This is a genomic window from Bartonella sp. B1098 (assembly GCF_944896145.1).
Lineage (GTDB): Bacteria > Pseudomonadota > Alphaproteobacteria > Rhizobiales > Rhizobiaceae > Bartonella.
On the sequence record NZ_CALYLP010000003.1, the window covers coordinates 1 to 57,671 of the forward strand.

The 57,671-nt window shown below is 35.9% G+C and carries 54 protein-coding genes, 1 tRNA gene and 4 pseudogenes (1 of these 59 running past the window's edge); 25 read left to right on the forward strand and 34 right to left on the reverse strand.

What is annotated here, in order from left to right; translation table 11 throughout:
- Nucleotides 1–193: 193 nt before the first annotated feature.
- Together rnr and topA are read right to left on the reverse strand one after the other, a co-directional pair.
- Nucleotides 194–2,464: a ribonuclease R gene (gene rnr / locus NNJ85_RS04375; protein ID WP_254473939.1), complete on the reverse strand. Its 2,271-nt coding sequence runs from the start codon at nucleotides 2,462–2,464 to the stop codon at nucleotides 194–196.
- Nucleotides 2,465–2,467: 3 nt separating this feature from the next.
- Nucleotides 2,468–5,041 carry a type I DNA topoisomerase gene (topA, locus tag NNJ85_RS04380; RefSeq protein ID WP_254473941.1) on the reverse strand — a complete coding sequence of 858 codons (2,574 nt, stop codon included), beginning with the start codon at nucleotides 5,039–5,041 and terminating at the stop codon, nucleotides 2,468–2,470.
- A 266-nt stretch (nucleotides 5,042–5,307) separates the two neighbouring features.
- Between topA and NNJ85_RS04385 the strand changes: the two genes are divergently transcribed.
- Nucleotides 5,308–5,514, forward strand: a complete 207-nt coding sequence (locus NNJ85_RS04385; protein ID WP_005773510.1) for a hypothetical protein — start codon at nucleotides 5,308–5,310, stop codon at nucleotides 5,512–5,514.
- Here the strand turns inward: NNJ85_RS04385 and dprA are convergent.
- From dprA to NNJ85_RS04405, 4 genes are read right to left on the reverse strand one after another with little or no spacing between them, the layout of a single operon-like run.
- Nucleotides 5,444–6,676, reverse strand: coding sequence for a DNA-processing protein DprA (gene dprA, locus NNJ85_RS04390; RefSeq protein ID WP_371923326.1), 1,233 nt, complete (start codon nucleotides 6,674–6,676; stop codon nucleotides 5,444–5,446). The genes NNJ85_RS04385 and dprA overlap by 71 nt on opposite strands.
- Entirely contained in the window at nucleotides 6,633–7,265 is a 633-nt protein-coding gene (gene plsY, locus NNJ85_RS04395) for a glycerol-3-phosphate 1-O-acyltransferase PlsY (protein ID WP_254473945.1), read from the reverse strand. The genes dprA and plsY overlap by 44 nt, the downstream gene beginning before the upstream one ends.
- A gap of 11 nt (nucleotides 7,266–7,276) precedes the next feature.
- Entirely contained in the window at nucleotides 7,277–8,578 is a 1,302-nt protein-coding gene (locus NNJ85_RS04400; protein ID WP_254473947.1) for a dihydroorotase, read from the reverse strand.
- Entirely contained in the window at nucleotides 8,575–9,540 is a 966-nt protein-coding gene (locus NNJ85_RS04405) for an aspartate carbamoyltransferase catalytic subunit (protein ID WP_254473949.1), read from the reverse strand. The genes NNJ85_RS04400 and NNJ85_RS04405 overlap by 4 nt, the downstream gene beginning before the upstream one ends.
- A gap of 126 nt (nucleotides 9,541–9,666) precedes the next feature.
- On the opposite strand from NNJ85_RS04405, the gene NNJ85_RS04410 reads away from it, so the two are divergent.
- On the forward strand, nucleotides 9,667–11,286 hold the full coding sequence (locus NNJ85_RS04410) for an acyl-CoA dehydrogenase family protein (RefSeq protein ID WP_254473951.1): 1,620 nt from the start codon (nucleotides 9,667–9,669) through the stop codon (nucleotides 11,284–11,286).
- On the opposite strand, the gene ruvX is transcribed toward NNJ85_RS04410, so the two are convergent.
- On the reverse strand, nucleotides 11,271–11,750 hold the full coding sequence (gene ruvX / locus NNJ85_RS04415) for a Holliday junction resolvase RuvX (protein ID WP_254473953.1): 480 nt from the start codon (nucleotides 11,748–11,750) through the stop codon (nucleotides 11,271–11,273). The genes NNJ85_RS04410 and ruvX overlap by 16 nt on opposite strands.
- 149 nt (nucleotides 11,751–11,899) lie before the next feature.
- Here ruvX and gatC point away from each other — a divergent pair, with 149 nt between their 5' ends.
- Entirely contained in the window at nucleotides 11,900–12,187 is a 288-nt protein-coding gene (gatC, locus tag NNJ85_RS04420) for an Asp-tRNA(Asn)/Glu-tRNA(Gln) amidotransferase subunit GatC (protein WP_254473955.1), read from the forward strand.
- A 31-nt stretch (nucleotides 12,188–12,218) separates the two neighbouring features.
- Nucleotides 12,219–13,703, forward strand: coding sequence for an Asp-tRNA(Asn)/Glu-tRNA(Gln) amidotransferase subunit GatA (gatA, locus tag NNJ85_RS04425; RefSeq protein WP_254473957.1), 1,485 nt, complete (start codon nucleotides 12,219–12,221; stop codon nucleotides 13,701–13,703).
- A gap of 91 nt (nucleotides 13,704–13,794) precedes the next feature.
- Here gatA and NNJ85_RS04430 read toward each other — a convergent pair whose 3' ends face one another.
- The 5 genes from NNJ85_RS04430 to NNJ85_RS04450 all read right to left on the reverse strand — a co-directional run bounded on the left by NNJ85_RS04430 (nucleotide 13,795) and on the right by NNJ85_RS04450 (nucleotide 18,659).
- Entirely contained in the window at nucleotides 13,795–14,505 is a 711-nt protein-coding gene (locus NNJ85_RS04430) for an ABC transporter ATP-binding protein (RefSeq protein ID WP_012231719.1), read from the reverse strand.
- Nucleotides 14,492–15,274 carry an ABC transporter ATP-binding protein gene (locus tag NNJ85_RS04435; RefSeq protein WP_254473958.1) on the reverse strand — a complete coding sequence of 261 codons (783 nt, stop codon included), beginning with the start codon at nucleotides 15,272–15,274 and terminating at the stop codon, nucleotides 14,492–14,494. The genes NNJ85_RS04430 and NNJ85_RS04435 overlap by 14 nt, the downstream gene beginning before the upstream one ends.
- Complete coding sequence (locus NNJ85_RS04440; RefSeq protein ID WP_254473959.1) at nucleotides 15,271–16,329, reverse strand: branched-chain amino acid ABC transporter permease; 1,059 nt, start codon at nucleotides 16,327–16,329, stop codon at nucleotides 15,271–15,273. Before NNJ85_RS04440 ends, NNJ85_RS04435 begins: the two co-directional genes overlap by 4 nt.
- The gene (locus NNJ85_RS04445) at nucleotides 16,329–17,405 is read right to left on the reverse strand and encodes a branched-chain amino acid ABC transporter permease (protein ID WP_254473960.1); all 1,077 of its coding nucleotides are present in this window, start codon (nucleotides 17,403–17,405) and stop codon (nucleotides 16,329–16,331) included. Before NNJ85_RS04445 ends, NNJ85_RS04440 begins: the two co-directional genes overlap by 1 nt.
- Before the next feature lie 120 nt (nucleotides 17,406–17,525).
- Nucleotides 17,526–18,659: an ABC transporter substrate-binding protein gene (locus tag NNJ85_RS04450; RefSeq protein WP_254473961.1), complete on the reverse strand. Its 1,134-nt coding sequence runs from the start codon at nucleotides 18,657–18,659 to the stop codon at nucleotides 17,526–17,528.
- 328 nt (nucleotides 18,660–18,987) lie between these two features.
- On the opposite strand from NNJ85_RS04450, the gene NNJ85_RS04455 reads away from it, so the two are divergent.
- From NNJ85_RS04455 to NNJ85_RS04470, 4 genes are all read left to right on the forward strand, one after another.
- A complete protein-coding gene (locus NNJ85_RS04455; protein WP_254473962.1) occupies nucleotides 18,988–19,563 on the forward strand; it encodes a cold-shock protein in 576 nt (191 codons plus the stop codon).
- Nucleotides 19,564–19,818: 255 nt separating this feature from the next.
- Nucleotides 19,819–20,331 (forward strand): DUF192 domain-containing protein, encoded by a 513-nt coding sequence (locus NNJ85_RS04460; protein WP_254473963.1) that lies wholly within the window; start codon nucleotides 19,819–19,821, stop codon nucleotides 20,329–20,331.
- Nucleotides 20,328–21,101: an alpha/beta fold hydrolase gene (locus NNJ85_RS04465; protein WP_254473964.1), complete on the forward strand. Its 774-nt coding sequence runs from the start codon at nucleotides 20,328–20,330 to the stop codon at nucleotides 21,099–21,101. The genes NNJ85_RS04460 and NNJ85_RS04465 overlap by 4 nt, the downstream gene beginning before the upstream one ends.
- Nucleotides 21,102–21,710: 609 nt before the next feature.
- On the forward strand, nucleotides 21,711–21,923 hold the full coding sequence (locus tag NNJ85_RS04470) for a DUF3126 family protein (RefSeq protein WP_254473966.1): 213 nt from the start codon (nucleotides 21,711–21,713) through the stop codon (nucleotides 21,921–21,923).
- A 41-nt stretch (nucleotides 21,924–21,964) separates the two neighbouring features.
- Here the strand turns inward: NNJ85_RS04470 and radC are convergent, their stop codons facing one another.
- The 3 genes from radC to sfsA are packed head-to-tail and all read right to left on the reverse strand — an operon-like array spanning nucleotide 21,965 to nucleotide 24,316.
- Nucleotides 21,965–22,759, reverse strand: a complete 795-nt coding sequence (radC, locus tag NNJ85_RS04475; protein WP_254473968.1) for a DNA repair protein RadC — start codon at nucleotides 22,757–22,759, stop codon at nucleotides 21,965–21,967.
- Nucleotides 22,760–22,776: 17 nt separating this feature from the next.
- Nucleotides 22,777–23,607: a type I methionyl aminopeptidase gene (gene map, locus NNJ85_RS04480; protein ID WP_254473970.1), complete on the reverse strand. Its 831-nt coding sequence runs from the start codon at nucleotides 23,605–23,607 to the stop codon at nucleotides 22,777–22,779.
- Nucleotides 23,600–24,316, reverse strand: coding sequence for a DNA/RNA nuclease SfsA (gene sfsA, locus NNJ85_RS04485; RefSeq protein WP_254473971.1), 717 nt, complete (start codon nucleotides 24,314–24,316; stop codon nucleotides 23,600–23,602). The genes map and sfsA overlap by 8 nt, the downstream gene beginning before the upstream one ends.
- 300 nt (nucleotides 24,317–24,616) lie before the next feature.
- Here sfsA and NNJ85_RS04490 point away from each other — a divergent pair.
- From NNJ85_RS04490 to ttcA, 4 genes and pseudogenes are all read left to right on the forward strand, one after another.
- A pseudogene (locus NNJ85_RS04490) lies at nucleotides 24,617–25,454 on the forward strand (RNA methyltransferase).
- Nucleotides 25,447–26,274, forward strand: a complete 828-nt coding sequence (gene murI, locus NNJ85_RS04495; RefSeq protein ID WP_254473973.1) for a glutamate racemase — start codon at nucleotides 25,447–25,449, stop codon at nucleotides 26,272–26,274. The pseudogene NNJ85_RS04490 and the gene murI overlap by 8 nt, the downstream one beginning before the upstream one ends.
- Nucleotides 26,275–26,443: 169 nt before the next feature.
- Complete coding sequence (gene rpsD / locus NNJ85_RS04500; RefSeq protein WP_254473976.1) at nucleotides 26,444–27,061, forward strand: 30S ribosomal protein S4; 618 nt, start codon at nucleotides 26,444–26,446, stop codon at nucleotides 27,059–27,061.
- A gap of 261 nt (nucleotides 27,062–27,322) precedes the next feature.
- Nucleotides 27,323–28,200, forward strand: a pseudogene (gene ttcA, locus NNJ85_RS04505) (tRNA 2-thiocytidine(32) synthetase TtcA).
- A gap of 490 nt (nucleotides 28,201–28,690) precedes the next feature.
- On the opposite strand, the gene rimO reads toward ttcA, so the two are convergent.
- Complete coding sequence (gene rimO / locus NNJ85_RS04510) at nucleotides 28,691–30,004, reverse strand: 30S ribosomal protein S12 methylthiotransferase RimO (RefSeq protein WP_254473977.1); 1,314 nt, start codon at nucleotides 30,002–30,004, stop codon at nucleotides 28,691–28,693.
- 469 nt (nucleotides 30,005–30,473) lie between these two features.
- Complete coding sequence (gene lexA / locus NNJ85_RS04515; protein WP_254473978.1) at nucleotides 30,474–31,187, reverse strand: transcriptional repressor LexA; 714 nt, start codon at nucleotides 31,185–31,187, stop codon at nucleotides 30,474–30,476.
- A 1,376-nt stretch (nucleotides 31,188–32,563) separates the two neighbouring features.
- Between lexA and NNJ85_RS04520 the strand changes: the two genes are divergently transcribed.
- The 9 genes and pseudogenes from NNJ85_RS04520 to NNJ85_RS04560 all read left to right on the forward strand — a co-directional run bounded on the left by NNJ85_RS04520 (nucleotide 32,564) and on the right by NNJ85_RS04560 (nucleotide 41,455).
- Nucleotides 32,564–32,639 (forward strand) — tRNA-Lys (locus tag NNJ85_RS04520).
- 580 nt (nucleotides 32,640–33,219) lie between these two features.
- Entirely contained in the window at nucleotides 33,220–34,137 is a 918-nt protein-coding gene (locus NNJ85_RS04525; protein WP_254473979.1) for a septal ring lytic transglycosylase RlpA family protein, read from the forward strand.
- 741 nt (nucleotides 34,138–34,878) lie between these two features.
- Nucleotides 34,879–36,042, forward strand: coding sequence for a D-alanyl-D-alanine carboxypeptidase family protein (locus NNJ85_RS04530; protein WP_254473980.1), 1,164 nt, complete (start codon nucleotides 34,879–34,881; stop codon nucleotides 36,040–36,042).
- A gap of 29 nt (nucleotides 36,043–36,071) precedes the next feature.
- Nucleotides 36,072–36,716 carry a dTMP kinase gene (tmk, locus tag NNJ85_RS04535; RefSeq protein WP_254473981.1) on the forward strand — a complete coding sequence of 215 codons (645 nt, stop codon included), beginning with the start codon at nucleotides 36,072–36,074 and terminating at the stop codon, nucleotides 36,714–36,716.
- A complete protein-coding gene (locus NNJ85_RS04540; protein WP_254473983.1) occupies nucleotides 36,713–37,759 on the forward strand; it encodes a DNA polymerase III subunit delta' in 1,047 nt (348 codons plus the stop codon). Before tmk ends, NNJ85_RS04540 begins: the two co-directional genes overlap by 4 nt.
- A gap of 76 nt (nucleotides 37,760–37,835) precedes the next feature.
- A complete protein-coding gene (metG, locus tag NNJ85_RS04545; RefSeq protein ID WP_254473985.1) occupies nucleotides 37,836–39,395 on the forward strand; it encodes a methionine--tRNA ligase in 1,560 nt (519 codons plus the stop codon).
- Complete coding sequence (locus NNJ85_RS04550) at nucleotides 39,385–40,158, forward strand: TatD family hydrolase (RefSeq protein ID WP_254473987.1); 774 nt, start codon at nucleotides 39,385–39,387, stop codon at nucleotides 40,156–40,158. Before metG ends, NNJ85_RS04550 begins: the two co-directional genes overlap by 11 nt.
- Nucleotides 40,159–40,168: 10 nt before the next feature.
- Entirely contained in the window at nucleotides 40,169–40,978 is an 810-nt protein-coding gene (locus NNJ85_RS04555; RefSeq protein ID WP_254473988.1) for an MBL fold metallo-hydrolase, read from the forward strand.
- Nucleotides 40,979–41,092: 114 nt separating this feature from the next.
- A pseudogene (locus tag NNJ85_RS04560) lies at nucleotides 41,093–41,455 on the forward strand (hypothetical protein).
- Between the two features lie 419 nt (nucleotides 41,456–41,874).
- On the opposite strand, the gene NNJ85_RS04565 reads toward NNJ85_RS04560, so the two are convergent.
- From NNJ85_RS04565 to pcsA, 3 genes are read right to left on the reverse strand one after another with little or no spacing between them, the layout of a single operon-like run.
- Nucleotides 41,875–42,285, reverse strand: coding sequence for a DUF6163 family protein (locus NNJ85_RS04565; RefSeq protein ID WP_254473992.1), 411 nt, complete (start codon nucleotides 42,283–42,285; stop codon nucleotides 41,875–41,877).
- Nucleotides 42,282–43,328 (reverse strand): enoyl-CoA hydratase/isomerase family protein, encoded by a 1,047-nt coding sequence (locus tag NNJ85_RS04570; RefSeq protein WP_254473994.1) that lies wholly within the window; start codon nucleotides 43,326–43,328, stop codon nucleotides 42,282–42,284. Before NNJ85_RS04570 ends, NNJ85_RS04565 begins: the two co-directional genes overlap by 4 nt.
- 21 nt (nucleotides 43,329–43,349) lie before the next feature.
- Entirely contained in the window at nucleotides 43,350–44,168 is an 819-nt protein-coding gene (gene pcsA, locus NNJ85_RS04575) for a phosphatidylcholine synthase (protein WP_254473996.1), read from the reverse strand.
- Between the two features lie 182 nt (nucleotides 44,169–44,350).
- Between pcsA and NNJ85_RS04580 the strand changes: the two genes are divergently transcribed.
- The 4 genes from NNJ85_RS04580 (at nucleotide 44,351) to sodC (ending at nucleotide 47,974) form a co-directional block, all read left to right on the forward strand.
- On the forward strand, nucleotides 44,351–45,580 hold the full coding sequence (locus tag NNJ85_RS04580; protein WP_254473998.1) for a UbiH/UbiF family hydroxylase: 1,230 nt from the start codon (nucleotides 44,351–44,353) through the stop codon (nucleotides 45,578–45,580).
- A gap of 784 nt (nucleotides 45,581–46,364) precedes the next feature.
- Nucleotides 46,365–46,709 carry a hypothetical protein gene (locus tag NNJ85_RS04585; protein ID WP_254473999.1) on the forward strand — a complete coding sequence of 115 codons (345 nt, stop codon included), beginning with the start codon at nucleotides 46,365–46,367 and terminating at the stop codon, nucleotides 46,707–46,709.
- Nucleotides 46,687–47,031: a hypothetical protein gene (locus NNJ85_RS04590; RefSeq protein WP_254474000.1), complete on the forward strand. Its 345-nt coding sequence runs from the start codon at nucleotides 46,687–46,689 to the stop codon at nucleotides 47,029–47,031. Before NNJ85_RS04585 ends, NNJ85_RS04590 begins: the two co-directional genes overlap by 23 nt.
- A gap of 463 nt (nucleotides 47,032–47,494) precedes the next feature.
- Complete coding sequence (sodC, locus tag NNJ85_RS04595; RefSeq protein ID WP_305883489.1) at nucleotides 47,495–47,974, forward strand: superoxide dismutase [Cu-Zn] SodC; 480 nt, start codon at nucleotides 47,495–47,497, stop codon at nucleotides 47,972–47,974.
- A 480-nt stretch (nucleotides 47,975–48,454) separates the two neighbouring features.
- Here sodC and NNJ85_RS04600 read toward each other — a convergent pair whose 3' ends face one another.
- From NNJ85_RS04600 to NNJ85_RS04665, 14 genes and pseudogenes are all read right to left on the reverse strand, one after another.
- Nucleotides 48,455–48,670 carry a hypothetical protein gene (locus NNJ85_RS04600; protein WP_254474003.1) on the reverse strand — a complete coding sequence of 72 codons (216 nt, stop codon included), beginning with the start codon at nucleotides 48,668–48,670 and terminating at the stop codon, nucleotides 48,455–48,457.
- 404 nt (nucleotides 48,671–49,074) lie between these two features.
- Nucleotides 49,075–49,419 (reverse strand): annotated as a pseudogene (locus tag NNJ85_RS04605) (DEAD/DEAH box helicase family protein); the annotation flags it as partial.
- A gap of 22 nt (nucleotides 49,420–49,441) precedes the next feature.
- On the reverse strand, nucleotides 49,442–49,795 hold the full coding sequence (locus NNJ85_RS04610) for a hypothetical protein (RefSeq protein ID WP_254474007.1): 354 nt from the start codon (nucleotides 49,793–49,795) through the stop codon (nucleotides 49,442–49,444).
- Nucleotides 49,796–49,799: 4 nt separating this feature from the next.
- Entirely contained in the window at nucleotides 49,800–50,021 is a 222-nt protein-coding gene (locus tag NNJ85_RS04615) for a hypothetical protein (protein WP_254474009.1), read from the reverse strand.
- On the reverse strand, nucleotides 50,018–50,230 hold the full coding sequence (locus tag NNJ85_RS04620) for a DNA methyltransferase (protein ID WP_254474011.1): 213 nt from the start codon (nucleotides 50,228–50,230) through the stop codon (nucleotides 50,018–50,020). Before NNJ85_RS04620 ends, NNJ85_RS04615 begins: the two co-directional genes overlap by 4 nt.
- A gap of 7 nt (nucleotides 50,231–50,237) precedes the next feature.
- Nucleotides 50,238–50,438 carry a hypothetical protein gene (locus NNJ85_RS04625; protein ID WP_254474013.1) on the reverse strand — a complete coding sequence of 67 codons (201 nt, stop codon included), beginning with the start codon at nucleotides 50,436–50,438 and terminating at the stop codon, nucleotides 50,238–50,240.
- A 161-nt stretch (nucleotides 50,439–50,599) separates the two neighbouring features.
- On the reverse strand, nucleotides 50,600–50,782 hold the full coding sequence (locus NNJ85_RS04630) for a DNA methyltransferase (protein WP_254474015.1): 183 nt from the start codon (nucleotides 50,780–50,782) through the stop codon (nucleotides 50,600–50,602).
- Nucleotides 50,779–51,084: a site-specific DNA-methyltransferase gene (locus NNJ85_RS04635; protein WP_254474017.1), complete on the reverse strand. Its 306-nt coding sequence runs from the start codon at nucleotides 51,082–51,084 to the stop codon at nucleotides 50,779–50,781. Before NNJ85_RS04635 ends, NNJ85_RS04630 begins: the two co-directional genes overlap by 4 nt.
- Before the next feature lie 57 nt (nucleotides 51,085–51,141).
- A complete protein-coding gene (locus NNJ85_RS04640; RefSeq protein ID WP_254474019.1) occupies nucleotides 51,142–51,543 on the reverse strand; it encodes an SUF system Fe-S cluster assembly protein in 402 nt (133 codons plus the stop codon).
- Entirely contained in the window at nucleotides 51,536–52,780 is a 1,245-nt protein-coding gene (locus NNJ85_RS04645) for a cysteine desulfurase (protein ID WP_254474021.1), read from the reverse strand. Before NNJ85_RS04645 ends, NNJ85_RS04640 begins: the two co-directional genes overlap by 8 nt.
- A 10-nt stretch (nucleotides 52,781–52,790) precedes the next feature.
- Complete coding sequence (gene sufD, locus NNJ85_RS04650; RefSeq protein ID WP_254474023.1) at nucleotides 52,791–54,053, reverse strand: Fe-S cluster assembly protein SufD; 1,263 nt, start codon at nucleotides 54,051–54,053, stop codon at nucleotides 52,791–52,793.
- Between the two features lie 7 nt (nucleotides 54,054–54,060).
- On the reverse strand, nucleotides 54,061–54,816 hold the full coding sequence (sufC, locus tag NNJ85_RS04655; protein ID WP_254474025.1) for a Fe-S cluster assembly ATPase SufC: 756 nt from the start codon (nucleotides 54,814–54,816) through the stop codon (nucleotides 54,061–54,063).
- 160 nt (nucleotides 54,817–54,976) lie between these two features.
- Nucleotides 54,977–56,488, reverse strand: coding sequence for a Fe-S cluster assembly protein SufB (gene sufB, locus NNJ85_RS04660; protein ID WP_254474027.1), 1,512 nt, complete (start codon nucleotides 56,486–56,488; stop codon nucleotides 54,977–54,979).
- A 160-nt stretch (nucleotides 56,489–56,648) separates the two neighbouring features.
- A protein-coding gene (locus NNJ85_RS04665; RefSeq protein WP_254474029.1) for a cysteine desulfurase family protein crosses the window boundary here: on the reverse strand, nucleotides 56,649–57,671 show its 3' portion. 135 nt of this gene lie beyond the right edge of the window; only the last 1,023 of its 1,158 coding nucleotides appear in the window; its start codon lies off the right edge, out of view; it ends in the stop codon at nucleotides 56,649–56,651.

The window sequence follows — 57,671 nt, forward strand, 5'->3', positions numbered from 1 at the left end:
CCCCACCCCCCACACAACACACTCCAGATCCCCAATCTCATCCACAGCCCCTTAGCTTAGATCATTATAATCCTATTTATTATTAAATATTGAAAAGAGAGTAAAAAGCTTAATTATTTTTTAATAAAACTTTTTAGCATTTAAAATACAAAAGGTGATAGTGAAAATTTAAGCAATATTTTTTTATTTTTAACTAATATTTTCTTCTTCCATAAAAACGATGCTTTTGTTTTTTTAATTTGTTTTTATGGTAGGATGCCGATGAAAATTTGATGGGACGAGGCTCTGTTAAAAGCTCAAAGCTTAAAGCACCAGAAAAGGGTTGTACTGTTATAAGTTTTACTTCTACAATATCACTGAGCTGATAGCCTTTATGGCTATGTTGTCCTATAAGAACATGTTGCACTTCATCAAAATGATAATAATCATTTTTAAGTGTAGAAATATGGACAAAACCATCTGTATTGAGTTTATCAAGTGAAATAAAAAGACCTGCTTTTGTAACTCCAGAAATGCGGCCTGTAAAAACACGGCCAATTTTATTCGTTAAATAGTGCGCAACAAGCCGATCAATCGTTTCTCTTTCAGCGATCATTGCACGACGCTCATATAAAGAAATTTGCGTAGCAATTTCTGCAAGATTTTGTTCTTGTGTATTCGTTAATTGATCATTTCCTAGTTTGAGAGCTTTAATGAGTGCTCGATGAATAATGAGATCAGCATAACGGCGAATTGGTGATGTAAAATGTGTATAGTTCTGCAAATTCAAACCAAAATGGCCACTATTTTTAGGATTGTATTCTGCTTGTGATTGTGAACGCAAAATAACTTGATTGACCAGCTCTTGTTGTTCGGTATGAGCGACCTTTTCTAAAATTCTATTAAGGCGTATTGATGTTAATTCTGCACTTTTGGAGAGTGATATCCCTAAACTTTGAAGAAAATTTCGCAATATTTCTTGTTTGGCAAGAGAGGGTTTGTCATGAATACGATAGATAAGGGGCTGATGATGTTTTTTTAATGTTTCAGAAGCTGCAATATTGGCTTGTATCATAAACTCTTCAATCAAACGATGCGCTTCTAAATGTTCTTCACTCACAACATCTTGGATGCATCCACTTTGATCAAGAATAATCTTTTTTTCTGCTATTTCTAATTTTAGGGGCTGTCGACGATCCCTCGCGATTTTAAGGCACGCATAAGCTTCCCATAAAGGTTGCAAGATATTCTCAAGCAGGGGAGCATTTTTTTTATGGATATGTTCTTTTCTTGCCAATTGTACTTCTTGATAGGAGAGTTTGGCTCTTACACGTATCATAATGCGATGAAAACTATGTTTTTGTTTATTACCGTTTGCATCAAAAATCATACGAACGGCTAAAGCTGGTCTTTCTTTTCCTTCACGCAGAGAACATAAATCATGAGAAAGGCGTTCAGGCAGCATTGGTACAACAGTATCAGGAAAATAAATAGAATTTCCGCGTTTTAATGCTTCTTTATCTAAAGCACTTCCTGTTTTGATATAGTAAGAAACATCTGCAATGGCCACAATAATAATCCAACCACCATTATTTGTTGGGTCCTTATCCTTGCTTGCATAGATTGCATCATCATGGTCTTTTGCATCTGGTGGATCAATCGTAATAAATGGTAATTGTCGCCAATCTTCGCGATTATCCATATTGGCTGTTTTGATGTGTTTAACTTCCTCAAGAACGCTTTCAGGAAAAATATAAGGAATTCCCTTTGAGAGAAGAGCAATCATTGAAAGTGTTTTCTCACTCTTAATATGCCCTAAAACATTTTTTATTTGCGCACTTTTCAGTCCATAACCCGTATTTTTTTTTATTTCAACTTCAACGAGATCACCCGTTTCGACCTTTATTTCTGGAGACATTTCAACGATGAGCTCATTGGTTTTGCGGTCTATAGGATCAAGGCGCCATTGATTATTTTCCAATTTTCGGATAACACCCAATGTGCTCTTTAGGGATATATCAATTTTACGAATAATTCGCCCCGTATAAGAGGGGCTTTGAGAATTTTTATTTCGAAAAATTTTTACAAGAACATGATCTCCAACGCCAATGTTCCCTCCTTTTATATGACGGAAAGAGTGTATTTCAATATTGGGTTTTGACGTATCTTCCCATTCAAAAGGTTGTGCAATAAAACCACCATCTTTATCACGACCGCTAATTTTTACCAAAGCAACAGGGGGTAATTTTCCTTTGTTTATTGCTCTTTTGCGCTGTTTAGATATAAGATTTTGATCCTTTAATGCACGTAATATATCTCTAAGCCAGATACGAGAATCACCTTTTAAATTAAAAGCTTTGGCTATTTCTCGTTTACTTGATCGATCAGGGTTTTCATTAATAAAGGAAAGAATTTCTTCCTTATTGGGTAATTTTCCTCCCCTGACTGAGGAGAGGAATTTTACGTTTTTTTCACCTTTAGCCAAATTTTATATCTCTTTTGTTTTTGCTTTTGTTTTGGAAGAAGCTTTTTTTGACGTTGTCTTTTTACTCGATGCTTTAGCTGATATAAGTTCTAGTGCCTCTGAAAGGGTTACACTAATGGGATCTTTATCTTTTGGCAATGTTGCATTAACTTTACCCCAATTGACATAAGGACCATAACGTCCATTGCGCACAGTAACAGTTCCTCCTTCGGGATGCTCTCCTAATGTTGCCAATGCTGCAGATGTTGTTCTGCTTTGCTTGGTTTTATTTTCTTGTTGTTCTGCCAATACTGTAACAGCACGATTGATACCAATATCAAAAACTTCATCCGCATGAAGAAGGCGCGCAGATTTTCCATTATGACTAAGGTAGGGACCATAGCGTCCAATTGTCGCCGTGATCATTTTGCCAGTTTCAGGATGAATGCCAATTTCACGGGGAAGAGAGAGTAAAGCCAAGGCTTTTTCAAGAGTTATATTTTCTGCCTGCCATTCTTTTGGTAGCCCTGCACGTTTGGCTTCTTTGCTTTCACCTCGTTGAATATAGGGACCAAAACGGCCATTGCGAAGAGAAATATCTTTTCCTGTTTCAGGATCAATACCAAGCATAAGAGGTTCGTCATTGTGCACAGCTTTATTTTCTTCTTCTGTCTCTGTCCCAAGTTGGCGTGTGTATTTACATTCAGGATAATTGGAACAGCCAACAAAAGCACCATACCGACCGAGTTTTAAGGATAATTGACCATCTTTACAGAGAGGACAGGAACGTACATCACTTCCGTCTTCGCGTTCAGGAAAGGCGAGAGGTGCTAATGTTACATTTAAAACATCAAGGACATTGGCGATACGCAGTTCTTGGATATTGCTAATAGATGCATTAAATCCGTCCCAAAAATCACGCAACACGTCTTTCCAAGAAAGTTTGCCATCAGAGATAAGATCCAGCTTTTCTTCAAGATCTGCTGTGAAACCATATTCTACATAGCGATTAAAGAAATTTTCAAGAAAGGCTGTAACAATACGCCCCTTAGCATCAGGAAAAAGTTTCCGCTTATCAATGACAATATATCCACGATCACACAATGTTGCCAATGTAGAGGCATACGTTGAAGGACGACCAATTCCTAATTCTTCAAGTTTTTTAATTAATGAGGCTTCAGAATAACGGGAAGGGGGCTCTGTGGTGTGTTGTACAGATTCAACTTTTTCTTTTGTAAGTGCTTCACCCGTGTTTATTTGTGGTAAACGTGTTGTTTCATTTTCTTCATTATTTTCTTCGTCTCGTTGATCCGTATAGACGGAAATAAATCCGTCAAAACGAACAACAGATCCTGTTGCACGAAGATTTGCATGGTTGTCTCCCTGCTGGGCTTCAATTTCAACGGTTGTACGTTCAATTTCAGCAGAACGCATTTGGCTGGCAATAGCGCGTTTCCATATCAGTTCATAGAGCTTTGCCTGATCACTGTCGAGAAAGTGATGGACTTGGTTGGGGGATCGTTGAAAATCTGTTGGACGGATAGCCTCGTGTGCTTCCTGTGCATTTTTCGCCTTTGTTGAATAAAAACGCGGTTTTTCAGGAACATAGTCCTTTCCAAAAGATTCATGAATTACCTTTCTTGCTGTATCAATGGCTTCTGGCGCCATTTGCACACCATCGGTACGCATATAAGTAATAAGTCCCGCCATTTCACCTTTAATTTCAATCCCTTCATAAAGCTTTTGGGCAATTTGCATCGTGCGAGAAGCTGAAAAGCCTAATTTTGAAGAAGCCGCTTGTTGGAGTGTAGAGGTTGTAAAGGGAGGAAAAGGATTTCTTTTTGTAGGTTTTGCTTCAACACTGAGTGTGTGATATTGGGACTTCTCCAACATAAGGCGAATTTGATCTGCTTGTTCTTGAGATTGAATATCAAGTTTGCCAATCTTCCTTTGATTAAACATCGTCAATCTTGCTTGGAAATGATCATTTCTAATGGTTTTTAACTGTGTTGTAATGGTCCAATAATCTTCTTTGATAAAATGCTCTATTTCTGATTCACGGTCACAAATAATCCGTAAAGCAACCGACTGAACGCGCCCAGCAGAGCGTGCACCAGGGAGTTTACGCCATAAAACAGGTGAAAGCGTAAAACCAACAAGATAGTCGAGAGCGCGACGTGCAAGATAAGCATCGACCAGTGATGTATCGATATCACGTGGATTGTTCATAGCATCAAGCACAGACTTTTTTGTGATGGCATTGAAGACAACTCTTTTAATAGGTTTATCTTTTAAAACTTTTTTTTGATGAAGAACATCCAGAATATGCCATGAAATAGCTTCCCCTTCACGATCAGGGTCTGTTGCTAAGATAAGGCTATCAGCTTCTTTAACGGCTTTTGCTATTTCATTTAAACGTTTAGCAGCCGCAGAATCTATGTCCCATTTCATTGAAAAATCTTGATCCGGTAAAACGGAGCCATCTTTTGCAGGCAAATCACGAACATGTCCAAATGATGCGACAACTTTGTATTGAGACCCAAGATATTTATTAATTGTTTTTGCTTTTGCTGGAGATTCAACGATAACGATATTCATAATTTTACCCGAATATTGAAATAAAAAACTTTTTTATAAACGCCTTTCACGCGAATAGCTAATGGCAATTGTTTAAGAACACATAAAAAAAATATTAGCCATATAAAAAACATGAATATTGTACAACTTGTGATTGTTATTATTAAAGTGCACCCTATATAGAATTACACGATTTATTTTCCACTGTTATTACAAAAACATACGGCGAAATACTAAGATAACGTCTATTGAGAGGTAGGAGGGGAAATGCTCAAGGATAGAGGATTATGTTTATAAATCATTTGAAAGTTATCCAATATATTACAGACATGTCAAAGCAAATGAATCAGATGGCGCGTCAGGCGCATAGTCCGCTTTTAGCATTGCTTTTGGATATGGTTGCCAAAGAAGGGCAAAGCATTATTAATAGTGCTGAGGCTCTTGGGGAAGATCAAGATTCGACAATGACACACAACCACCAGAGTGTCGAATAAGCTTTCCAGCAAGCTCGAGTTCTACCAATAAGAGGTAGAGAGTTGGGAGCGGGACACCTGCATGGGTGCTGAGTGTATCTATGTCGATTGGCGTTGTTGAAAGAGCACAGAGAACTGCTGCGCGTGCTGCATCATCATCTGTTAAAGAGGAATGGGAGTTTTTTTCGTCTGCTAAATTAAAATTCTCCGTTTCAAGTTGTAAAGAGGGTGGTGCCTCAAAAAAATTGAGTTGGGAATTTGGAAGCGGTGAAATTAATGGCGTAAGTGTTTCGATGATGTCAGAAGGATGTGTGGTGAGGAGAGCTCCATCCTTGATGAGGTTGTTTGTACCAACAGATCTTGGATCAAGTGGAGAACCGGGAATAGCAAAAATCAACCGTCCCATTTCAGCGGCTTGACGTGCGGTAATTAAGGACCCTGAATGCAGGGCTGCCTCCACAACCAACAAACCAAGTGATAGAGCTGCAATAATACGGTTTCTTCTTGGAAAATCGATAGCGCGCGGCTTCCAAGAGATGGGCATTTCGCTGATGATGGCTCCACCATTGGTGATGATATCTTCATGCAACTTTTTATTTTCAGGAGGATAGATATGATCAATTCCCCCAGCCATGACTGCAACGGTTCCTGTTTTTAAGCTTGCTTGATGCGCAGTGCTATCAATTCCACGAGCAAGCCCAGAAATTGTTACAAAGTCTGCTTCTCCGAGAAAATGGGCAAATTGAGCTGTAAGCTTTTTCCCAGCAGCTGAAGCATTTCGAGAGCCTATAATGCCAATAGACGTTTTTTGAAAAATTGAAACATTACCTTTGATAGCAATAAGTGGCGGAGGGGCTTCTGTAACTTTCAGAAAAGCTGGATAATCTGGTTCTCCCATACCGATAAACCGAACACCTAATCTTTCAGCTTCTTGTATTTCTTTTTCTGCATCTTCTAAGCTTGCTATTTTAGTAGATGCAGAACCACCCCCTTTTCTAATAAGCTCTGGCAGCGCTGCTAAAGCATTTTCTGCTGTTTTATAATGATCAATGAGATTGCGAAAACTAACAGCTCCAATATTTTCACTGCGCAATAACCGTAACCAGCTTAGACGTTGACGATCAGTAAGCAGGATTCCTTTATTTATCTCTGTTTTGCGTACCAACCTTACTTTCTTCCCCACTTAATAATCTACTGATATTTGCAGAATGTTTTATAAACACAAATAGGCTCATCGCGATCAGCATACAACAGAAATAAAAATCGGAAAAATAAAAAACAAATATCGGTGTGATTGTAACTGCAATAAGCGCAGATAATGAAGAATAACGCATGAGGAGAAAAATTGCACTCCATACAATAATAAAAATAATTGCTGCAGGCCAATACACTCCTAAGCAAACCCCTAAATAGGTCGCAACACCTTTACCTCCTTTAAATTTAAGCCATATGGGAAAAAGATGTCCTAAGAAAGCAAAAAAACCCGCTAGAGAAATAAGGATACTATTGTCGAGCGGATCGTTAAAAAACTTTATAACGAAAACAACGATAGCTCCTTTCAGCATATCACAAAGAAGTGTTAGAGCAGCAATTTTTCTATTTCCTGTTCGTAAAACATTTGTTGCTCCAATATTGCCGGAACCGATTGCTCTTATATCGCCAAGTTTGGCCAATCTCGTCAACAGAAGACCAAATGGAATTGAGCCAATGAGATACGATACGAGGAAAATAAACCATGGAGTGGACTGAAAAAGTATTTCTGCTTCATTCATAAAGAATCTCATTAAGTTTGTTGATCAAGTTTAAAAACGGATTTCCCTTTCACAAAGGTCTGGAGGACACGTCCTTGAAAACGTGCCTTTTCAAAAGGGGTATTTTTTGAACGTGAATAGAACTTTTCTGTCGAAACAACCCATGGTTCTTCAAGATCAACCACAATAAGATCTGCATAAGCACCTTTCTTTAATGTTCCTGCATTGAGTCCAAAGAGCTTTGCAGGCATCGTTGATAAAATTTCAGTTATCCGGAGAAGAGATAGGCTCTCATCATGATAAAGACGCAAAGTTGCACTCAATAAGGTCTCCATACCAATAGAACCAGCCGCTGCATCATTAAATGGTAAATGTTTTGTATCCATACTCTGAGGGTCATGGGAAGAGACAATGACATCTATCGTCCCATCTCTTATTGCTTCAATCAGTGCTATCCGGTCTTCTTCTGTACGCAATGGGGGCATGAGGCGAAAAGAAGTTTGATATTGACCAATGTCATTTTCGTTGAAAGATAAATGATTAATCGATACACCGGCTGAAATTTTCTCACTGCGTTGCTTGCTTAAGCGAAGGGCATCAGCAGAGAGCGCTGTCGATATCTGAGCGGCATGATAGCGTGTTTGCGTTAATGCTGCTAAGCGCAGGTCCCTTTCAAGTGGGATCACTTCTGCTTCGCGGGGGATGCCAGAAAGACCAAGCCAGCTGGCGAGCAGTCCTTCATTCATCACGCCTTGTCCTGTAAGATCTTTATCTTGCGTTTCGTGGATCAATGGGACATCAAAATCGCGTGCATAAGTCATTGCACGTCGCATAACAGATGAATTTTGGAGTGTTTTTTTTCCTTCACTAAAAGCAACGGCTCCTGCATCCTTGAGCAAACCAAATTCAGTTATTTCTTGTCCGTTGAAATTTTGTGTGATTGCCGCAACGGGATAAATATTGACCGATGACATTTCCTGGGCTGTGCGCTTAATGAATTGAACGAGGGCAACATTATCAATAACTGGGTGCGTGTCTGGCATCATAAGAAAGGAAGTAATACCACCTGCTGCGGCAGCTTGACTTGCAGATGCAATTGTTTCACGATTTTCATTTCCTGGTTCTCCAACAAAAACACGCGCATCAACAAGTCCAGGAAGAATTGCTTTGTTTTGTGCATTAATAACTTTTGCTTCTGCAGGGATTCCCTGATTCAAAGCTTCTTTTCCAGCGGCTATAATTTGCCCATTTTCAACAATAACTGTACCAATTTCATCGATTGCGCGTGAAGGATCAATAATACGAGCCTGTTGAAAAACAATTGGTTTTATCATTTTTTTTCTCCATTGATCTTCAAGCGTGAATCTAATAAAGCTTCCATGACCGCCATACGCACTGCAATTCCCATTTCTACTTGTGTATGAATCATACTTTGTGGTCCGTCGGCGATATCCGATGCAATCTCCACACCACGGTTTATGGGACCAGGATGCAAAATAATACAATCGTTTTTCGCATAAGCTAAATTTTCTTTATGTAAACCAAAATAATGAAAATATTCACGCGTGGAGGGAATAAAAGAGCCCGTCATCCGTTCATGCTGTAAGCGTAACATCATGATAATATCAGCATCTTTAAGGCCTTCTTTCATGCTATTAAAAACCTCAACACTCATATGATTAATTTCGGTGGGTAAGAGTGTTGAAGGAGCAACAGCACGAACACGAGCACCCAAAGCATTAAGGCTAAGAATATTAGAACGTGCAACACGTGAGTGCAAGATATCTCCGCAAATGGCAATCGTTAATCCTTCAATACGACCTTTTGCTCTTTTAATGGTCAGAGCATCTAATAAAGCTTGAGTTGGATGTTCATGAGCACCATCACCTGCATTAATGACACAACAATCAACTTTTTGCGCTAATAAAGCTGCTGCTCCCGCACTGCTATGGCGAAAAACCAATATATCTGGCTTCATCGCATTAAGCGTTGCAGCTGTATCAAGTAACGTTTCCCCTTTTTTTACAGATGAGTTGCCGATCGCAACACTCATCACGTCTGCTCCCAACCTTTTGCCGGCTAATTCAAAAGAAGATTGTGTTCGCGTAGAGGCTTCAAAAAAGAGATTAATTTGAGTCCGTCCACGCAAAATAGATTTTTTTTTATCAATTTTGTTAGAAAGGATAACGTTTGCTTCTGCACGATCAAGCAATGTATTAAGGTCTTGTACACTCAGATCTTTAATAGCCAAAAGATGTTCATGAGGGAAAAGTGGAAAAAATTTATCTTGAATCATAGCATTCTTCTTTATCTCTCTTTAAAACAGATTAAACAAGCATTTGTTTGAATATGATAAATGTTTCTTAACTCTAAAAAGACAAATAGTCTATGATATGAATGATTTGAATACAGGAATAGACCTATGAGTGCTGTCTCTGCGCAAAATGCTCGTCGAAAAAATACATTTCTTAGCGATACGCTTATGTTTCGTATGGCTTCTACTTTGCCTAAGTTCTTATTAGCAAGCTTTGAAGAAATAGGGGATTTTGCTGCGAGTCGAGAAGCATGGAAGCTTTCCTGCTCAGCGAATCATTATAAGCCTTTATTGTGTTATAACGATGAATGGGGACAGTCGGTAGAAAAATTAGAAATACATTCTTCCTATCAAGACCTTCAACGATATTCTAGACAAGCGGGGTTGGTGACCTCGCTTTGGGAAAATACTTCTTCAGAAAATGGAGTACGTTATCAAGCACGTGCAATTCGTTTGGCTTTATCTGCTGGTTTAGAAACAGGGCATTTGAATGAGATTATTATAACGAGTGCAGCGATTGCCGTCTTAATTAGTGATAATGAGCTCTTCAAAAAATGGCAAAATGTCCTTTTGTCACGCCAATATGATTCTTCATCAAGGCCTATTCATCATAAAAAATCCGCTTCTCTGACGTGTGCCTTTGATGATATTGAACAATACGCTTTCAATTTTCCAAGTGTTAAGAAAATTTCTTTCGATGAAAATATGGAACGTGATCTGTATCGCTTAAATGTCGTAAAAACTAATGTGATTAATCCTACAGCTGATGGGTATCTTGTTAGTGCAGATTTAAATGGTCATTTAAGTTGCTTTTTTGTTCCACGTATACAGGAAAATGGTGCATTAAATGGTCTGATATCGATTCGTCATTTAATTCAGCGTTCTGGAGAACTTTTAACACCAGAGGGGGTTGTTGATTTTCAAGGCAGTTATGGTTGGCTTTTGGGAAATGCTGGAGAAGGTCTTAAAGTTATTAAAGATATCGAGACGATGATGCGTTTTGATCAATCTGTCATATCGGCAGGTGTTTTGCGCGCCGCCCTTCAATTTGGTATAGATTTTTTCCGGAAAAAAATGCCAAATCAGCCTTTACCACCACTGACAGAACGTATTTTTGCAGATATTGCATTAGATATTGCAGCTTCACAAGCATTGGTTTTGCGTTTAGCGCGAGCCTTTGATAATGCAGCAAATGACCGTTCTGAAGCAGCTTTCGCTCGCATTATGACACCTATTATTGCTTATCACGTCAGTCAATTGGTTGTGCCTATTATTGGTGAAATTATTGCACAACTTGGTATTGAAAGCTTTATAGAGAACAATCCATTATCACAAATGTTGCATAATGGACCTGCGCGAATTGTGAGAAATAATTCGGCTAATCAATTGGTAAAGGATGCCATTCTTATTGCTGAAAAGGCACCGGGATTGTTTCAGAAATTGTTAAAAAAAATTTCTCTTGATATTGGCCCAGCAGGACCACGTGCCATTGAAATTATTAAGTCTGCCGGTGATATGGCAGCAGCAAATGAAGGGGCAGGAAGGTTTTTTGTTGAACAAGTAGCCTATGCCGCCGCCGCCGCCTCATTACGTTCTACGGACATAGAACATGTTGCAAATGCCTATATGGAAAGCCGCCTTGGGGGACAATGGAGATCTTCCTACGGGATGCTCATTGCGCGCTATAATGCAGGGCATTTGCTTAATGTTCTCTATCCTTCCATATGATGAAAGTTTTGAATTCTATTGAGTGCACCTTGCAATATAAAAGCAGCAGCTGCTGAATCAATTCTGCTTGCTCTTTTAGTGCGCGATACATTCATTTCTAAAAGAGAACGTTCTGCGGCAATGGTTGATAAGCGTTCATCCCAAAAAACAAATGGAATTTCTGTATGCACTTTCATATTACTTACAAAAGCTTTCGTTGCTTGAACACGAGAGCCACTGCTTCCATTCATGTTAAGAGGTAAGCCAATGATAACAACGCCTACATTTTCATGATCAAAAATTTTAATCAGTGCGTGAGCATCTTCTGTAAATTTTTTTCGCTGGAGCACAGGACGCGGATTTGAAACAATTAGCCCCATATCAGAAATCGCAATTCCGATCGTTTTTGTTCCTAAATCTAAGCCTGCTATTGTTTGTCCAGGCAAAAGATGTGTCATAACTTCATTGATATTAATAACAGTCATAAGAATTATAATACGTTTTTTAATATTTCAGATCTATAATTATATTCTCTATTCATGTTATCTAATATTCTTGCGCTTGCAAGCGCAGCCTTGTATAGCCAGAATAAAGATTAATGCATAAAACAAAAAAACAGAAAGGCGTAAAGAGTATGTCTGTTGATCAAGAAACCGTCAAGCGGGTTGCTCGTTTAGCGCGGATTGCCATCCATGATAATGAGATAGAACCTATGACAAAAAAATTCAATGCTGTTCTCGGTTTTGTAGAGCAGTTAAATGAAGTTGATGTCAGTGAAGTTGAGCCATTAACATCTGTGATACCGATGACTCTACGAATGCGTGAAGATCGTGTTACAGATGGCAATAAAGCAGCAGATATTGTCGCCAATGCCCCTGTTACAGAAGAGAATTTCTTTCTTGTCTCAAAAATTGTTGAGTAACTTTTTATATTTTTGAAATTTGAGAACCAATATGACTGATTTAACAAACCTCACAATTGCACAAGCTCGTGATGCTCTCATAAAGAAAAAGCTCAAAGCAACGGAATTAACGGAAGCTTATTTAAAAGCAATTGAACTGGCTAATCCAACTTTGAATGCTTATGTAACAATAACAGCAGAACAAGCAAGAAAAATGGCTGCTGAATCAGAGGACCGCTTGGCGAGAGGAGAGGGGGGGACTTTGGAAGGAATCCCCTTAGGAATTAAAGATCTTTTTGCAACCCGTGGTGTTCATACTCAAGCCTGTTCAAATATCCTTGATGGTTTTAAACCGCTCTATGAATCAACCGTTACCGCTAATTTATGGCAAGATGGTGCCGTGATGTTAGGAAAACTTAATATGGATGAGTTTGCTATGGGCTCCTCTAATGAAACATCATATTATGGTCCCGTTATTAATCCATGGAGAAAAAAAGGCTCGAATGAAAAACTCGTCCCCGGTGGTTCTTCAGGGGGATCGTCTGCCGCTGTTGCGGCACAAATTTGTGCGGGTGCAACAGCAACAGATACAGGTGGCTCAATACGTCAACCAGCAGCTTTTACTGGAACTGTAGGAATAAAGCCGACTTATGGACGTTGTTCACGATGGGGCGTTGTCGCGTTTGCTTCATCCCTCGATCAAGCTGGACCTATTGCTAGAGATGTTCGTGACTGTGCTATCTTACTCAGATCAATGGCCTCTTTTGATGAAAAAGATTCTACTTCCATGAATTTACCAGTTCCTGATTATGAAAGTTATCTTGGTCAATCAATTAAAGGAATGAAAATTGGTATTCCAAAAGAATATTATCTGGATGGAATGTCTTCTGAGATTATTGAACTTTGGCAAAAGGGAATAAATTGGTTAAAAGATGCGGGAGCTAAAATACACGATATTTCTTTACCCCATACAAAATATGCTCTACCTTCTTATTATATTATAGCTCCTGCAGAAGCTTCTTCTAATTTAGCGCGTTATGATGGTGTCCGTTTTGGTTTGCGTGTGCCTGGAAAAGATATTATTGAAATGTATGAAAATACGCGTTCTGTTGGTTTTGGTGATGAAGTTAAGCGGCGTATTTTGGTTGGGACTTATGTTCTTTCATCAGGCTATTATGATGCCTGTTATCTAAGAGCTCAAAAAGTAAGAACACTCGTAAAACGTGATTTTGATCAATGTTTTGATTCAGGCATTGATGCTATTCTTACACCAGCAACTCCAACTCCTGCCTTTGGTATTGCTGATGAAAAAATAAAAAATGATGCTGTCGCAATGTATCTTAATGATATCTTTACAGTACCGGTTAATATGGCTGGTTTACCAGGAATGTCTGTTCCTGCTGGTTTGTCATCAAATGGTTTACCCCTAGGATTGCAACTGATTGGTAAACCTTTTGCTGAAGAAGTTATTTTTCAAATAGCACATATTATTGAACAAGCCGCAGGAATATTCTGTGCAGAAAAATGGTGGATATAATCATTAAACTGAAAAACATTTCTCATCACTGATGAGAAATGTTTTCTTAAAAGTGAGGAGGAATAGGTTCTATTTCCTTAATTTTTCGTCTTTATCCACCAAGATAGGCTTCTTTAACGCGCGGATCAGAAAGCATAGCTTTTCCTTCACCGTGAAATAAAATATGCCCTACCTCTAAAATATAAGCATAATCAGCGATAGAAAGTGCAGCAAATGCATTTTGTTCAATAAGAAGAACAGTTTTTCCCATATCATTAATTTTGCGGATAATCGAAAAAATCTCCCGAACGAGAAGGGGGGCTAACCCCAACGAGGGTTCATCTAATATAACCATATCAGGATTGCTCATGAGTGCGCGCCCTACAGCAACCATTTGTTGTTCTCCACCTGACATTGTTCCTCCCAACTGTTTTGATCTTTCACGTAGGCGTGGGAAAAGATCAAATATCCATTCAATATCACGAGAAATTCCCTGTTTATCATGACGGATATAAGCACCAAGATGGAGATTTTCTAAAACAGTGAGATGAGGCATAATACGTCGCCCCTCAGGGCTTAGAGCAATTCCTAATCGTAAAATTTCTTCTGGTGATTTTTTAATAATTGATTCGCCATTATAGGTAATTTCTCCATAAACAGAGCGATTAAGTCCTGTAATAGAGCGTACAATACTGCTTTTCCCAGCACCATTGGCCCCAATTAAAGTAACAATACTTCCTTTTTTTATGGACATAGAAAGATTTTGAACAGCTTTAATGGCACCATAATGAACGTGAAGATTTTTTATTTTAAGAATATCCATAAACATCTCCGCCAAGATAAGCTTCAATAACTTTAGGGTTATTACGAATTTCATCTGGTGTGCCACTGGCAATGCAACAGCCATATTCCATAACCAAAATATGTTGGCAAAGCCCCATAACCACTTTCATATCGTGCTCAATAAGAAGAATTGTAAGATCAAAGTCTTTTTGCACTTTTGCTATGAATTTTCTAAGATCTTCACTTTCTTGAGGATTCATGCCAGCGACAGGTTCATCAAGAAGAAGCAATTTAGGCTTCGTGGCTAATGCGCGTGCAATTTCTAAACGCCGTTGTACACCATAAGGTAAAGCTGTTGCTAATTGATTGGCAAGGTGATCAAGTTGTAGCCGCTCAAGAAGCTCCATGGAATTTTTATAAACTTCTCTTTTTTCTTTCATTGCTTTTGAAAGAAAGAGGGCTGACGAAAACCAAGGATATTTTTGACGGACATGAGCACCCACCATAACGTTCTGTAAAACTGTTAACCCTGAGAAAAGACGAATATTTTGAAATGTTCGGGCAATATGACGTCTACAAACAATATAAGGAGGTTCTCCAGAAATTTTTTGTTCATCAAAAAGAATAGTACCACTTGTAGGGGCATAAAATCCAGAAATCATATTAAAAACTGTTGTTTTTCCTGCACCATTGGGACCAATTAATCCAGTTATGCTTCCTCGTTTAATGGCCATATTAACATTATTGACAGCAATTAATCCGCCAAAACGCATTACAATATCATTGAGTGAAAGAAGAGTGTCGTTCATAGCTTTCCCTCAGACTTAGAAAGCCTTTTGCGTATTAGAAAGCTATAAATTCCATTCCATGAAAATTCACGTTGTCCCATCAACCCTTTTCTCCAAAATAAAATAATTACCAGCAATAAAAGAGAGAAAACAACCATGCGAAGTCCTGGTGTTTCTGGAATATGTATAAAACCTAAGTCAAATGGACTTTCAATAATACGAAGCCATTCAAGCATGACTGTAATGATAATGCTGCCAATAATGCTTCCTGTAATTGAACCAAGACCACCAGCGACAACAATCATTAAAATATTAAAAGTGAGCAAAAAATTAAACATTTTCGGATCAATGGTTGAAATAAGAGCAGCCATTAATGCGCCACCTATCCCTGCAAAAAACGCTCCAACAGTAAAAGAAAAACTACGGTAGAAAAAAGCATTAATTCCCATCGTTTTCGCAGCAATTTCATCATCACGAATAGCCCGTAGTACATTACCCGTATTGCTTCGCAGTAAGAGAACAATAAAGAGAACTGTAAATGCTAACCAACCATAGTTCCACCATAATGTTGCATTTTGAGGTATTCCTTTGATTCCCAAAGAACCATTTGTGAGCGATGTTGCATTCGTAATGATAATGCGGATAATTTCTGCAAAACCCAATGTTGCAATCCCAAGATAATCACCACCAAGACGTAATATTGGCAAAGCAATCAATAAACCGATAATTGCTGCACACAAACCACTGACAACAACAGCAACAAAAAAAGGGAGTTGTAGATGGGACAAAGGTTCAGCGATAGGCTCAAGAATCCACATCATCTCTTTTTGTTCAGGAGAAAGAAGTAAAATTGCGCAGACATAAGAACCAATAGCCATAAAGCCGGCATGTCCAAGGGAAAACATACCTGTAAAGCCATAAATCAAATTAAGCGAAATCGCTAAGATCGCATTAATAGCAATCAGATTGATGATACGGAGTGTATAGTCATTAAAATGCTTATCTGCATAGAACAAAAAAACGATAAGAATGAAAATACTGATACACGATAAAAAAATTGTCGCTGACTTTGCCATTAGATTTTCTCCTGACTTTTTTTACCCATTAATCCCGTGGGCAATACTAATAAAATCAGAATCAATAAAATGAAAGCGAAGGCATCACGATATCCAGATAGCGCGGGAAAAAATGCGATAATCATAATTTCAATAAACCCTAATAACAATCCTCCCAACATTGCTCCTGGTATCGAACCAATACCTCCGATAACAGCAGCGATAAAGGCTTTAAGACCAGGAAGAACGCCCATATAAGGCTGAATTTGAGGATAACGTAAAGACCACATAATGCCCGCTATAGCGGCAAGCGCCGAGCCTATCCCAAATGTAAATGCAATGACTTTATTGACAGAAACCCCCATCAAACGCGTCGTTTCAATATCATGAGAGATTGCACGCATAGCAAGACCAGGTTTTGTTTTATGGATAATCCATAACAGTAAAACGATAAGAATCAATGACACAATGGGAACAATCAGTGACATGGGAGCAATTCTAATGATACCTTCTGCTTCTGATCCTAGATGCCATAAAAATGGTGTTACCAGAAAATCTGGTTGTTTTACACCTTTTGGAACACCACTAAAGAGTACAGTAGCAAGATTTTCAATAAAAAAAGAAACACCGATTGCACCGATAAGTGCCGAAATACGCGGTGCATGGCGTAAAGGTCTATAGGCAAATTGATCAACAATAATCCCCACTGCACTTGTAATAAAAATGGAAAAACAAAGAGCTAAAACCCAGATCGGTGTAAAATTTTGTGGGGAAATTTTAAAATAATAAACAAATCCTAACGTAAGAATTAAAAAGACAGCAATCCAATAAGTTGGAGGGCGCTTTTTAAATCCTATAAAGACTGAATAGTAAATAAGAGCAGCGAGGAATAAAAGAAGAAATGCAGCCCAAGCCGGCATAAAGCTAATTGTGGAAAAGAAAACAAAATAAGCCCCCAGCATAAAGATATCACCGTGAGCAAAGTTAATCAGTCTCAATATCCCGTAAACCATGGTGTAACCAATCGCGATAAGTCCATAAAGAGACCCCAATGCCAGTGCATTAAAAAAATACTGGATGAACATTTCCGTGCTCATCTCTCATCCTTCCACATTTGTTAATTTACATAGGATAATAAGAAAATTTTAAGATTCTGGTTGAAAAAAATATTCTCAACCAATTCTTGCATTCCAATTTTAATAAGTACAACTCTTAAATTAAAAAGCAGGTTTAACTTCTTCTAAATAAACACGTTTTCCATCCTGTATTTTAATGATACCAATCGGAATCGTAGGGTTATGATTTTCATCCATCGACATATTACCAAAGGGTGTTTCAAAATCTTTTAACTTGCTTAATGCAATGGTAATTTTCTCACGATCAGCGCTGCCAGCATTTTCAATAGCCTTCATGAACATCATATAACTTGTGTATCCCAAAACTGAATTGATATTTGGCTCTTTGTCAGGATAAGATTTTTTCCATTCTTCCGTGAATTTTTGGGCAGCAACTGACATATTTGACATATCCTCACTATAGGGAAGTGTCGTATGTAAGAAACCTTCTGCAGCACTTCCTGCAATCGTAATGGTTTCTGGATTATCCATGGCATCTCCACCCATAATCTGAAACTTCGCCCCTAATTCACGCGCTTGTTTCATGATGATCGCACCTTCAGAAAAGTAAGATGGAATGAATAAGATATCAGGTTTTTGCGCGATAATCTGTGTGAGAACAGCTGAAAAATCCTGATCTCCGGAATTATAATTTAAATTTGAGATAACTTCACCACCTAATTTTTTGAAAGCACGTGCAAAATAACTCGCAAGACCGATGGCATAATCGCTTGAAATATCTTTGAGAATAGCGGCCTTTTTTGCATGTAAAATCTGGCTTACATAAGTCGCGATTCCTATCCCTTGATAGGAATCAATAAAACAAGCGCGAAAGTAATATTTTTTACCTTGTGTAACAAGGGGACTCGTTGAAGAAGTTGCAATGGTGGGAGTCTTTGCCTTTTCAGATATTTCACCACCTGCTAGTGAGAGTGAAGAACCATAGCTACCAATGATTCCACTTACCTTTTCACTTGCTGTTAAACGCATAACAGCATTAGCCGCTTCCACTTTATCAGACTTGTTGTCAATAATAACAAGTTCTACTTTACGTCCCAAAATTTCTGGAACTTGTTTATGAGCTAATTCGATACCTCGAATTTCAAGCTGACCTCCAAAGGCATTTTGACCGCTTAACGGAAGATAAACACCAATTTTGATAGGTTCATTCGCATAAACATTTGCTGTAAGTGCCATGAAAGCTGTGATTGTCGTAAGGATTTTCTTCAATTGCATTGCGCATTTTCCTTAATTGAATTGTCGTTTTTGCACCTTATATTGAACTTCTTCATCATGCAAGTTGCACATTAATGAAAATATCATTATGTAAAAAAACTTTTAATATGACCTTTTTTCTAGCGCACTCTTTGTAAGATATGTAAAGCGTACAATCAAATAGTTTTATAAATATTTTTTATAAATTTCATGTTGATATTAACATGTAAGAGATACGACAATATGGGGAAATCTTATCTTGGGACTTGCGTGTTGATACAAGAGCAATGTTTACTTAAACCTAGAGAATCAATATCGTGCAATTTATAAGCTACAGGATCACGTTATTATGACGAGTAAGGATGCATTAAAGGATTGTTCCCTATCTGAGGATAGTATAGGTGCTTATGGGGAGATTATCGAAATCAGTGGTGTCATTAAGTGGTTTGATGGAAGTAAGGGCTATGGGTTTATTGTACCTGATTTACCTCATTTCCCCGATATATTATTGCATGTTACAGTCATGCGAAGGGATGGTTTCCAAACGGCTTTGGAGGGCGCTAAAGTTATTTGTGCTGTGGAAAAGACGGAACGAGGATTAAAGTGCGTTCAGGTGAAATCTATCGATTGTTCTTCAGCGGTTCATCCATCAGAAGTTCCAGCCCGTACTCATGTTGTTGTTACTCCAGAAAGTGGACTAGAACGTGCAATTGTTAAATGGTTCAATCGTGACAAAGGTTTTGGTTTTCTTAGCCGTGGGCAGGGAACAGAAGATATTTTTATTCATATGGAAACATTGCGCCGTTTTGGTTTAGCAGAGCTTCGTTCAGGACAAGTTGTTCTTGTCCGGTTTGGTAAAGGGGAAAAAGGTTTGATGACAGCAGAAATTTATCCAGATATAGGATTTCCTTTTGCTACACATTAAATCGCTACTCATTGAACTTTCCAGTAAAATCAATATTTTTTTGTATTTTTAAAGGATGGTTATTGCGTAAACAGCTATAGAAGTATCTCTGTTATAGCACTCGTGAATTTATAAACTAAATGAGAAAAATGTGCCTATTCTATTGAATAAAATAAAAGAAAATAAGGGAAGAGCTTTCTTGTTTTTTGGCTTTTGAACTCTGATATTTTTTATTTCAGAAACAAAATTTAAGATTTTTTTGTGGTGGAGACAAGAATGTTAGAACCTTTTAAAAAAGGGTATATTATTTTATCGGCGATACTTTTTATGTTAGAAATGCTCGTTGTTGTCGCGAAGGAGCCCATGGAAATTCCTATTCATCCGATTCCTTTAGAAATACACACAAACCAAGATACAATTTCTTATAAGGTAGAGATTGCTTTTACCCCCTCTCAAGCAGCAGCTGGTTTAATGTATCGGACTGATTTTCCACGCGATCGTGCAATGCTTTTTAAGCAGCAAAAGAGTTATCAATCGGAAGAGGAACAAAAGTTTTTTATGTGGATGGCCAATACACCTTTGCCCTTAGATATGATTTTTTTAAACTCTGAAGGGGTTATTGTATCGATTATTGAAAACACTTCTCCATTTTCAAAAAAGACCATTTCATCAGGCGTTCCTGCAGCTTTTGCACTTGAGATTAACGCTGGTGAAGTTTCTGAAAAGCAGATAAAAAAGGGCAATGTGGTTATTCATCCTGTCGTTTGTGGAAAGTGTGATAAAAAATGACAGCTGAGGACGTTCGTTTTTTTGAATATGATGGTTTGCGATTTGCTTATCGAGAAGAAGGGCAGGGCGCACCTATTTTGTTGATTCATGGTTTTGGATCTTCTGCACGAGTGAATTGGTATGCAACGGGTTGGTTTCGTATTCTCACTGAAGCAGGGTATCGTGTTATTGCTCTTGATAATCGGGGCCATGGAGATTCAGTTAAAAGTTATGATCCTAGCTTTTATACACCTCAAGCTATGGCTGGCGATGCAGTCAAACTTTTACAGCATTTAGAGTTATCTAAAGTCCATGTTATGGGATATTCTATGGGGGCTCGTATTAGTGCTTTTATGGCTCTTTTACATCCAACACATGTGAACAGCGTTATTTTTGGTGGTTTAGGTATTGGTATGGTAACGGGAGCAGGAAATTGGAAACCTGTTGCTGAGGCCCTTCTGGCCGAAGATCCCTCTACCATTACTAATACACGTGGTTTAATGTTCCGTAAATTTGCTGATCAAACAAAAAGTGATAGACGTGCTCTGGCCGCTTGTATTATCACATCAAAACAGGAGTTAACGGCGTCCGAAATTCATAAAATTGAACAACCTGCACTTGTTGCCGTTGGTTCATTAGATGAGATTGGCGGTGCTGCAGAGCCATTAGCAGCTTTGTTGCCTTGTGGTGAAGCTTTATCAATTCCTGGTCGAGATCATATGCTTGCTGTAGGTGATAAAGTTTATAAAAAAGGTGTTATCAATTTTCTTTCTCGTTATCCTATAAAATAAAGATTTTTGATAGATCTTAGCATTTTCAAAAATGCCCAATATTTTCGCGTATAAACTGAAAAGCTTATTTAAAATTTTCTATTTTGACATAAGTTTTTATAAAAAATAGGTAGAAAAATAAACTCTCATTCACTTATTTTGTGTATTTCTTAAACTATGTAATTCCTTTAAGGTTAGATAACTATATTTAAAATTCTTTGAAAAGAATTATTTTTAAGTGATGTAATAATGTTTTTTTGCTAAAAAATGTAGTTTTAAATAAAAAATTATTATTATTTTAATTTTCTATAGAAAGGATAAAATTATAAATCGATGATTAATTTTTCTTCTAAACATGCTTCATAAATGCAGATGCTAAAATTGGAGATAAAGTAAGATTATTTAAATATACAGTTTTCTGCCATTTTTTTATCTATACGGGTATATTTAATAATGATAGACTCCTTTTATAAAAGTTCTTTATGAATATATAAAGAAAGACCTGTAAATATATGTAATATTAAGTCAATATTCAGATTAAGCTTTTTTACTGGCTTTACAGAATCAAAGGAATATCTTATTCGCGCGACACGCAATTATTTTAATCGTCTCAAAAAACAGGAGAGCGTAGTGAATGCTGATGAAATAAAAAAACTTGATAATTATTTAAAAAATACATTCCAAAACTCAGCATTGCAAGTCAGAGCACGGCCTAAAAAGGATGATTCTTGTGAGGTTTATATGAGGGATGAGTTTTTAGGCGTTATCTATCGAGATGAAGATGAAGATGAGCTATCCTACAATTTCTCAATGGCTATATTGGATATTGATTTAGAAAATTGATTGGCTATTGATCCTTGAATGAAGTCTTTTTTCCATAAGGTTTATATGAGTTTTAATGCTTTAAAACTTGTATGATTATGGCGTGCAATAATAAGGTGATCATGGATTGTAATCCCTAATGCATTTGCTGCGTCTTTTAATCTGTATGTCATTGTTATATCTGCATCGGAGGGAGTGGAATCACCAGAAGGATGATTGTGGACTAAAATAAGTCCTGACGCGGATAATTCTAAAGCTCGAGAAATAACTTCACGAGGATAAACAGGGGTATGATCAATGGTTCCAGTTTGTTGTACTTCATCGGCAAGTAAGCCGTTTTTCTTATCCAGAAATAAAATACGAAATTGTTCACGTGTTTCGTGAGCCATAACCGCTTTACAATACGCTAATACTTTATCCCATGATGAAAAAATATCACGTTTAAACAATTGCGCACGAGCAAGACGTCCAGCAACATCTGAAATAATTTTTAAATCAATTGCCGTTGCGGGACCACATCCTTGAACTTCTTGAAGTCGATGAATATCAGCTCCTAACACATCTGCGAGTGAACCAAAATGTGCTATCAAATTTTTAGCTATAGGTTTTGTGTTTGTGCGAGGTATTGTGCGAAAAAGCAATAATTCAAGATATTCATAATCTTCAAGTGCATTTCCTTTTGACTTTAAATAGCGCTTTCGAAGACGTTCACGATGTCCTTGATAATGTTTATCAAGCTGTGTGTTTTTCTTAGGGTCTTTACTTTTTCTTTCTGATACTGGGGTGGATGGAGAACTTGATGTTAATGCAAAGTGATTACTTTGAATATCTTCTTTTTGATTTAATTTTTTAGCCATAACATCTCTACAGTGGATTAGGTCTGAGAATTTGGAATATAAAAGATATTTTTAGGCGATTGTGTAAATATTTCATACCCTTCATTTGTAACACCAATTGTATGCTCATATTGTGCTGTCAGAGAGCGGTCACGAGTAACAGCAGTCCATCCATCAGATAAAATCTTAACTTGTGGCTTACCAAGGTTAATCATAGGTTCAATCGTAAACATCATCCCTTGTTTTAATTCGACTCCTTCTCCAGGATTTCCATAATGGAGAATATTGGGGGCATCATGAAAAAGCTGACCAATACCATGTCCGCAAAAATCTCTCACAATTGAGCACCGTTCAGATTCTGCATACTGTTGAATGGCAGCACCGATATCACCTGTCGTTGCTCCAGGTTTAACGACAGCGATTCCTCTCATAAGGCTTTCATAGGTTATTTGTAAAAGGCGTTCTGCAGCACGTCTGATTTTCCCAACAGGATACATACGACTTGAATCACCATGCCAACCATCAAGAATAAAAGTCACATCAACATTCACAATATCACCTTCTTGCAAGGGTCTTTTATTGGGAATACCATGACAGACAACGTGATTGATAGATGTACAGCATGAATGGCTGTATCCATGATAATTTAAATCAGCAGGAAGAGCTCCTTTTTGGGCACCAAAAGTAAATACAAAATCATCAATTTCTTGTGTAGTGACGCCAGGTTTAATAATATCCATAAGAGCATCAAGGCATTCTGCCGCAATACGACCAACTTCACGCATTTTAGCGAAAGCATAGTCATCGAAAATGCGAATTTTCCCGTTAAATTTTAAAGGGATTTTATTATATTCAATATATTCAATCATTGTTTTTTCTGTTTTCTATTTTTACTCTCTGAATCGGAAAAATACCTTCTACACTTACGTGACACTTTACAGCATAACATTCTACCCCTGATTTTAATGCTAAATCAAACTTACGTCCATAGAGTGGATCAAGATCGTGACAGATTGTAAAAGCTGCACAATCTTCCCGTTGAATAACATACAGCATAGCAGCTCGTTTTCCTTGTTGTACGATTTGTATGAGTTCTTCAAGGTGACGGGCACCCCGTTTTGTTGCGCTATCAGGAAATTCTGCTAATCCTTTTTGACGAATAAAATGAACATTTTTGACTTCTAGGTAACAATCAGGAAGATTGTCATTCCGTAGAAGAAAGTCAATGCGTGATTGTATCCCATAGCGTTGTTCTTTTAAAATCGTTTTATACCCACTTAATTCTGGTAGTAATCCGTTTTGAATTGCTTCTAACGCAAGTTTATTCGGTAAAGTGGTATTAATACCAACTAAAGTATTATCGGATTCAACAATTTCTAATTGATAGGCATATTTTCTCTTGGTATTTTTATGATATGAAAGCCAAACTTTGGCGTTGGAAGCTGTCAATCCAAGCATTGATCCTGTATTTGGTACCGACACAGTGAAAATATGTTGGTCATCCTGTTTAACATCTGCAAGGAAACGTTTATAACGACGGATAAGCTTTGCAGGAAAAAGTTTGGGAATAAAGTACATATTTCTTTTTTAGGATTTATGATTTCATAATTCAACTGAGATTATGATTTGTAGGAGTTATTCCCTATTTAAAAAGATAAAATGGATGTAAAAAACGCTACGATATCTTATATAAATTGTTATAAACTTCATCGTTCACTTTAATGGCTTTTTAAATTTTTATGAGAGAATCTACACGCGTTGAGTGAAAAAATAACATTGTCTATAATTTATTATTAAACAGTATTAGCGTACTGTGAAGAAGGTTCCATTAAAAAATAGTGGAGAGGGAGATTATTTAAGTGAAACTAGGTAAGGTTGATGGCTGGAACGAATAAGAATCGTGAAAATTTAACAAATGGACCCATTATTATTTTAGTTGAACCGCAGCTTCCGGAAAATATTGGTATGGTCGCAAGGGCAATGGCAAATTTTGGGCTTTCTCAACTTCGGCTCGTCAAACCTCGAGAAACATTTCCAAATGAAAAAGCTAGAGCTGCTGCAAGTAAAGCTGATCATGTCATTAACAACACCGTGATTTTTGACACATTACGTGATTCAATTGCAGATTTACATTATGTTTTTGCTACAACAGCCCGTGAAAGATGTGGATTTAAAACTGTAAAAAGTGCTGTTGAAGCAGCAAATGTACTTCGTCAGCGTGAGAATATCGGACATAAAACAGGTATTGTCTTTGGAAGAGAGAGATGGGGACTAGAAAATGATGAAATCAGCCTTGTTGATGAAATCATCACTTTTCCAGTTAATCCTGCTTTTGCATCACTTAATATTGCACAAGCGGTTCTTTTGATGTCTTATGAATGGATGAAAACAGGTCTAGAAAATGTAAGCGATACGGCATTTCGTGCAGCAGAGATGGAGCCTGCAAATAAAGCAGTGCTTCATGGTTTTTTATCTCAATTGGAAGAGGCTTTGGATATCCGTGGGTATTTTAGACCCCGAGAACGAAAAGAGGTTATGCTTACAAATTTACGCTCTGTTTTTACGCGTGCTAACTTTAGTGAATCTGAGGTTCGCTTATTGCGAGGAGTTATATCTTCATTGGATCATTTTTCTCCTCAATATCCACGGGGGAGTAGAGCCCCTAAAGAGCGTGATCGTCAAAAAATTAAAAACAAATGTGAAAACTGATGGATGAACGACCTATTCTTTTTTTTGATAGTGGTGTTGGTGGTTTAACAGTGTTGAGGGAAGCGCGCGTTTTTATCCCTGAAATACAATTTATTTATGTGGCTGATGATGCTGGATTTCCTTATGGTAATTGGGAAGAAAATGTTTTAAAAGAACGCATTTTAAAGATTTTTACAAATCTTTTAACACGCTATAATCCCGCCTTATGTGTGATTGCTTGCAACACTGTTTCTACATTGATGATGACAGATCTACGACAGAATTTTCCTCATGTCCTTTTTGTGGGAACGGTTCCTGCTATTAAATCAGCTGCTGAACAAACGAAATCTGGTTTTATTTCCGTATTAGCGACTCCTGGAACAGTTAAACGTGCCTATACAAATGAATTAATTAACTCTTTTGCTGGACAATGTCATGTTCAGCTTGTAGGAAGTGAAAAGCTTGCTGGATTTGCTGAAGATTATTTACGAGGAAAATCTATCGATTTAGAAGAGTTAAGAAAAGAAATCCTGCCATGTTTTGTAGAAAAAAATGGCAAATATACTGATGTTATTGTTTTAGCCTGCACTCATTATCCTTTTTTGATTAAATTCTTTCGTGAACAAGCTTTATGGTCTGTTGAATGGATTGATCCAGCAAAAGCGATCGCCAAACATATCAGATCATTATTACCTTTGTCGGAAAAAATACATCAGCACCCCATAAAAAAATATCAAGATTTTGCGTTGCTGACATCGAGAAATATCACTTCTTCAACGGAGCAGTTGTTAAAAGGATTTGGCTTAAAACTTATGAAAGGTGTTGACTTTGAGATACAGGATCAATAAAGATACTCTAGCTTTTTCTTTCAAGAAAATGGCTATCATTGACGTGTCCCGTGGATAGCTTTGCATATGGTATGTTAAGCTATTCTGTCAGTCTTTTTTATTTAAAGGCAGAGGAGGGCGCGTTTCCTTGAGATTTTCAGATCTCGTGTTTTATTTTAAAGGAAATGCGATGAGTAAACGCGAAACAACAAAATATAAAATTGACCGACGTATGGGAGAAAATATTTGGGGGCGTCCAAAATCTCCTGTCAATCGTCGTGATTACGGTCCAGGTCAGCATGGGCAGCGCCGTAAAGGAAAACTTTCTGACTATGGAGTGCAATTGCGCGCTAAACAGAAGTTGAAAGGATTTTATGGTGATATTTCAGAAAAGCAATTTCATAAAACTTATGTAGAAGCTGCTCGTCGGCGAGGTGATACAGGTGAAAATCTTATAGGTCTTTTAGAATCTCGTTTGGATGCTGTTGTCTATCGTGCAAAATTTGTGCCTACGATTTTTGCTTCTCGCCAATTCATTAATCATGGTCATGTGAATGTAAATGGGCGACGTACAAATATTCAATCATATCGTTGTAAGCCAGGTGATGTTATTGAGGTTCGGGAAAAATCAAAACAACTTATTTTGGTTTTAGAATCAGTACAATTAGCAGAACGTGATGTCCCCGATTATATTGAAGCAGATCATAAACAGATGAAAGCGACCTTTACACGTATTCCTGCTTTTGCAGATGTTCCTTATGCTGTGCAAATGGAACCTAATTTGGTCGTTGAATTCTATTCTCGATAATTTTTATGAGAAAAGTTGTTTCTCTTCTATTATTATAATTTCAAGCTATTGTGTTGTTTTTATAATCTTTGAAGTCAGAAAATATTTTCAAATGGTTCTATAGTAAGTTTATTACACTATTTTAGTGTTATAAACTTATATAGTTCCATTTCTTTTTTTCGTATCTATTTTTATAAATTCAAAAAACTTGAAATGTAAGTTTGCTTTATATTTGTTTCTGTCTTTGCAAAATGAGCTATTACTTGTGCAGGATATGGTCTTATGAATGATGTTTCCGTTGAATATCAGGCAATAGAAGAAAACGAAAAGAAAGATGATCTTTTGGCAAGCAAAGAAGATGATTGCCATCCAATATTTCGGCGTGCTCCTTCAAGTGTGGAGTTTAATAAATTGCGTAAACGACTTTTGCGTCATATGCGGCAAGCTTTAGATGATTTTTCTATGTTCTCTACTGGAAAAAAATGGCTTGTTGCTTTATCAGGCGGAAAAGACTCTTATGGTTTATTAGCACTTCTTTTAGATTTAAAGTGGCGTGGTCTTTTACCCGTTGAAATTCTCGCTTGTAATCTTGATCAAGGACAACCAGGTTTTCCTAAACATATTCTTCCAGACTTTTTGAGTTCTTATAAAATTCCCTATCGTATTGAATATCAAGATACTTATTCCATTGTTACAGATAAATTGACAGAAACACAGACATACTGTTCACTTTGTTCTCGATTGCGACGTGGTAATCTCTATCGCATTGCACGTGAGGAGGGTTGTTCGGCATTAATTTTAGGGCATCATCGTGATGATGTTTTGGAAACGTTTTTTATGAATTTGTTTCACGGTGGACGATTAGCCGCTATGCCTGGAAAACTTAAAAATGATGAAGGCGATCTTTTTGTGCTACGTCCTCTTGTCTATGCTGCTGAGGAAGATATAGAAAAATTTTCTCAAGCAATGCAATTTCCGATTATTCCTTGTAATCTTTGCGGTAGTCAAGATGGTTTACAACGTAATGCAATGAAAGAAATGCTGAAAAATATCGAAAGAGAAATGCCAGGACGCAAAGATACAATGATCGCGCTTTAACGAACGTGCGCCCAAGTCATTTACTTGATAAGAAATTCTTTGATTTTAAAACGTGTGAATAAAAATGAAGCATTTTTAAAAATAAGTTTGAAGATTTTAAAATAAAATACTTATTTATAATGTTAATTTATTGCTTTACAATTTTACAATCGTAAGAGTTTTATGTCAAATTTGCTTATTGTATCCATAAAAAACATCCTCCTGCATATCACAAGCGGAACTCTTGGACGTATAAAACACAATTTAAAGAGCTTCTTTTAAAATTGGTTTGCTTTTTTTTAAAGTAAACATGAAAGAGCCTTGTAGATTTTATCTTATCCTGTTGTGCAATAAAACATTGTCATTTAGAGCGGTAAACGAAGAGAATATAAAATTCTTGATAAAAATTAAGTTGTTTTTAGAATGTACAGCGATCATTCAGGACAGGGATTGCCTATAAATTCTCATGAAGTAAGTCACATAAGTAACCAAACCCTATTGTGAGCAGTTGCTTTTTTATAAACTAACACTGATGGAGAACTTTATCATTGGGATGGGAAGAAGCTCAATTTTTTAAACGGCTATACCATAAAGGTCATAAGCATCTGATTGTTCGATTTTAACGGTGACAAACTCACCGACACGCAAAGGGTGCCGTGATGATATATGGACAACACCATCTATTTCTGGAGCATCGTATTGACTACGTCCTTTGGCGACTTTTCCTTGACTTTCATCGATAAGAATTTGGAGTCTTTTTCCAATTTTTTTCTTTAAAAGATGTGTAGAAATTTGTTGTTGTTTTGCCATAAAACGATGCCAGCGGTTTTCTTTTATGTCTTCAGGAATATTTTCTAATCCCAAATCATTTGCAACAGCTCCTTTTACTTCTTCATATTTAAAGCATCCAGCGCGTTCAATTTTTGCTTCTTCTAGCCATTCTAGAAGTATATTAAAATCCTCATTTGTTTCGCCTGGAAATCCAACAATAAATGTTGATCGTAAAGCGAGATCTGGACATATTTTTCGCCACTTTTCAATTCTACGATTTGTTTTCTCCATAAGAGCAGGACGCTTCATATGACGCAAAACAGTTGGTGATGCATGCTGAAAAGGAATATCCAGATAAGGGAGAATTTTTTTCGCCGCCATAAGTTCGATAACTTCATCCACATGGGGATAAGGATAAACGTAATGCATACGTACCCAAATGCCCATATCACCTAGTTCGCGACAAAGATCAAAGAATTTTGTTTTGATTGTGCGATCTTTCCAAGAATTTTCGAGATATTTAAGATCAATACCATAAGCACTCGTATCTTGTGAAATAACTAAAAGTTCTTTTACACCCGCTTTTACCAATTTTTCAGCTTCGCGAAGAACATCACTGATCGGGCGAGAAGTAAGATCACCACGCAGGGTAGGGATGATACAAAAACTACACCGGTTAGAGCATCCTTCAGAAATCTTTAAGTAGGCGTAATGGCGAGGTGTTAAACGAATACCTTGGGGAGGAACTAAATCAAGAAAAGGATCATGAACAGGGGGAATTGCTGTATGAACAGCTTGTATAACACTTTCATAAGCTTGTGGTCCTGTAATGGCCAATACATTAGGGTATTTTTGGCGAATAACATCAGGATCAGAACCAAGACACCCTGTTACAATAACTTTTCCATTTTTTTTAAGAGCTTCATCAATATTGGCTAATGATTCTTTTCTGGCAGAGTCAAGAAAACCACAGGTATTCACAATAACGACATCAGCTCCTTGATGTTGGTGTGAAATTTCATACCCTTCAGAGCGGAGACTTGTAATAATTCGTTCAGAATCTACGAGTGCTTTTGGGCATCCGAGAGAGATAAAACTAATACGAGGCGCTACCATGATAATCCTATAATTACTATGGAACGATTGCGTTCCGCTTTTATTGACTTAAAAAGTAAGAAATGTTCTTTAATTTTTATAGATAACAATCTGTTACAAATTTATTTGATTTTTCTCTACAATATTTTGTGTACGCTTACAATTTTATCTTTTTGCGCTATCAAATGCTGTTTTGAGGGCGATGATATAAGACAGACTCCTTCAAAGCATTCAAGTTCTTTTAGGATAGGTGGTGAATATTTTAAAGCTTACTTGTCAAGCCTTGTGTAAGTGAAAAACATAAGAGAAAAGAGGGGAAGTGAAACCCGCTTGATAGGGATTTGGATTGTTTATAGATCGCGAGTTGGGCATATTCTTTGGCTATAGGAAGAAAGCCAACTGCGTGTAGTACGATGTTTAAAAATACTCAGCAGTTTTTTTTACTGCATTTTATTAGTGTATGTATAGCCTATTATAATAGGATTGTTTTTTAATATTTGCGAATAAGTCCGGTAAGTTTTCCTTGTATTTCTACACGCTCGGATTTGTATGTACGCACTTCGTAGTGAGGATTAGCAGCTTCTAATGCGACAGAGCTTCCTGTGCGTCGATAACGTTTTAATGTTGCCTCTTTTTTATCAATAAATGCGACAATAATTTCACCTGTTATTGCTGTATTTTGTCTTTTCACAATTATCGTATCTTTATCAAGGATACCAGCCTCAACCATAGAATTATCTTTAACTTCTAATGCATAGTGCTCACCTGTATTAACCATATCGTGTGGGAGAGAAAGTGTGCTTGTTTGTTGCAGTATAGCAGAGGCGGGCACACTCGCAGAAATACGTCCCATAATGGGGATTGTGATATTTTTTTTTTCGTCTTCCTCAAAATTCTCAAGATTAGCCAAGTTTTTTGATATTTCTCTTTTATTTTTTTCTATCATACTGGGAGAAATCTTACGGGCTAGAGAAAGGTTAAATGTTATTTTCTCAGGCAGCCGAATCACCTCTATTGCACGAGCACGATTGGGTAAACGACGTATAAAACCTCGTTGTTCTAAAGCTATAATGAGCTTATGAATGCCAGACTTTGAAGAAAGTTCTAAAGCATTTTTCATTTCTTCAAAAGAAGGAGGAACACCTGTTTCTTTTATATGATTGTGAATAAACAAGAGGAGCTCATATTGTTTACATGTCAGCATTCAATGTTCCAATCAAAAGAATAAAAAAATAGTACAGTAAAAATACGTGTATATATAATAATTCTACAATTTTTTTTTGCTAAATCAAAATTATTTGCTTTATTTTTGATCTTATAAGTGAAGTTAATTAGGTAATATGTTTATTTATAAACATATTTAATATATGATAAGTATGAAATTTTACTTTCATAAATTTATCATAATATTGTTTATATATTATAAAACTACACGAATATTAAATGATATATAAAAAATATTTTATAGTTCTGACTGAATAATTTAACACTCAATTTTATGGTCAGTATTATCCTTCTATTTTTTTATATATCTACGTTTTTATTATTTTCTCATATAATAAAATTAAATAAAATACATTCTTTCAATAGCGTGACAGATCACTTTATGTATATTTAGAATCATTTTGCACATTGTTTCTATTTTTTTATTGTTTAGTCAAATTATCTACAGCGACAATAATGAGCATCATTTATAGCCATGCCTGATATTTTCAATGAGACTAAATTTTTTTGTTTTACGTTTGCTTTATTCTATAGAATAATTGGCTTTCGTTATAGAATCATTGCACGTCAATAAAAAGTTACGTCCTCAAAATGCCATTGTTGCTCATTGTCATATTGATTTTAAAAAGAGATCTCTTAATGTGCTTGCTTCCATTAAGATGATCTTGCAAATAACATAAAATCTCTTAGGCAATGCTCTCTTCACATCTCAATAGTCTACAGCCCCCCGCCGTACTTATTTTGCCCAACCCTCATGTTGCGATAATTTTGGATTATTAAAAAAATACAAGAGGTATTTTCATTTTTTTAATCGTTTTATTCTTCTCTCTATGTTGTGCAAACAAATGATTTTTATGAGTTCAATATAAAAGGAACAAAAAAATTAGAAATAAAGAAACCTTACGGCATTCAAATCTCTCATTTGAGTGAGAAAAATAAATTATTATAAATCAATATGTTATTTATAAATCTTTATTCATATTTAAATTTGAAAACTAAAACATAAAGTATAAAAAATAATATAATAATATAGAGTAGGAAGTATTTTTCTGTTCTCCTCATGATGTTTAACAACTCATGTGTGGAGGAGGAGGGGATATTTCTCTATAATTTTAGCACTTCGAATCTATGAGATATTTTAATCATTAGATTATTTCTTTATCGAGATTTCAAAAAGAAGATCAAAAAAACTCTATCTACAATGACGAAGAAAGGAGAGAAAACGGAAAATTATTGATAACTGAAAAAAATAATAATATTTTTTTTCCAAAAGGTGTTGACCAAATGAAAAGTCAACCGTATGTTCCCTTCACTTTCTACAAATTAGATAGTCTGCAAACTAGATAGCTTGTGTGAGAGCGCGTAGCTCAGCTGGTAGAGCAACTGACTTTTAATCAGTAGGTCCAGGGTTCGAATCCCTGCGCGCTCACCAAATTTATATGATATGGATAAGCTATACAAAAGTTTGATAATCTTTGTTGCTTTGATTCTTTTTAGTTTTTTGTCTCCGCTAATTCTTTTTGGAATCTTTTGATTTATTCTATAGCCAATCCTTTTCTATCAGTTGTTTTGCTATAGAGTGCTCCTCTGCCCAACCCGAAAGAGCTTTAAAGCTTGTGATACAATTACACTGGTGTTGATAACAAGTGTGGCTACTCGTTTTCGTAATTCATGGACTGTGTTTTAATGCCCGCCGCATTCACATGAAACAAGTTGGTAAAATCGATACTTATTCACAATTTGTGTTTATTCACAGCTTATCTTATAAGATGATTTTTATAACATATTGATTTATATATCTTTTATCTTCCGACGTTTTTATATAGTGCATTTATTTCTTATGACGATCATAAAATGGTTAACAATGTGTTAATTTTTTGATAAAAGAAGCGAATTCAAGGATGGTATATGCGCGAGGGATATCATTTAAAAACGTGAATACTCCTCTCGCGTATAGAAAGCGTGACGTGGTTTTTACAGTAGTACTTAACAAAAATAAGTGGACTGAATAGATGCCTTCAAATAGTAAAAAGAGATTTACTTCTATTATCAAACAGACATTTCAATTATTTTCTATGATTGTTATTTCTCAATCATTGGTGTCTTGTTGCGCAAGCGAAACCGCACATTTTTCAATAAAAGATTCCTATCATAATAAACCAATTGACGTAAATACTTCTGTTCTACCGAAACAAATATCCAATAATAAAAATCAATCAAAAGCAAAAAAACGTGGGCGGGCGATTGTTGGTAAACCTTACCAGATAAAAGGAAAGTGGTATTATCCTGAAAATGATCCAACGTATACACGTGTTGGCGAAGCATCATGGTATGGTTCAGATTTTCATGGGCGTTTAACGGCAAACGGTGAAATTTATGACATGAACCTTCTGACTGCTGCTCATCCTACAATGCCTTTACCTAGCTATGCTCGTGTTACTAATTTGAAAAATGGATCTTCACTCATTGTTAGAGTGAATGATCGCGGACCTTTTATGAAAGACCGTATCATTGATTTATCAAAGCAAGCTGCAACAATACTTGGTTATGTAGATAGGGGCATTGCAGATGTTAAAGTAGAATATATTGCTGAAGCACCCATTGGCTATTATGATGGTGCATATTTAATGGCCTCTTATACTCCTGGAAATACGACCTCATACTCATTAGCGTCAGAAAACATTTCGAAAAAAAGAGAAACTGTTTTGTTCAAGGAGCGCAACACAGAGAACAAAGAAGGATTAGCTAAAGCAGATCCTGTTTCACAGGAACAACGCAATAAAAATGTTGCAGTGAAATTACCAGAAATTGGTCCTATCATGGTTGATAAGCCAGTGCCATTCGATCAAGTTGCTTCTATAATAAGCTCAACAAAAAAACAAAGGTCAATTGGCTACAATTGTTTTAAGAAAGAATGCGTTGAATTTTAATCTATATCATTTTCAAATAAAAAGTATTAAAAAAGGAGGAGAGTGTTATTATTAATAATTTAATGCCTCTCTCCAATCCATTGTCAGTCTTTTTTTGGTTTTATGACAGTGTTTGCTCATAAAACACGTGCTTCTTCTGCTGTGACAGCTTTTGTCAAATGAAGGTAAGCGGATTGTGTGAGTCTGTTAGTGTAATCTCTAAAAACAACTGTAAAATTTAATGGGGAAAAAATATAAAACTTAAAAAGAAAAAAAATATTTCTTTTTGATTTGGCTTTGCTTTCTTCGAAAGCATCCAAGGTAATAATATCTTATGAAGGGATTACATGTTGCCTCATGCTTTTTTCTCGATTTCTTAATGGAGTAACACCCTTCACGTAAACTAGATACCTCAAACGAAATATACTTTTTTATTGTCAATTCACACACTTTCATTTTAAGGAGGCATATCTGGCTCTCAAACCTATTTTATGACAACGTTTGTGAAAAGTAAAAATGATCATTTATCATTAATAAATCAATACTCTAGCAATGAAAAAGATAAAAAGTCTTTTTGTCTTTCATGTTTTAAAATTAACTCTCGCGTGGAAGATAAAAAGTATATCATTTTACTTTTGCTCATGTTGAATGAGAATAAAATCTTTTCTTGAGTTGTCAATAATCTCTCAATTTACAGAAATAAAAGAGTTTTTTCCTATATAATGATTCTCTATATTGATCTTTGGGATGGGAGGAGCGGCTGTGTATACAATATTAAGGATATTGTTGATCTTATGGGAAGTATTGGCATTTAATACGTGGGGGAGAGCACAGGATTTTCAAACTTCTGCCTCACAAGTGTTGTTACTTGATGATGATACAGAAACAATACTTTATGAAAAACAAAGTGATATTCCTTTTTTTCCTGCTTCATTAGCAAAATTAATGACGGCGGAAGTCGTCTTTCATCAATTAAAGGAGGGATTGTTAAGAAGTACCCAGGAATTCAAGGTCAGTGAAAATGCTTGGCGCAAGGGTGGGGCCCCTTCCGGTACAGCCACTATGTTTGCAAAAATAAAGACAGAAATCAGTGTTTCTGATCTTTTACGTGGTTTAATTATTATGAATGGAAATGATGCTGCTATTATTCTTGCTGAAGGAATATCAGGAGATGAAGCTCATTTTGCAAAGCTGATGAATCAGCGTGCTAAAATAATTGGATTATCTGAAAGCCATTTTGTTAATGCAACAGGGCTTCCCGAAGAGGGACAATTTGTAACAGTGCGCGATATGATTGTATTAGCGCGTTATATTGCTCAGGAATATCCAGATTATTATGCACTTTATCGTGAGCCTCATTTTACGTGGAATAATATTTTTCAGCGGAATAAAAACCCTCTTATTTCTAAAGAAATAGGTGTAGAAGGATTTGGTTTTGGCTACAGTAAAAAAGAAGGATTTTCAATGGTTGCCACCATTTATAAAAATCATCGACGTCTTTTTTTAGCAATTAATGGTTTGCAAGATGGTAAAAAACATACAAAGGAAATAGAACGTATTCTTCAATGGGGAATGACAGCTTTTGATCTCAAAACGATTTTTACAAAGGAAAAAACGGTTGGTCGTGCTTCTGTTTATGGTGGGAAGAAAAATCTTGTTCCACTTATTGTAAAAAAACCGATAAGTTTTATGCTTTCAAATGAAAAAAAAATCAATGTTAAAGCAAAAATTAAATATCATGGTCCATTAAAAGCACCCATCGTTTTAGGGCAATCAGTTGGGGTTATTCAAATTTTAGAAGGTAAAAAGGTTCTTTTGGAAAAACCAGTTTTTGCCGGCGAGAATGTTCAGGAAGGAGGTTTCTTTACAAAAGTAAAAGATGCATTCTATGAAACAACAATTGGATGGTTACGGAAATATTTATAGTTACGCGCTAATAAGGTTAAGGTTCATACGTGTCAGGTTATTTTATCACATTCGAAGGAGGGGACGGGGTAGGAAAAACGGTGCAGATTTCTTTACTTGCTGAATATCTCTCTCACCAAGGTTATGATGTTATTACAACACGAGAACCAGGAGGAACACCAGGAGCAGAAGCAATCCGGCATATTTTGTTGTCAGGGCAGGCACAACAATATGGACCGTTGATTGAAGCTGTTTTGTTTACAGCGGCACGCACCGACCATGTTGCAGAGATTATTGCGCCTTCTTTGCAAAAAGGTAAAATCGTTTTATGTGATCGCTTTATTGATTCTACACGCGTTTATCAAGGACTGAATGAAACCGTCAATTCTTTTCTTCTTTCTGTTTTAGAGTGTGTTGCGCTCAATGGTATCATGCCTCATTTAACATTTTTATTAGATATGCCAGCAGAGTTTAGTATAAAGCGTGCCAATTTGCGAAGAAAACAAACAGAAGAAATCGATTATTTTGAAAAAGATCAGTTGGAAATTCAAGAACAAAGGCGTCAAGCTTTTCTTCAATTGGCCAAACAAGAGCCACAGAGGTTTCGCGTCATTGATGCGACTGGCTCAGTGGAAGTCGTTGCGCATCAAATAAAAAATTTTTGTCATCAGGTATTGTTGGATCAGTTTTCATGAGTGACGTCATAAATATCTTACGCCAATATGATGGTATTGAGACAATTTTATCTCCGTCCCAGAATAATGTTATCTTTGGTCATGAGGATGTTCGTGACTTTTTAACACAAATGCTTAAAGAAGAGCGTTTGCACCATGCGTTATTATTTGAAGGAGAATATGGAATTGGAAAGGCCACATTAGCCTTTCATCTTGCTTGGAATATTTTAAGTTTTCAAAAAGGAAATTTCTTAGAACCCGATCCTCATTCTATTCCATGGCGCCAAATTACACAGGGGAGTCATCCTGGTCTTTTGTATATTTCACGTCGATTTGATGTCAAAACACAAAAGTTTAAAACAGGAATACTCATTGATGATATCCGTGATATCATACACTTTTTAAGTCAAACATCGCAAGATAATGGATGGCGTATTGTTATTATTGATTCTGCAGACGATATGAATAGAAATGCCGCCAATGCACTTCTTAAAATACTTGAAGAACCTCCTGCAAAGACGCTCTTTATTATTATCGCACATTCTTTAGGAAAATTGCTTCCAACCATTCATTCACGGTGTCAAAAAATTTCTTTTCGCCCGTTGAGTCATGATGAAATGCAAAAAGTCATTACACATATTTTCACCAATCAGGATTTACCTGATGAAAAAACGATTGAAATGATTATTAAAAACTCTAAAGGAAGTCCTCGAAAAGCAGCTTTACTTATTCGCCATAACGGTCTTGAAATTATTAAAACAATTGATGCCCTTTTAAAACAACCTGTTTGTAACGCAACGATTGTACACACACTTGCTCAAACATTTTCATCTGTTTCTTCCCCATTCCAATTTCAACAATTTTGTGATGAAATTCTTGATAAGATTCAACAAAAAGCTATCACGCTTGTTGAAAAAGGAAACTTATTTATCTCAAAAAAATATGCGCAAAAATGGCAAGAGATTCATAAAGAAATAGAGGAAATACAACTATTTAATCTCGATAAGAAGCAGTTTGTTATTAACTTACTTTTTAGAGTTCATAAGCTCATTCATGAGGATTAGTTTTTCCGTGACAATGTGATGAACAGGCGTTATGCCATTATATCTTTTATTTATAGCGTTTTACAACGAGTATGACATGCGTGACACATATTACATAACAACTCCCATTTTTTATCCCAATGGTAATCCGCATATTGGGCATGCCTATAGTGCCATTGCAAGCGATGTTTTAGCCCGCTTTCAACGATTAAACGGAAAAAATGTATTTTTTCTTTCGGGTACAGATGAGCATGGTCTAAAGATGCAACAAACCGCAGCAACATTAGGCATAACACCTCAGCAACTTGCAGATCGTAATAGTGCTGTGTTTCAAAAAATGCTCGCAGTATTAAATTGCTCTAATGATGATTTCATCCGTACGACAGAAGAGCGCCATTCTCAAGCGTGTCAAGAAATATGGAAAAAGATGGAAAAAAATGGCGATATTTATCTCGGCCGTTATAAGGGGTGGTATTCGGTTCGCCAAGAGGCCTATTATGAAGAAAAAGATACGGAAGTTGGACCAGATAATATTCGTCGCGAGAAGGAATTAGGCTCTCCTGTTGAATGGAATGAAGAAGAAAGTTATTTTTTTAGACTTTCTCGTTATGAAAAGGCGCTTCTTGAATATTATGAAAAATATTCTGATTTTATTACTCCCATTGAGCGGCGTAATGAGATTATAAGTTTTATCAAATCGGGTTTAAAAGATATTTCTATTTCACGCACAAGTTTTAATTGGGGAGTTGCTGTTCCTGATAATCCCAAACACGTGATGTATGTTTGGATTGACGCGCTTACAAATTATCTATCAGCAATTGATTTTTTTAATAAAAATTCAAAAAAGCGTGCTTTTTGGCCTGTAAATACGCATATTATTGGTAAGGATATTATTCGTTTTCATGCCGTCTATTGGCCAGCATTTTTAATGTCTGCTGGAGTTGAATTGCCCCAAAATATTTTTGCACATGGTTTTTTACTTAATCGTGGTGCAAAAATGTCAAAATCTGTTGGAAATGTCGTTGATCCTTTTGAAATGGTTGATCATTATGGTCTTGATCAGGTTCGTTATTTTCTTCTTCGTGAAGTACCCTTTGGACAAGATGGTAGTTATAATCATGAAAGCCTTGTGAACCGTATTAATGCCGATCTTGCTAATGATCTTGGTAACTTAGCACAGCGCTCTTTATCTATGATTGCCAAAAATTGTGATGCAAAAGTTCCTAGACCCGCTGCATTTTTAGTTCAAGATAAACAGCTTTTAGAACAATCTCTTCAAGTGCTTGAAACTGTACACCACGCAATGTCTTCCCATAGTATGCATTTAGCCCTTTCAGCTATTTTTTCAATTGTAGCAGATGCCAATCGCTATTTTGCCAACGAACAACCTTGGAGTTTACGGAAAAATGATCAAGAGCGATTTTCTACAGTTCTTTATATAACTGTCGAAGTCTTACGACGAATAGGAATTATGCTTTTGCCTTTCATTCCCCAATCAGCAACAAAACTTCTTGATAGCCTTGCGGTTGCTGAAAATGATCGGTTGTTGTATCATATAAGCCATGCAAAAATTCAAGAAGGAATTGATCTTCCTCCACCAGAACCGATTTTCCCTCGTTATGTCTTGAAGAAAGAAGATTCTCATCATGCTCATTGATACACATTGTCATCTTGATTTTGAAGATTTTTCACAAGATTTGGATAATGTTATCCAACGGGCTTTCGATGCTGACGTTAGACGTATGATCACAATTTCAACCCATGTTCGTAAGTTAGATAAGCTGTTAGCTATTGCACAAAGCTATGAGCAAGTCTTTTGTTCCGTTGGAACACACCCTAATCATGCACATGAAGAACAAAATGTTACAGCGGAAAAACTTATACAGCTCTCAAGACACCCTAAAATTGTTGCGTTTGGGGAAGGGGGGCTTGATTACCATTATGATTATTCTACACCAGAAGAGCAAAAGAAAGTATTCCAAGAACATATCATTGCTTCTCGAGAAACACAGATTCCTCTCGTTATACATTCACGCGATGCAGATATCGATATGGAAAAAATTTTACGCGAACAAATAAAGGAAGGGTCTTTCCCCTTTATTCTTCATTGTTATTCATCTGGAATGCAGCTTGCTCGTGCTGGCATTGAACTTGGTGGTTATATTTCTTTTTCAGGGATTCTTACTTTTAAAAACGCATTTGAAATCCGTGAAATAGCAAAAATTGTACCCCATGAGCAGTTGCTGGTGGAAACAGATGCACCATTTTTAGCCCCCACTCCTCATCGGGGAAAAACCAATGAGCCATCTTTTGTATGCTATACAGCAGCCGTTTTGGCTGAAATAATTGGCTTAAGCATTGAAGAAACAGCTCAATTAACAACGCGGAATGCTTTTCGTTTATTTAGCAAAATGAAATAAGGCAAAAGCTATGTGCGATCAGTATCGATTTACAATATTAGGCTGTGGCCCCTCTCCAGGCGTTCCACGACCTAATGGCGATTGGGGTATATGTGATCCCAATAACCCTAAAAATAAACGCTACAGAAGTTCTTTATTAGTTGAACGCATTAAACCATCAGGAAAAAAAACAACTGTCGTTATTGATACAGGTCCAGATTTTCGCTCACAAATGATTGATGCGCGTGTAAGTCATCTTGATGCTGCTCTTTACACGCATTCTCATGCAGATCATATCCATGGTATTGATGATTTACGCAGCTACGCACTTGCACAAAAATGTTTAATCGATATCTATGCAGACAGGTTTACACTAGAACATCTCAAAAATGCTTTTGGATATTGTTTTCAAACACCAAAAGATTCTTCTTATTCACCTATCTTAAAAGAGCATCTTATCGATGAAGATAGCCAATTTATTATTCAAGGGCAGGGGGGAGCAATAAGCGTCAATACGCATTTACAATATCACGGAAATATTCATTCCTTAGGTTTTCGTATTGGGAATGTTGCCTATTGTACAGATGTTAGTGAATTTCCTAAAAAAACATTACCCAAATTAACGGATTTAGATGTTCTTATTATTGAAGCCCTTCAATTTAAACCTCATCCGAGTCATTTTTCTGTTGATCAAGCATTACAATGGATAGAATATCTAAAGCCCAAACACGCCATACTTACACATATGGACAGATCGCTAGATTACAACGAGGTTATCAATTATGTTCCAGCTTATGTAAAACCGGCACATCAAGGTCTTATTTTTGAAACAAAGGCATAACCCCACTTAACGTAATATTCCACGTAAATAAAAACACTTTCTAATAAATTATCCTTTATTTTGTTTTATTTTTGTCGTAATGAGCGCTTCTTTATGTCAAAAGTAAGTTTTTTTATGCATAAGAGTTTTAAGCGGGGAATATGTATTGTGTGGCTTTAGCGGTTTCCTTGACAGCATGTGGGGGGGCGTTTAGAAAAAAATATTTCAACGACAACATTACATGATGGAACAATGAGTTGTGCCGATATTCAACGGGAATTTTTTGCTAATAAACGTCAGATTAATGATACAATTGCAGAGCGTTCTAAAGCAAGAAATAAAAATGTAGCTTTAGCAGCAGCAGGTATTATATTTGTGCCTGCTTTGTTTTTTATGGATGTAAAATCAAGCGAAAGTAATGAAATTGCAGCTTTAAATAATCGTAATGCTGTTTTGAGTGATCTTGCACGTATAAAACGTTGTAGAATAGCACAATAATTTTTCTTATTTATTATTTTAATATTTAAGATAATATAACTTAAAGGCTTATTTTTTTATAGTTTATTTAAATTAAAAAGATAAAATACTTTATTATATTATTTTTTTGCCTAATTATTGCCATAGTTTTGTTTTAAAAGAGAAACATGCGACATAAATATGATGCATTTATCAAAAATGAGGCGTCGCTTGTTTCTATTGGGAGTGGACTTTTATTTTTATATCGTTTTATCGCATAATATATATTATGGAACTTTTATGGAAAGGGATTAATTATGACAGTGGCACTTTGGGGAACAATAGCATCATTATTATGGATATTTTGTGCAAAAGCAGAAAGTCCTTTGCAATTGTGGTGGGTACCTTTTATTTAAAGAATAACTTATTAAAAAGACGGGCCAGTCATTCTGGCCCAATTTTTAATTATAATTGTTTTTTATTCTTTTTAAAAAAATCATTATAATTTGTAAGACCACAAAAGCTAAGAATAATATTCCATGAAATAATGGTACAAATGGCTGATCAACAAAATTGGAATAATAAAGTGTTATTGTTTCAATCAATGCTGCAAGACACCATAAAATAATGCCCCATAAAGAGTACATCCAAAGTCCAATCAAGGCAATAGGATAGAGAATAGCCAATATTGTTGATGCAAATTGCCACTGCCAAGGCATAAGGTCAAAACGCCATAAAATACCCGGAAAAACACCAACAAGGCGTACCCAATAAAAAATACTCAAGCTCAAGCAAATAAGCGCCAAAAACCGTAAATAACAATTATAAATTAACTTGATTTTTGAAGTCCGTTTGTGAGAACTATTTTTCACAATAATAACTCTTGTTTAACAGGTTGGAAATAAGAATCTACCATTTCATCAGTTACATTTGAAAGTTTATCAGGCTGCCATTGAGGTGTTTTGTCCTTATCAATTAACATAGCCCGTATTCCTTCATAAAAATCGTGTGAATTAATCATATGATGTGCAATACGGTTTTCAGTTTTCATACAATCTTCCAAAGTTTGAGCTGTATTTTGCCTCATTTGTTTCCAGATAACTTTTAAACTTATCGGAGAACGTGACTGCAAAATATCATAACATTCTTTAGCAAATAAAATACTTTCATTACTTTTTTTATGAAGCAATTCAAGACATTCTTCTAATGTCTGGGCACTAAAACAAGTGTTAATAATACAACGTATTTCATGACTCGTTCCATAGTCTTTTGTAATTGCGTGCTCATTTAAAGCTAAAGTAGGATCTCCCTGCTCAATAACTGCTTTCCTAATTATATCGAATTTAACTTCAGGAACGGCATGTGTTGCTAATCCTAAATTTAAACAGTCTCCCCATTTTATATGTGCACCAGTCAATGCAAGATAAATACCAAAATAATTGGGAAGAGATGGTAAGAAAAAACTTGCACCAACATCTGGAAAAAATCCAATCGCAGCTTCTGGCATAGCAAAAACTGTATTTTCTGTAACAATTCGATGGGAACCATACAGAGAAATACCTACCCCTCCTCCCATCCAAATACCGTTTAAGAAAGAAATATAAGGCTTTGAAAAACGTTTAATATAAGCATTTAAACTATATTCCTCTCTAAAATATTGATAAGCAGAGGCACTTTTCCTCATATGATAGATTTCTACAACATCTCCACCAGCACAAAAAGCACGTCCCTCCCCTTCAATTAAGACACATGAAATATCATTATCCGTTTCCCATGTCTTGAGAGCTTTTTTTAAAGCGGAAACCATTCGCCCATTAAGAGCATTTAAGGCTAAAGGGCGTGTAAGCTTTATAATACCAGCACACCCTTTTTTCGTAAAAGAAATATCATTATCCGCTCCAAAATCAATTTGCATCTCACACCCTTCTTAAAACAATTACTCTATTGTTTTTTTTATATTTTTCTCCCCAAGTTGGGGAAATATTTGCATGATCGCGCCAATACAATATATATAAATCCCTGTTATTGAAATTCCTATTTTAACCCAATAGGGAGCTTCTAATTGATAAAAGAAGGCCGCAACACCAAAGAAACACCATAAGAGAAAAATTGGAAAATTAATTCTCCGTAAACGACGGACTCTTACAGGATGGATGAAATAAATTGGTAAGAAAGATATAATGGCCGATAAAACAATAATGATAAAGGTAATCCACTCCCCTGGCCTTACGACAAAAAGTGTAAAAACCATCATATTCCAAACGACAGGAAATCCTTTAAAAAAGTTTTCTTTGGTTTTCATACCCGTATCGGCATAATAAATAGCCGATGAAATAACAATAACTGCACTCAATGAAAAAGATAGCCCTACCCCCATAAAACCGCTTTGATAGAAGGCAAAAGCAGGAATTAAAACATAAGTTACATAATCAATGATATTATCTAACAGCTCTCCAGACCATGTTGGAAGGACGTATTTAACATCAAGTTTGCGTGCAATGGGTCCATCTATACCATCAACGAGAAGTGCAAGCCCAAGCCAACAGAACATAGCTGTCCATTCTTTTTGAGAAGCCGATATAAGAGAAAGAAACGCTAAAAATGATCCCGAAGCTGTTAGTAAATGGACAGAAAAAGCCTTTGCTTGTGGCATTGTTACTTTTTTATGGCGTAATAATTTAGCATTTGTTTTGATTTTTTTTGTTAGTTTACGTTTCAAGGTTTTCTTATCCTCGTTTTTACAGTCTTTATCCATCTACCAATACGCCATTTTTACCCATGATATGACTCAGTATAAAAAAAAATCGTAAAAAGGTTACTTTTTTATATCGCATTATTTATTACATAATATAATAGAAGAGCTTCATACAATAAAAAGAGAGCAATCATTTGGAAATGTTAAAATATTTGCTCTATTGAGAAAAGGCTCAACTTGTTGTGATACTTGAAAAGAAAGAACATAACGCTATTGCTGTTATTGGTGCAGGCCCTGTCGGGATGTTAGCCGCATTGAGGCTTGCGCATAAGGGGGGGGCTGTTTTTCTTGTTGGCCCCCCCCCTGCTCTTACAGATGAGTTACGGACAACAGCTCTTATGATGCCTGCAATACGTACGCTCCAAAAACTTAATATTTGGAATAGTCTTCAAAAAAAGGCTGCAGCTTTATCGTACATGAGAATTATCGATATAACTTCTAGGATTGTACGTGCGCCTACGGTGCATTTTTCTTCTGCTGAAATTGGTGAAAAAGCTTTTGGCTATAATATACCCAATGTAAAATTGAACTCTGCTTTATTCGATGCTGTTACACAGATGCCTAATATTAAAAGATTTGTTTCTGAAGCTAAATCTTTTCATCACACAAAAAGCCATGTATCTATCACTCTTGCTGATGATCGAGTCATTCAAGCACCCCTTGTTATTGCTGCTGATGGACGCCATTCTCTTACGCGTGCGGCAGCAGGGATAACTGTCAAACAGTGGGACTATCCACAAAAAGCACTTGTTCTCAACTTTTCTCATGAATTTTCTCATCAAAATACATCAACTGAATTTCATACAGAACATGGTCCATTTACACAGGTTCCGCTCCCTGGACGAAGATCCAGTCTTGTATGGGTTGTTCACCCTTCTCGTGCTGAAGAATTATTGAATATAGAATCAAAAGAAATTGCAAAAATAATCGAAAATCAAATGCAATCAATGCTTGGAACGCTAACCTTAGAAACATCAATTCAAGCATGGCCGCTTTCAGGACTTCTCGCTCATTATTTTGCTGCGAATCGAACGATCTTAGTGGGTGAAGTTGCTCATGTTTTTCCTCCTATTGGGGCACAGGGATTAAATTTAGGATTCCGTGATGTCCAAACTTTGATTGATATTTTACCCAATCAAATATCCGATTTTAACTCTGAAATGATTGTTACACAATATAACCAATACCGCAAACCAGATATATTAATCCGCAGTGGAGTTGTTCATACCCTCAACTCTGCTTTACTTTCTCATATGTTACCTGTTCATATCATGCGCAGTCTTGGGCTTAGTCTATTACATCATTGTTCGCCATTACGTAATTTATTTATGCGTGAAGGAATGTATCCAGGTTACGGATTCAAGGAAATGATGTCAATATTTCCAACAAAATCACCAAAACAACTCTATTGAGAAATAAGAGATAATAACGAAAAATAAATGCTAATTTTATATCTAACTTACTCAGGTAAACTGAAAAAAATAATAAGTACATAACCTATAAATAACCAAAGAAATAGTTATTTTTAATAATGCATTTTGTAAGTACATTTATTTAGTAAAAATATAATATTCTAGCATACAATAAAAAAGAATTACTTCATGATTTAAGAGATAAATATAATTCAAATCCTTTTTACCAGTTTTATAAAAATTCATACTAGAATGTTCGTTTTATTGATTTACGTGCTTGTTTTAAAGCAACATCTCGCACTTAAACTCGTTTCTCGTAATAGCGCCTGCATTAATAATATAAACGGAAAACTATTAAACACAATCATTTTTACGCTTATGATGGTTGCAAACCTGTGCACACAGAGCTGTTTGTCATCCTCTAATGTTTTAGAACTCTCTTATATTTGAGACTGTTTCTAAGCGATATTTTATTCCCTTTACTCCTACACCAGATTCTTTGGGTTTGTATCACAATATATTATAATTAATATTTCTATAGCTCATATTATATAAAACATTACTCTATATATTTGGTGTATTGATATGAAATAATTTAAAAATATAATATATATTTATTATAATCCTGTATGAAATATCAAATTTATAGATAAAAAATAGTTTTATTTAATCAATAAAGTTTCAATTTTTTTGTTAAGTATAATATTAAAAATAAAATCATCTTGGGAACCTGTTAGCAATACAATGGTTAATGAAGTGTGTTATTTCAACAGAGAGTGACAAGATGAACCTAAATAACATTTTGAAATTAAGTGTTTTTTTTATGATGATTGTATGTGTTTCATTGATCGTCACGACTTCAATCAGTGAAGTTTTTCAACTTCCTTATTGTCAAACCTTTACCTATAGCTCTAGTCAAAATGTCACTAAAATAGGTCAGAATTCATTTACTGCTTCACAAATTAAAAATTGTCTTATGCAAAACGGTTTTGAGAACATTAAACGATTGCGTTTAGATGACAAAGGTATCTGGCGTGCTTTAGTAAAATTTAAAAAGTCCCATTTTTTCGTGTCCGTTGACTATTCAGGAACAGTTAGCATTCAAAATGAAAGAAAAAAATATGATTGAGTTTAAAACTTCTATTCATCGTTGTAAGAAAAATTTTTTCAAAAAGTGCTATCATTCTATTAAAGAATTTGCTTTCATTGGCGGTTTAAATGGTAGCATATCAGGAGCAATCGCAGCAACTCTTGCTACTTATGGTTACATTGCCCTTCCAGGATTTGGTCCACTTATCGCAATGGGTATAGGAGTAGCACTTTCTGCCGGAACAATAATAGGAGCGCTGATAGGATCCGGAATGGGCGTGAGTGTTGGTATATGCTGTATTTTATGGGAAATTTATATCAATCATAGTCGTCCTTTCTCTTATAAATTTCGCAATGAATAGAAAGCTATTGTCATTTTTTCTATGAACAGAACATTAAAACAACAAGAAATTATAGGCTCTGTTTTTTGCTGAAATGATCATCATACTATTAGATAACTTATTAAAATTGCTTGATTAATTTCTTAATATATCTCAAAAAAATATATTTTTTTAAGTATCCCTTGAAGAAATGTAAGCGAGATATAATTATCCACCTATAACAGCTATATTTTTATAGCTCAAAAAATAAAAGTTATGTTTAAAAATACACTTTAATTTATTTATTCTTTATAAGAATTAATATTTCCATGTAGTTTATTTTTTTAAATTAAATTTAGGATATTTTTGTGTATTTAATAATACGTATTACTACTAAAATATTTAAATTAAGACTATTTTGATAGATAAAATTTATTTAAAGTAAGTATAAAGGTATTTTATGAAAAAATATTTACTCTCATTATTTGTTTTTATGGCGTTTTTAATGCATAAAAACTCTGCATTAGCACTATCAACAACAGTAAATATTTATAAACTAGAAGATAATAATTCCAAAAAAGCTATTGGTAGCATTAAAATTGAAGAAAGTACATACGGTTTGATTTTCATTCCTAATTTATCGACTTTACCAGAAGGGATGCATGGTTTTCATGTACATGTAAATCCTTCATGTGATACAAAAGATGGCGTAATTGCTGGAAGCGCAGGAGGACATTATGATCCTGAACATACCGGAAAACATTTAGGACCTTATAATGTCGATGGTCATCTTGGTGATTTACCAGCATTGTATGTTGATAAACAAGGATATGCCACGATGAGTGTTCTTGCTCCACGATTGAAAAAAATCTCTGAGATTATAGGACGCTCATTAATGATTCATTTAGGGGGTGATAATCAATCAGATAAGCCATTACCGCTTGGTGGAGGTGGTGCACGTCTGGCGTGTGGCGTTATTGAATAAATAAAGAGGGTATTATGATAAGCTGTATCGTATACACTTCCTTTATCATAAAATGTGATAGAAATTTATTTTTTAGTTCCATTTCAAAAAGTTAAGTAATATGAAAATATTTTATAAAATCATATTTCTTTTTGAATCTTTAATGTGGATGATAAAGCACTTAACAGTAATCGAGACTAACAGAATAGCAGTATAAATTCTTCATAAGAAAACTTTAGTATGAGGAAATAATATTTTAATATTTGATTCGTACGCAAAAATAAAAAACTTTTAAACAATAGAGTCCTTTAAAAAATAACCTTTATGACTCCTATATGATCCCAATCGGATGGACGCATCTTGCCGGTTAATAGAGCCATCTTCTGTTCTACTTTCTGTATTGTCCTCTACTGCATCAATTTCAGCACTATCTGTTTGTTTTGTAAAATAATACTGCCGTGGTCGTCCTTCAGTGGTTTTAATTTCTGGATAACGCTTTTACTAAGGTCGCTGAGATCCTATTTCAGCGACAATTTGCTGAATAAGAGCTGTATCATTCTTAAGGGGAGTGATTGTTGCCGTTGAACGCTTTTGTTTTTGACGGCATTTTTCCGGATAACTTTCAAATATCCATTGTGCAATTTCTCGAGCTGTAAATTTTCTTGTCGGATTTTTCTTTAAAAAATTAAAAACAGTGTTTGTTAAATTCAAAGTCATACGTAAAATTATTTCCTTTTATCCTCTGGATATCCCATTATATTCAAACTTTTCAAAAGACAGAACCATAAACTGTTTAACTTTTTTCAAAAAAACTTATTTATAAAATTAAAATATTCTTTTAATTTGTAACTATAAACTTAAGGATTTTTTTCGTATAAAGAAGGTAAGATTGTATTTTTGTCAAAAATTGTAAATAAGCAGAAAATCCCCATAAAAAGCCTAATCTTGTATAAATTTTCTAAACATTTTTTTATTTTTATGTAGTTAGAAAAAATAATATTTTTTTGATTTAAAAGAAACCTTAATATTTTTAAATTAATGATACAGTAATACAAAAACTAAAAATAATATTCAAACATTTGATTAAGCCTCACATTCTTCAATTAAAACATACTTTGAACTTTTGGACTAAAATCCTGTTTTAATTTTTCATAAATAGTCAAATTTGGCACTAACACAAAAAAGTGATGCCTACGACCTGCTAAATAAAGATAGCTGATAAAAGCGCCCATAAGCCGCCTTTTCCCCACACCCGTTGCTAAGGCAAAAAAACAAAAAGAAGGAAAGTTTCGTTTAAAGTCTTGTACAGAAGGATAAAGACTTTTTATCACTTCTAACTTTGTAGCCAAATCAGCATTTTTAGAAAGTTCTAACTTTTCTAAGATGTTCGCCAAAGTATTTAAAGATTTACTTTGAGGATCACGCAAGGATAGGCGAGCAGAAAGCCTTTTTTCAACAGTGTTCATGAAAAACTCCGCTTTTTATATATTATTCAAATAAATCTAATTCTGCTTGTGTATTATCTTTATCTTTGTTGCTTTCTTTTACCATAATCATTGGTTCAAGATTGGCTATATTTAAACTGTAATTATCCCTCCCCCATTCACATTTTTCCAATATTGCACGGGGAATTTTGGTCAGTGTCAAATTCTCAAAGGATGTTTCTTTTGTATCAAAGGCAGTACAACAAATCAGCAATGTGCGATGGGAACCTACCTCTTCGCTTATAAGACGGAGTTGTTCATGGGTCATAACACTTGTTGTTACATAAATATAATCTGTTTCGGTTGAATAGCCTTGCATCCAATAATAATTTTCATCCGGCGCATAGGTAAATCTCATATGTTTACACATCGCTTCTGAAAGCAGCAGCATTATATTTGCGACTAATAATCCATTGTCCCCATGGATCTTTTTCTAACAGAGAAAGTGCAAGACGATAATAACGGAATCCACCGCCACCCTGCCAATTGACACTTTGGGAAATTCCCCCTTGATCCGTTCCATCAATCACCTGTTTTAAACGAGGAATAATATGGGTATGACAATGTTTACTAAGTTCAATCATAATCCACTGCGTCCCATTTTATGAACAACAGCACCAGTCGTGCCAGAACCTGCAAAGGAATCTAAGACAAGATCACCGAGATTAGTTGTAAGTTGTATGATGCGTTCTATTAACCGTTCAGGTTTGAGAGTTGTAAAAACATCATAAGAATTAAAAGCTTTGACTTCTCTTTTGGCATCTTGATTGTGCCCTACTTCCGTAAGGGGCAAATAATGGTCATTGAAACCATACGTCTTTTACTTCTGATAAAAAACGCTTTATCGAGGGAACATTGCTTCCTGTTGAACCAAACCAAATACGATTATCTTTCAATAATTCAGAGAATTTTTTTTCACTTATAGCCAAACTTCTGCCATAAGGAGGCATCACTTTGCGCCCAGAAGGTGTAGTGATTTCATAAATATCTTTAGGCGTCACCCTTTTTACAGATAAATCTCCAAGATTTCCAAGGACCCACGTAGATCATTATTAGGATTTTTATAGCGCGCATCCATATCTGTTGAACGAGGAAGCAAGTAAGGGTGCCAAATCATTTTATCTTTGGCATAAACCATTATAAAATCATGGTTATTGGAAAGCTATTTTGTATCATTTTGTGGTGCATATTTCTTTTGCCAAATAATATTGTTGATGAAATTTTGGCGACCAAAAATTTCATCCATCATTACTTTAAGATAGGCCTGTTCGTCATCATCAATCGATATCCAGATACTTCCATCATCCGCAAGCAAATGATGTAATAATTCTAATCTATCTCTCATAAGACCAAGCCATATGTGGAGTGCTCCAAACCATCTTCATAATGCTCAAAGGCATTGCCTGTATTATAAGGTGGATCAATATAGATGCATTTTACCTTTCCCGTATATTCTTGCTCAAGTGCTTTGAGTGCGAGTAAATTATCACCAAAAATAAGTTTATTATCAAAAATATCTTGGGATGATATTTGATGCGAGGCATGATAAGACTTTTTAAGATCTTCTAATAAGATACGAGGCTCCAGTTTGGGGCGTCTTTCTTTTCCAATCCAGATAAGTTCTAATTTGGGTGTATTATAATGCATGTGATCGTTTTTAAATTTAACTGTTTACGAAAAGCGATGTATTCATGAACAGTATTGTTAATACCATCCGACAGCAATTTGCGCTTCTTCTGACATACACTCAGGTGTCCACGGTGGATCAAAAGTCATCGTGACTTCAACATGAGAAACCCCTTCAACGGCTCTGACAGCATTTTCTACCCACCCTGGCATTTCACCCGCAACAGGACAGCCTGGCGCTGTAAGAGTCATTTCAATTTTTACTGAACGATCATCTTCAATATCAATACGATAAATCAATCCTAGCTCATAAATATCAGCAGGAATCTCTGGATCATAAACTGTTTTAAGAGCAGCAATAATATCATTCGTCATACGATCAATTTCGTCTGCGGGAATTGCTGATATGTAAGATTTTTCATTTTCGCTTACAGTTTTAGCAGATTCTGTAGAATGACGCTCTTCTATTAACTCACCCATTAAAAAATGTCCTTGTTTCTTTTAATGCTTCGACTAATTGATCTATATCCTCTTGAGTATTATACATGGCTAACGATGCACGACAAATAGATGTTAAACCAAAATGCTGTAATAAAGGCTGCGCACAATGAGTTCCCGCACGGATTGCAACTCCTTTTCTATCAATAAACATAGCAATATCATGAGCGTGAATCCCTTCAATTACAAATGATATAATAGCGCCTTTATTAGGAGAGCTACCATAAATACGCAATGATTCAACGGTTTTAAGCTTTTCATGCGCATAAGCTGAAAGGGACATTTCATGGGCATGAATTGTACTGAGGCCTTTTTCTTGTATATAATCAATAGCCGCAGCTAATCCAATAGCTTCAACGATAGGAGGTGTACCTGCTTCAAAACGATAAGGAGGAGCATTATAAAGAACCTTATCGGTTGTTACCTCCTCGATCATTTCACCTCCCCCTTGAAAAGGACGCATTTCCTCTAACCGATGTTCCTTACCGTAAAGAACACCAACACCTGTGGGACCATAAAGCTTATGTCCTGTAAAGACATACCAATCACAATCGAGATCTTGTACATCAACGGTTAAATGTATTGCTCCTTGAGAACCATCTACAAGAACAGGAATAGAATTTTGATGAGCTTGCTTAATCATCTCTTTAACAGGAGGCACAGTCCCTAATATATTAGACATATGTGTTATAGCGACAAGCCGCGTTTTTTTACTTAAAGCCTTTTGAAAATCCTCAATATGCAGAACTCCATTTTCATCAACAGGCACAAAAATGAGTTTAACCCCTTTTTGTTCACGCAGAAAATGCCAAGGGACAATATTTGCGTGATGTTCCATGATTGTTAGAATAATCTCATCACCTTCCTTGAGTTTGGGCATAGCCCAACCATAAGCAACTGTATTAATCGCTTCCGTTGCATTTTTCGTAAAAACAATTTCCTCAGCTTTTTGAGCATTTAGAAAAAGGCGAACAGTTTCACGAGAATTTTCATAGAATTGTGTTGCCGTATCGGCTAAAAAATACATTCCCCTATGCACATTAGCATAACGATAGTGATAATAATTATTCATTGCATTGAGTACTGATTGCGGTTTTTGAGCAGAAGCACCACTATCAAGATAGGCTAGTCGCTTTCCATAAACTTGATGATACAAAAGAGGAAAATCACGTCGAATTTCATCGACATTATAATTGAATGTTTGTACGTCATTTTCCATTTTTTCTCTCTTAAACATTTTTTGCAAGCCATTGACCAATGATATTCTCCAAAACAGTCTGGATATTCTCTTGCTTGATGTCATCAATAAGCTCGGCAATAAATCCTTTAATCAAAAGAGCACGAGCCATTTTAAAGGGAATACCGCGCGCCATGAGATAGAAAAGATAATCATGATTAATATTAGCAACTGTCGCTCCATGACCGCAGACAACATCATCGGCAAAAATTTCCAGTTCAGGCTTTGCATTAAATTCTGCATCATCTGAAAGGATAAGGCTATTGCAAGCCATGCGTGCATCTGTTTTTTGCGCTTTTTGAGCAACACGTATGATACCTTGAAAAACACCCACAGCCTTATCTGTAACTACATTGCGTATAATTTCAGTTGATGTTGAATTTTCTTCCACATGACGAACAGTCATTGTAAGATCACTATGGCTTTGTCCTGATAGTAAATTTATAACGCGTAATTGAAAATTAGATTTTTCTCCCTGTAACTCGATATCGACTTCCTGACGATTGAGTTGACTCCCTATATTAATGACATAAAGTGATAATTTTGCTCCTTGAGCAAGAACGGCACGTAATCGACCAAACTGCGTAGAATTACAACCACGATTGCGAATAAGAATCCATGTAACTTCACTATGAGCGGCAATATTTAATGAAAATATTGAACTGACAAAGGTCTCTTGATCATTACCAACCTGATGTTCAATAAACATAACTTGACTATTTTTATCAACTTTTATGTCTGAAAAAGTATGAGATTGCCCTCCCATTTGTATATTTTGTAATTCAATGGGCCTATTTAACTTTGTATTTTCAGGAATATGAAAAAGCCACCCCTCTGTAACGAAAGCTGTATTTAATTGCCCAATAAAGTCCTCATCAGAAATATTTTGATCTATCGATACAGAATTGTTTTCTAATGCATCTGAAAGGCGTTTTACTGTAATCTTGCCGACCTTTGACTGCGCCACTATTTTTCCATTGTTCATGGAAAAAACAGCGCTTTCTGAAAGTAATGCATCAACCGATTGACTGTCTTGGTCTTTTGCAAAATCGCTCACAGACTTCAGTAACGTACGCAGATTGGTATAATGCCAATTTTCGATTTTACGAGAAGGAAGACGTGTTGTTTGAAACTGATCAATAGCTTTCTTGCGGATTGCTTTCACAGCTTTATCACCCGGTAGGTCATTGATATACTGATTAAATTTACTAAGTATATCCTCTTCAACCGCTAATAAGTTTTGCTGTATCTTCATAATACCCTCAAACCGCCTCCTTGATAAGGTCAGCATACCCATTTTGCTCTAAATAAAGCGCTAAGGATTTGTCTCCGCTTTTAATAATTCGTCCTTTATAGAGAACATGTACCGTATCAGGAATAATATAATTAAGTAGCCGTTGATAATGGGTAATCACCAAAAATGAACGTTTTGAATCCCGAAGTTTATTAACACCATCTGCAACAATTTTTAATGCATCAATATCTAAACCAGAATCCGTTTCATCTAAAATGCAAAGTTTAGGTTCAAGAAGTGCCATTTGTAAAATTTCAGCGCGTTTTTTTTCTCCCCCTGAAAAACCTACATTTAATGGACGTTTTAGCATATCCATATCTATTTCAAGTTTCGCTGAAACCTCTTTAACATATTTTATAAATTCAGGAATTTTAAGCTCTTCATCACCACGTGCTTTGCGTTGAGAATTCATTGCGACTTTTAAAAATTCCATCGTTGCTACTCCTGGTATTTCCATTGGATATTGAAATGCAAGAAAAATACCATATGCAGCACGTTCTGCTGGATCCATTTCTAAAATTGATTGGCCATTATAGAGAATATCGCCTTCTATTACTTCATAATCATCACGACCAGCTAGCAAATAAGACAAAGTTGATTTTCCGGCACCATTTTGTCCCATGATCGCGGCAACTTCTCCATCTTGAACCGTCAAGTTTAAACCACGAATAACTTCTGTATCAGTCCCGGCAATACGGGCGCGCAAATTTTTTATCTCTAACATCATTAAATCCTGTTCTGGCTGTTTTTTTCAGATACCAATGCGTACTATTTTGCCTTAACATCCATCTCTTTTGTAATCACCATAAAGGTCATTTTTTACATTATTTTCTACTGTTACAGCCGTTTTGCATCAAGTCTTCGATTTCTCTCATTAAATAAAATTATCCAACACTCCCCTCAAGGCTAATACCAATAAGCTTTTGTGCCTCGACAGCAAACTCCATGGGAAGTTTTTGAATAACTTCTTTTACAAAACCATTGACAATTAATGCAATTGCCTCTTCTTCGGAAATTCCTCTCTGCATAACATAAAAAAGTTGGTCATCAGAAATTTTTGATGTGGTGGCTTCATGTTCAAATTGAGCTGTTGCGTTTTTTGCTTCAATATAAGGCACTGTATGTGCCCCACAATCATTCCCGATTAACAAACTATCACATTGTGTGAAGTTACGCGCATTTTGTGCTTTTCGATGGGCTGTGACTTGTCCTCGATAAGTGTTATTTGAAAAACCAGCAGAAATGCCTTTGGAAATAATACGACTGGAGGTATTTTTTCCTAAATGAATCATTTTTGTACCGGAATCAATTTGTTGGTAACCGTTTGCAACAGCAATAGAATAAAATTCTCCACGCGCATTATCACCACGGAGTAAACAGGATGGATATTTCCAAGTAATCGCAGAACCAGTCTCAACTTGTGTCCATGAAATTTTAGAGTTATGTCCTCTACAATCTCCACGCTTCGTCACAAAATTATAAATACCGCCCTTTCCCTCTTTATCGCCAGGGTACCAGTTTTGTACTGTAGAATATTTAATCTCTGCATTTTCAAGTGCAATAAGCTCAACGACAGCAGCATGAAGTTGGTTTTCATCACGTTGGGGAGCTGTACACCCTTCAAGATAAGAAACATAGGAATCTTCAGCAGCAATAATCAATGTTCGCTCAAATTGCCCTGTATTGCGTTCATTAATTCTAAAGTAAGTTGAAAGCTCCATAGGACAACGAACCCCTTTGGGAATATAAACAAATGAACCATCAGTAAAGACAGCTGCATTTAAGGCTGCATAATAATTGTCCCCTACTGGTACAACTGTTCCCAAATATTCTTTAATAAGCTCAGGATGTTCAATAATTGCCTCTGAAATAGAGCAAAAAATTACACCAGCACGCGCCAACTCTTTTTTAAATGTTGTCACAACCGAAACAGAATCAAAAACCGCATCAACAGCCACCTGCCCCGATACAGACACACTGTCATCAAAAGTAGAAGGATCAGACTGTTTTCTTACCCCTGCTAAAATCTCTTGTTCCTTAAGAGGAATACCAAGTTTTTCGTATGTTGCTAATAACTCAGGATCCACTTCGTCCAAAGATTTTGGTCCCGTATGATCTTTAGGAGCAGCATAATAATAAAGCTCCTGAAAATCAATTTTAGGATACTCAAGACGCGCCCAATGAGGCTCTTGCATTGTCAGCCAACGACGGTAAGCTTGTAAGCGCCATGTTAACATCCATTCAGGCTCATTTTTTTTAGCAGAAATAAATTTAATAATATCTTCATTTAAACCTTTCGGCGCTTTATCCGTTTTAATTTTCGTTTCAAAGCCATATTTATATTGGTCAACATCTATTTCACGGACTTGGCGTATCGTTTCTTGTACTGCCGGCATAAATCTTCTCCATTTTTTGGCATCAAAAACCGGTAACTAAAAGTCTTGTTTTTACAAAATTAAAATTAAGCAAGTTATTTCTTAAGGCTATAGCCAAAGTGCTAAAATTTCAATCAAAGTTATTTTATTTTTTAAAATAATTCTAATTTTTATAATTTTCTCATGATAAAATTTCATCCTTTTTTCTGCTTATCATTTGAGAAAAAAATAATAGAAAATCATCAATATCTTCAAAGGTTGTATCACGACCCAGCGAAATGCGAATGGCACCATTTGGAACATGATACCCCATTGCTTCCAATACTTTGCTTTGTTTTACTTTTCCCGAAGAACAAGCAGAACCAGCTGATACAGAAAATCCTTCTAAGTCAAAAGCAATTTGCATGGTTTCAGCTTTTATATTTTTCACGGTAAAGTAAGTTGTATTTGGCAAACGTTGAACTCTTTTGCCAAAAATTTCAATATTTTGACTTATTTTTTGGAGTCCATCTTCTAATTTATTACGTAAATATAGTAACTGTTTTATTTCTTCCTGTGTGAGACAATCAGCCATTGCTGCTCCAAAAGCAGCAATAAGGGGCAATGCTTCTGTTCCTCCACGTAAGCCTTTTTCTTGTCCCCCCCCGATAATAAGAGGATATGGCATAAGGAGATTGCCACATGAAACAAAAGCCCCAACTCCTTTAGGACCACCAACTTTATGGGCAGATAGTATAAAAAAATCTCCTCCTAGCTGATTAATATCAACAAAATTTTTATCGATATATTGTGATAAATCAACAATAAGAGTACCGCCTAAATCACGAACAATAGCCACTATTTCTTTTAACGGTTGAATAACACCCGTTTCACTATTTGCAGCTTGAATAGCAACAAGAGGTAAACCTTTTGTTTTATCGTGAGCCCTTAAGAGTGATGCTAATTTATCTTGTTGAATAAGCCCATCTTGATCAACAGCAATGACGCTTATCAATTCTTTAGAGAAACGCCCTCCTTCTGCAACAGAAGGGTGTTCAGTCGCTCCAAGGTAAAGATGGGAAAATTGAACCTTTGCATTCCCCATCGTATAAAAGGGTGTTAACAAAGTCATTGCTGCTTCACTCGCACCAGAGGTAAAGACAACATTATCCGGATCTGTTTTAAGATTTTCAGCGATTTGTCGACGCGCCTTTTGCAATAAAGT

Coding starts and splice junctions, on each gene's coding strand:
- NNJ85_RS04645 (WP_254474021.1), bottom strand. CDS start 52,780: ATGGAAAATGACGTACAAACATTCAATTATAATGTCGATGAAATTCGA.
- NNJ85_RS04630 (WP_254474015.1), bottom strand. CDS start 50,782: ATGAGAGATAGATTAGAATTATTACATCATTTGCTTGCGGATGATGGA.
- sufB (WP_254474027.1), bottom strand. CDS start 56,488: ATGCCGGCAGTACAAGAAACGATACGCCAAGTCCGTGAAATAGATGTT.
- NNJ85_RS04440 (WP_254473959.1), bottom strand. CDS start 16,329: ATGGCAAAGTCAGCGACAATTTTTTTATCGTGTATCAGTATTTTCATT.
- gatA (WP_254473957.1), top strand. CDS start 12,219: ATGACTGATTTAACAAACCTCACAATTGCACAAGCTCGTGATGCTCTC.
- NNJ85_RS04640 (WP_254474019.1), bottom strand. CDS start 51,543: ATGGGTGAGTTAATAGAAGAGCGTCATTCTACAGAATCTGCTAAAACT.
- rpsD (WP_254473976.1), top strand. CDS start 26,444: ATGAGTAAACGCGAAACAACAAAATATAAAATTGACCGACGTATGGGA.
- NNJ85_RS04435 (WP_254473958.1), bottom strand. CDS start 15,274: ATGAACGACACTCTTCTTTCACTCAATGATATTGTAATGCGTTTTGGC.
- NNJ85_RS04600 (WP_254474003.1), bottom strand. CDS start 48,670: ATGACTTTGAATTTAACAAACACTGTTTTTAATTTTTTAAAGAAAAAT.
- pcsA (WP_254473996.1), bottom strand. CDS start 44,168: ATGGATAAAGACTGTAAAAACGAGGATAAGAAAACCTTGAAACGTAAA.
- ruvX (WP_254473953.1), bottom strand. CDS start 11,750: ATGACTGTTATTAATATCAATGAAGTTATGACACATCTTTTGCCTGGA.
- rimO (WP_254473977.1), bottom strand. CDS start 30,004: ATGGTAGCGCCTCGTATTAGTTTTATCTCTCTCGGATGCCCAAAAGCA.
- NNJ85_RS04455 (WP_254473962.1), top strand. CDS start 18,988: ATGACGAGTAAGGATGCATTAAAGGATTGTTCCCTATCTGAGGATAGT.
- topA (WP_254473941.1), bottom strand. CDS start 5,041: ATGAATATCGTTATCGTTGAATCTCCAGCAAAAGCAAAAACAATTAAT.
- NNJ85_RS04615 (WP_254474009.1), bottom strand. CDS start 50,021: ATGATTGAACTTAGTAAACATTGTCATACCCATATTATTCCTCGTTTA.
- sfsA (WP_254473971.1), bottom strand. CDS start 24,316: ATGTACTTTATTCCCAAACTTTTTCCTGCAAAGCTTATCCGTCGTTAT.
- map (WP_254473970.1), bottom strand. CDS start 23,607: ATGATTGAATATATTGAATATAATAAAATCCCTTTAAAATTTAACGGG.
- radC (WP_254473968.1), bottom strand. CDS start 22,759: ATGGCTAAAAAATTAAATCAAAAAGAAGATATTCAAAGTAATCACTTT.
- sodC (WP_305883489.1), top strand. CDS start 47,495: ATGCATAAAAACTCTGCATTAGCACTATCAACAACAGTAAATATTTAT.
- NNJ85_RS04585 (WP_254473999.1), top strand. CDS start 46,365: ATGAACCTAAATAACATTTTGAAATTAAGTGTTTTTTTTATGATGATT.
- NNJ85_RS04430 (WP_012231719.1), bottom strand. CDS start 14,505: ATGGATATTCTTAAAATAAAAAATCTTCACGTTCATTATGGTGCCATT.
- lexA (WP_254473978.1), bottom strand. CDS start 31,187: ATGCTGACATGTAAACAATATGAGCTCCTCTTGTTTATTCACAATCAT.
- NNJ85_RS04460 (WP_254473963.1), top strand. CDS start 19,819: ATGTTAGAACCTTTTAAAAAAGGGTATATTATTTTATCGGCGATACTT.
- NNJ85_RS04465 (WP_254473964.1), top strand. CDS start 20,328: ATGACAGCTGAGGACGTTCGTTTTTTTGAATATGATGGTTTGCGATTT.
- sufD (WP_254474023.1), bottom strand. CDS start 54,053: ATGAAGATACAGCAAAACTTATTAGCGGTTGAAGAGGATATACTTAGT.
- NNJ85_RS04410 (WP_254473951.1), top strand. CDS start 9,667: ATGAGTGCTGTCTCTGCGCAAAATGCTCGTCGAAAAAATACATTTCTT.
- NNJ85_RS04450 (WP_254473961.1), bottom strand. CDS start 18,659: ATGCAATTGAAGAAAATCCTTACGACAATCACAGCTTTCATGGCACTT.
- NNJ85_RS04550 (WP_254473987.1), top strand. CDS start 39,385: ATGCTCATTGATACACATTGTCATCTTGATTTTGAAGATTTTTCACAA.
- metG (WP_254473985.1), top strand. CDS start 37,836: ATGCGTGACACATATTACATAACAACTCCCATTTTTTATCCCAATGGT.
- sufC (WP_254474025.1), bottom strand. CDS start 54,816: ATGTTAGAGATAAAAAATTTGCGCGCCCGTATTGCCGGGACTGATACA.
- NNJ85_RS04555 (WP_254473988.1), top strand. CDS start 40,169: ATGTGCGATCAGTATCGATTTACAATATTAGGCTGTGGCCCCTCTCCA.
- plsY (WP_254473945.1), bottom strand. CDS start 7,265: ATGAATGAAGCAGAAATACTTTTTCAGTCCACTCCATGGTTTATTTTC.
- NNJ85_RS04405 (WP_254473949.1), bottom strand. CDS start 9,540: ATGATTCAAGATAAATTTTTTCCACTTTTCCCTCATGAACATCTTTTG.
- NNJ85_RS04445 (WP_254473960.1), bottom strand. CDS start 17,405: ATGAGCACGGAAATGTTCATCCAGTATTTTTTTAATGCACTGGCATTG.
- NNJ85_RS04610 (WP_254474007.1), bottom strand. CDS start 49,795: ATGAGATTTACCTATGCGCCGGATGAAAATTATTATTGGATGCAAGGC.
- NNJ85_RS04570 (WP_254473994.1), bottom strand. CDS start 43,328: ATGCAAATTGATTTTGGAGCGGATAATGATATTTCTTTTACGAAAAAA.
- NNJ85_RS04590 (WP_254474000.1), top strand. CDS start 46,687: ATGAAAGAAAAAAATATGATTGAGTTTAAAACTTCTATTCATCGTTGT.
- gatC (WP_254473955.1), top strand. CDS start 11,900: ATGTCTGTTGATCAAGAAACCGTCAAGCGGGTTGCTCGTTTAGCGCGG.
- NNJ85_RS04635 (WP_254474017.1), bottom strand. CDS start 51,084: ATGCATTATAATACACCCAAATTAGAACTTATCTGGATTGGAAAAGAA.
- NNJ85_RS04400 (WP_254473947.1), bottom strand. CDS start 8,578: ATGATAAAACCAATTGTTTTTCAACAGGCTCGTATTATTGATCCTTCA.
- murI (WP_254473973.1), top strand. CDS start 25,447: ATGGATGAACGACCTATTCTTTTTTTTGATAGTGGTGTTGGTGGTTTA.
- NNJ85_RS04540 (WP_254473983.1), top strand. CDS start 36,713: ATGAGTGACGTCATAAATATCTTACGCCAATATGATGGTATTGAGACA.
- NNJ85_RS04385 (WP_005773510.1), top strand. CDS start 5,308: ATGTTTATAAATCATTTGAAAGTTATCCAATATATTACAGACATGTCA.
- NNJ85_RS04525 (WP_254473979.1), top strand. CDS start 33,220: ATGCCTTCAAATAGTAAAAAGAGATTTACTTCTATTATCAAACAGACA.